The 57,671-nt window shown below is 36.8% G+C and carries 56 protein-coding genes and 1 other RNA gene (2 of these 57 cut by a window edge); 37 read left to right on the forward strand and 20 right to left on the reverse strand.

Going from position 1 to position 57,671, the window contains the following annotated elements; translation table 11 throughout:
• Positions 1–86: the end of a M14 family zinc carboxypeptidase gene (locus ACYT6F_RS13900; RefSeq protein WP_472598246.1), read on the forward strand. 1,024 nt of this gene lie to the left of the window's left edge; the window shows 86 of its 1,110 coding nt (coding positions 1,025–1,110); the start codon falls outside the window, past its left edge; the stop codon is at positions 84–86.
• Between the two features lie 87 nt (positions 87–173).
• On the opposite strand, the gene ACYT6F_RS13905 is transcribed toward ACYT6F_RS13900, so the two are convergent.
• Positions 174–683 carry a DUF4920 domain-containing protein gene (locus ACYT6F_RS13905; RefSeq protein ID WP_169230688.1) on the reverse strand — a complete coding sequence of 170 codons (510 nt, stop codon included), beginning with the start codon at positions 681–683 and terminating at the stop codon, positions 174–176.
• A 569-nt stretch (positions 684–1,252) separates the two neighbouring features.
• Here ACYT6F_RS13905 and ACYT6F_RS13910 point away from each other — a divergent pair.
• The 5 genes from ACYT6F_RS13910 to purF all read left to right on the forward strand — a co-directional run bounded on the left by ACYT6F_RS13910 (position 1,253) and on the right by purF (position 6,521).
• A complete protein-coding gene (locus tag ACYT6F_RS13910) occupies positions 1,253–2,668 on the forward strand; it encodes an APC family permease (RefSeq protein ID WP_472598247.1) in 1,416 nt (471 codons plus the stop codon).
• A gap of 197 nt (positions 2,669–2,865) precedes the next feature.
• Positions 2,866–3,471 carry a SatD family protein gene (locus ACYT6F_RS13915; RefSeq protein ID WP_472598248.1) on the forward strand — a complete coding sequence of 202 codons (606 nt, stop codon included), beginning with the start codon at positions 2,866–2,868 and terminating at the stop codon, positions 3,469–3,471.
• A gap of 2 nt (positions 3,472–3,473) precedes the next feature.
• Positions 3,474–4,169: a DUF3307 domain-containing protein gene (locus tag ACYT6F_RS13920; RefSeq protein WP_472598249.1), complete on the forward strand. Its 696-nt coding sequence runs from the start codon at positions 3,474–3,476 to the stop codon at positions 4,167–4,169.
• A gap of 29 nt (positions 4,170–4,198) precedes the next feature.
• The gene (gene purC / locus ACYT6F_RS13925) at positions 4,199–4,918 is read left to right on the forward strand and encodes a phosphoribosylaminoimidazolesuccinocarboxamide synthase (protein ID WP_472598250.1); all 720 of its coding nucleotides are present in this window, start codon (positions 4,199–4,201) and stop codon (positions 4,916–4,918) included.
• Positions 4,919–5,021: 103 nt separating this feature from the next.
• The gene (gene purF, locus ACYT6F_RS13930) at positions 5,022–6,521 is read left to right on the forward strand and encodes an amidophosphoribosyltransferase (protein WP_472598251.1); all 1,500 of its coding nucleotides are present in this window, start codon (positions 5,022–5,024) and stop codon (positions 6,519–6,521) included.
• 77 nt (positions 6,522–6,598) lie between these two features.
• Here the strand turns inward: purF and ACYT6F_RS13935 are convergent, their stop codons facing one another.
• Together ACYT6F_RS13935 and aroB are read right to left on the reverse strand one after the other, a co-directional pair.
• Positions 6,599–7,246, reverse strand: a complete 648-nt coding sequence (locus ACYT6F_RS13935) for a porin family protein (protein WP_472598252.1) — start codon at positions 7,244–7,246, stop codon at positions 6,599–6,601.
• A gap of 263 nt (positions 7,247–7,509) precedes the next feature.
• Positions 7,510–8,565: a 3-dehydroquinate synthase gene (gene aroB, locus ACYT6F_RS13940; protein ID WP_472598253.1), complete on the reverse strand. Its 1,056-nt coding sequence runs from the start codon at positions 8,563–8,565 to the stop codon at positions 7,510–7,512.
• Positions 8,566–8,667: 102 nt separating this feature from the next.
• Here aroB and ACYT6F_RS13945 point away from each other — a divergent pair, with 102 nt between their 5' ends.
• From ACYT6F_RS13945 to ACYT6F_RS13960, 4 genes are all read left to right on the forward strand, one after another.
• Positions 8,668–9,816 carry a pseudouridine synthase gene (locus tag ACYT6F_RS13945; RefSeq protein WP_472598254.1) on the forward strand — a complete coding sequence of 383 codons (1,149 nt, stop codon included), beginning with the start codon at positions 8,668–8,670 and terminating at the stop codon, positions 9,814–9,816.
• A 168-nt stretch (positions 9,817–9,984) separates the two neighbouring features.
• Positions 9,985–10,821, forward strand: a complete 837-nt coding sequence (locus ACYT6F_RS13950) for a 1,4-dihydroxy-2-naphthoyl-CoA synthase (protein ID WP_472598255.1) — start codon at positions 9,985–9,987, stop codon at positions 10,819–10,821.
• A gap of 77 nt (positions 10,822–10,898) precedes the next feature.
• A complete protein-coding gene (menA, locus tag ACYT6F_RS13955) occupies positions 10,899–11,828 on the forward strand; it encodes a 1,4-dihydroxy-2-naphthoate octaprenyltransferase (RefSeq protein WP_472598256.1) in 930 nt (309 codons plus the stop codon).
• A gap of 70 nt (positions 11,829–11,898) precedes the next feature.
• Positions 11,899–12,585 carry a metal-dependent hydrolase gene (locus ACYT6F_RS13960; RefSeq protein WP_472598257.1) on the forward strand — a complete coding sequence of 229 codons (687 nt, stop codon included), beginning with the start codon at positions 11,899–11,901 and terminating at the stop codon, positions 12,583–12,585.
• A 105-nt stretch (positions 12,586–12,690) separates the two neighbouring features.
• Here the strand turns inward: ACYT6F_RS13960 and ffs are convergent.
• Positions 12,691–12,788, reverse strand: an RNA gene (ffs, locus tag ACYT6F_RS13965) — signal recognition particle sRNA small type.
• A gap of 131 nt (positions 12,789–12,919) precedes the next feature.
• Between ffs and ACYT6F_RS13970 the strand changes: the two genes are divergently transcribed.
• The 11 genes from ACYT6F_RS13970 to ACYT6F_RS14020 all read left to right on the forward strand — a co-directional run bounded on the left by ACYT6F_RS13970 (position 12,920) and on the right by ACYT6F_RS14020 (position 22,638).
• A complete protein-coding gene (locus ACYT6F_RS13970; protein WP_472598258.1) occupies positions 12,920–13,519 on the forward strand; it encodes a DUF4199 domain-containing protein in 600 nt (199 codons plus the stop codon).
• A gap of 17 nt (positions 13,520–13,536) precedes the next feature.
• Positions 13,537–14,487 (forward strand): glycosyltransferase family 2 protein, encoded by a 951-nt coding sequence (locus tag ACYT6F_RS13975; RefSeq protein WP_472598259.1) that lies wholly within the window; start codon positions 13,537–13,539, stop codon positions 14,485–14,487.
• Positions 14,488–14,880, forward strand: coding sequence for a hypothetical protein (locus ACYT6F_RS13980; RefSeq protein ID WP_472598260.1), 393 nt, complete (start codon positions 14,488–14,490; stop codon positions 14,878–14,880).
• Positions 14,881–14,894: 14 nt separating this feature from the next.
• Complete coding sequence (locus ACYT6F_RS13985) at positions 14,895–15,623, forward strand: DUF3667 domain-containing protein (protein ID WP_472598261.1); 729 nt, start codon at positions 14,895–14,897, stop codon at positions 15,621–15,623.
• 6 nt (positions 15,624–15,629) lie between these two features.
• Positions 15,630–16,331, forward strand: coding sequence for a GIN domain-containing protein (locus ACYT6F_RS13990; RefSeq protein ID WP_472598262.1), 702 nt, complete (start codon positions 15,630–15,632; stop codon positions 16,329–16,331).
• A gap of 228 nt (positions 16,332–16,559) precedes the next feature.
• Entirely contained in the window at positions 16,560–18,275 is a 1,716-nt protein-coding gene (locus ACYT6F_RS13995) for a phospho-sugar mutase (RefSeq protein WP_472598263.1), read from the forward strand.
• Positions 18,276–18,388: 113 nt separating this feature from the next.
• Positions 18,389–19,642, forward strand: coding sequence for a pyridoxal phosphate-dependent aminotransferase (locus ACYT6F_RS14000; protein ID WP_472598264.1), 1,254 nt, complete (start codon positions 18,389–18,391; stop codon positions 19,640–19,642).
• An 81-nt stretch (positions 19,643–19,723) separates the two neighbouring features.
• Entirely contained in the window at positions 19,724–20,452 is a 729-nt protein-coding gene (gene kdsB, locus ACYT6F_RS14005; RefSeq protein WP_472598265.1) for a 3-deoxy-manno-octulosonate cytidylyltransferase, read from the forward strand.
• Positions 20,453–20,523: 71 nt separating this feature from the next.
• A complete protein-coding gene (locus ACYT6F_RS14010) occupies positions 20,524–21,186 on the forward strand; it encodes a histidine kinase (RefSeq protein ID WP_472598266.1) in 663 nt (220 codons plus the stop codon).
• Between the two features lie 21 nt (positions 21,187–21,207).
• Complete coding sequence (locus tag ACYT6F_RS14015; RefSeq protein ID WP_472598267.1) at positions 21,208–21,786, forward strand: glutathione peroxidase; 579 nt, start codon at positions 21,208–21,210, stop codon at positions 21,784–21,786.
• 57 nt (positions 21,787–21,843) lie between these two features.
• On the forward strand, positions 21,844–22,638 hold the full coding sequence (locus tag ACYT6F_RS14020; protein WP_472598268.1) for a tetratricopeptide repeat protein: 795 nt from the start codon (positions 21,844–21,846) through the stop codon (positions 22,636–22,638).
• 89 nt (positions 22,639–22,727) lie between these two features.
• Here ACYT6F_RS14020 and ACYT6F_RS14025 read toward each other — a convergent pair whose 3' ends face one another.
• Complete coding sequence (locus ACYT6F_RS14025) at positions 22,728–23,375, reverse strand: NAD(P)H-binding protein (RefSeq protein WP_472598269.1); 648 nt, start codon at positions 23,373–23,375, stop codon at positions 22,728–22,730.
• Between the two features lie 188 nt (positions 23,376–23,563).
• On the opposite strand from ACYT6F_RS14025, the gene ACYT6F_RS14030 reads away from it, so the two are divergent.
• A complete protein-coding gene (locus ACYT6F_RS14030; RefSeq protein ID WP_472598270.1) occupies positions 23,564–23,917 on the forward strand; it encodes an MmcQ/YjbR family DNA-binding protein in 354 nt (117 codons plus the stop codon).
• On the opposite strand, the gene ACYT6F_RS14035 is transcribed toward ACYT6F_RS14030, so the two are convergent.
• The gene (locus tag ACYT6F_RS14035; protein ID WP_472598271.1) at positions 23,907–24,827 is read right to left on the reverse strand and encodes a bifunctional riboflavin kinase/FAD synthetase; all 921 of its coding nucleotides are present in this window, start codon (positions 24,825–24,827) and stop codon (positions 23,907–23,909) included. The two genes, ACYT6F_RS14030 and ACYT6F_RS14035, sit on opposite strands and share 11 nt — an antisense overlap.
• A gap of 11 nt (positions 24,828–24,838) precedes the next feature.
• A complete protein-coding gene (locus tag ACYT6F_RS14040) occupies positions 24,839–25,153 on the reverse strand; it encodes a helix-turn-helix transcriptional regulator (protein WP_472598272.1) in 315 nt (104 codons plus the stop codon).
• Positions 25,154–25,273: 120 nt separating this feature from the next.
• On the opposite strand from ACYT6F_RS14040, the gene ACYT6F_RS14045 reads away from it, so the two are divergent.
• From ACYT6F_RS14045 to ACYT6F_RS14065, 5 genes are all read left to right on the forward strand, one after another.
• The gene (locus tag ACYT6F_RS14045) at positions 25,274–26,503 is read left to right on the forward strand and encodes a hypothetical protein (protein WP_472598273.1); all 1,230 of its coding nucleotides are present in this window, start codon (positions 25,274–25,276) and stop codon (positions 26,501–26,503) included.
• Positions 26,484–27,071 carry a hypothetical protein gene (locus tag ACYT6F_RS14050; RefSeq protein WP_472598274.1) on the forward strand — a complete coding sequence of 196 codons (588 nt, stop codon included), beginning with the start codon at positions 26,484–26,486 and terminating at the stop codon, positions 27,069–27,071. The genes ACYT6F_RS14045 and ACYT6F_RS14050 overlap by 20 nt, the downstream gene beginning before the upstream one ends.
• 245 nt (positions 27,072–27,316) lie before the next feature.
• Complete coding sequence (atpD, locus tag ACYT6F_RS14055; RefSeq protein WP_169230663.1) at positions 27,317–28,825, forward strand: F0F1 ATP synthase subunit beta; 1,509 nt, start codon at positions 27,317–27,319, stop codon at positions 28,823–28,825.
• A gap of 55 nt (positions 28,826–28,880) precedes the next feature.
• The gene (locus ACYT6F_RS14060; RefSeq protein ID WP_169230662.1) at positions 28,881–29,162 is read left to right on the forward strand and encodes a FoF1 ATP synthase subunit delta/epsilon; all 282 of its coding nucleotides are present in this window, start codon (positions 28,881–28,883) and stop codon (positions 29,160–29,162) included.
• Positions 29,163–29,242: 80 nt separating this feature from the next.
• The gene (locus ACYT6F_RS14065) at positions 29,243–30,064 is read left to right on the forward strand and encodes a hypothetical protein (RefSeq protein WP_472598275.1); all 822 of its coding nucleotides are present in this window, start codon (positions 29,243–29,245) and stop codon (positions 30,062–30,064) included.
• A 156-nt stretch (positions 30,065–30,220) separates the two neighbouring features.
• Here ACYT6F_RS14065 and ACYT6F_RS14070 read toward each other — a convergent pair whose 3' ends face one another.
• The 3 genes from ACYT6F_RS14070 to ACYT6F_RS14080 all read right to left on the reverse strand — a co-directional run bounded on the left by ACYT6F_RS14070 (position 30,221) and on the right by ACYT6F_RS14080 (position 34,916).
• Positions 30,221–32,416, reverse strand: coding sequence for a B12-binding domain-containing radical SAM protein (locus tag ACYT6F_RS14070; RefSeq protein ID WP_472598276.1), 2,196 nt, complete (start codon positions 32,414–32,416; stop codon positions 30,221–30,223).
• Between the two features lie 115 nt (positions 32,417–32,531).
• Positions 32,532–33,806, reverse strand: coding sequence for an aminotransferase class I/II-fold pyridoxal phosphate-dependent enzyme (locus tag ACYT6F_RS14075; protein ID WP_472598277.1), 1,275 nt, complete (start codon positions 33,804–33,806; stop codon positions 32,532–32,534).
• Positions 33,807–33,878: 72 nt separating this feature from the next.
• Complete coding sequence (locus ACYT6F_RS14080; protein ID WP_169230658.1) at positions 33,879–34,916, reverse strand: PLP-dependent cysteine synthase family protein; 1,038 nt, start codon at positions 34,914–34,916, stop codon at positions 33,879–33,881.
• A gap of 222 nt (positions 34,917–35,138) precedes the next feature.
• On the opposite strand from ACYT6F_RS14080, the gene ACYT6F_RS14085 reads away from it, so the two are divergent.
• From ACYT6F_RS14085 to ACYT6F_RS14100, 4 genes are all read left to right on the forward strand, one after another.
• The gene (locus ACYT6F_RS14085) at positions 35,139–38,624 is read left to right on the forward strand and encodes a glycosyltransferase family 117 protein (RefSeq protein WP_472598278.1); all 3,486 of its coding nucleotides are present in this window, start codon (positions 35,139–35,141) and stop codon (positions 38,622–38,624) included.
• Positions 38,625–38,713: 89 nt separating this feature from the next.
• A complete protein-coding gene (locus ACYT6F_RS14090) occupies positions 38,714–40,201 on the forward strand; it encodes a glycosyltransferase family protein (RefSeq protein WP_472598279.1) in 1,488 nt (495 codons plus the stop codon).
• Between the two features lie 90 nt (positions 40,202–40,291).
• On the forward strand, positions 40,292–40,825 hold the full coding sequence (locus ACYT6F_RS14095) for a DUF1697 domain-containing protein (RefSeq protein WP_472598280.1): 534 nt from the start codon (positions 40,292–40,294) through the stop codon (positions 40,823–40,825).
• A 731-nt stretch (positions 40,826–41,556) separates the two neighbouring features.
• Entirely contained in the window at positions 41,557–41,898 is a 342-nt protein-coding gene (locus ACYT6F_RS14100) for a helix-turn-helix transcriptional regulator (RefSeq protein ID WP_472598281.1), read from the forward strand.
• Between the two features lie 15 nt (positions 41,899–41,913).
• On the opposite strand, the gene ACYT6F_RS14105 is transcribed toward ACYT6F_RS14100, so the two are convergent.
• Complete coding sequence (locus tag ACYT6F_RS14105) at positions 41,914–42,645, reverse strand: MBL fold metallo-hydrolase (RefSeq protein ID WP_472598282.1); 732 nt, start codon at positions 42,643–42,645, stop codon at positions 41,914–41,916.
• A 143-nt stretch (positions 42,646–42,788) separates the two neighbouring features.
• Here ACYT6F_RS14105 and ACYT6F_RS14110 point away from each other — a divergent pair, with 143 nt between their 5' ends.
• The 4 genes from ACYT6F_RS14110 to ACYT6F_RS14125 are packed head-to-tail and all read left to right on the forward strand — an operon-like array spanning position 42,789 to position 45,830.
• Positions 42,789–43,976 (forward strand): MFS transporter, encoded by a 1,188-nt coding sequence (locus tag ACYT6F_RS14110; RefSeq protein ID WP_472598284.1) that lies wholly within the window; start codon positions 42,789–42,791, stop codon positions 43,974–43,976.
• Positions 43,977–43,996: 20 nt separating this feature from the next.
• On the forward strand, positions 43,997–44,695 hold the full coding sequence (locus tag ACYT6F_RS14115; RefSeq protein WP_472598285.1) for a DsbA family oxidoreductase: 699 nt from the start codon (positions 43,997–43,999) through the stop codon (positions 44,693–44,695).
• A gap of 27 nt (positions 44,696–44,722) precedes the next feature.
• Complete coding sequence (locus tag ACYT6F_RS14120; RefSeq protein ID WP_472598286.1) at positions 44,723–45,307, forward strand: 5'-methylthioadenosine/S-adenosylhomocysteine nucleosidase family protein; 585 nt, start codon at positions 44,723–44,725, stop codon at positions 45,305–45,307.
• Between the two features lies 1 nt (position 45,308).
• Positions 45,309–45,830, forward strand: a complete 522-nt coding sequence (locus tag ACYT6F_RS14125) for a GNAT family N-acetyltransferase (RefSeq protein ID WP_472598287.1) — start codon at positions 45,309–45,311, stop codon at positions 45,828–45,830.
• 2 nt (positions 45,831–45,832) lie between these two features.
• On the opposite strand, the gene pdeM is transcribed toward ACYT6F_RS14125, so the two are convergent.
• The 9 genes from pdeM to ACYT6F_RS14170 form a co-directional block, all read right to left on the reverse strand.
• Positions 45,833–46,477: a ligase-associated DNA damage response endonuclease PdeM gene (gene pdeM / locus ACYT6F_RS14130; RefSeq protein WP_472598288.1), complete on the reverse strand. Its 645-nt coding sequence runs from the start codon at positions 46,475–46,477 to the stop codon at positions 45,833–45,835.
• A gap of 169 nt (positions 46,478–46,646) precedes the next feature.
• Positions 46,647–48,032, reverse strand: coding sequence for an MATE family efflux transporter (locus ACYT6F_RS14135; RefSeq protein WP_472598289.1), 1,386 nt, complete (start codon positions 48,030–48,032; stop codon positions 46,647–46,649).
• A 91-nt stretch (positions 48,033–48,123) separates the two neighbouring features.
• Complete coding sequence (locus tag ACYT6F_RS14140) at positions 48,124–49,308, reverse strand: sigma-54-dependent transcriptional regulator (protein ID WP_472598290.1); 1,185 nt, start codon at positions 49,306–49,308, stop codon at positions 48,124–48,126.
• A 55-nt stretch (positions 49,309–49,363) separates the two neighbouring features.
• Entirely contained in the window at positions 49,364–50,023 is a 660-nt protein-coding gene (locus ACYT6F_RS14145; protein ID WP_472598291.1) for a YggS family pyridoxal phosphate-dependent enzyme, read from the reverse strand.
• A 246-nt stretch (positions 50,024–50,269) separates the two neighbouring features.
• The gene (locus tag ACYT6F_RS14150) at positions 50,270–51,133 is read right to left on the reverse strand and encodes a polysaccharide deacetylase family protein (RefSeq protein ID WP_472598292.1); all 864 of its coding nucleotides are present in this window, start codon (positions 51,131–51,133) and stop codon (positions 50,270–50,272) included.
• 114 nt (positions 51,134–51,247) lie between these two features.
• On the reverse strand, positions 51,248–51,997 hold the full coding sequence (locus tag ACYT6F_RS14155) for a DUF72 domain-containing protein (protein WP_472598293.1): 750 nt from the start codon (positions 51,995–51,997) through the stop codon (positions 51,248–51,250).
• Positions 51,998–52,059: 62 nt separating this feature from the next.
• On the reverse strand, positions 52,060–54,903 hold the full coding sequence (locus ACYT6F_RS14160; protein ID WP_472598294.1) for a heavy metal translocating P-type ATPase: 2,844 nt from the start codon (positions 54,901–54,903) through the stop codon (positions 52,060–52,062).
• 204 nt (positions 54,904–55,107) lie between these two features.
• Positions 55,108–55,668, reverse strand: a complete 561-nt coding sequence (locus ACYT6F_RS14165) for a helix-turn-helix domain-containing protein (protein ID WP_472598295.1) — start codon at positions 55,666–55,668, stop codon at positions 55,108–55,110.
• A complete protein-coding gene (locus ACYT6F_RS14170; protein WP_472598296.1) occupies positions 55,665–56,066 on the reverse strand; it encodes an acyl-CoA thioesterase in 402 nt (133 codons plus the stop codon). Before ACYT6F_RS14170 ends, ACYT6F_RS14165 begins: the two co-directional genes overlap by 4 nt.
• A 383-nt stretch (positions 56,067–56,449) precedes the next feature.
• Here ACYT6F_RS14170 and ACYT6F_RS14175 point away from each other — a divergent pair, with 383 nt between their 5' ends.
• Positions 56,450–56,857 carry an RNA recognition motif domain-containing protein gene (locus ACYT6F_RS14175; RefSeq protein ID WP_472598297.1) on the forward strand — a complete coding sequence of 136 codons (408 nt, stop codon included), beginning with the start codon at positions 56,450–56,452 and terminating at the stop codon, positions 56,855–56,857.
• 162 nt (positions 56,858–57,019) lie between these two features.
• Positions 57,020–57,671 carry the 5' end (the start) of a choice-of-anchor J domain-containing protein gene (locus tag ACYT6F_RS14180; RefSeq protein WP_472598298.1) on the forward strand. The gene runs 902 nt beyond the window's last position, so only the first 652 of its 1,554 coding nucleotides appear in the window; its start codon is at positions 57,020–57,022; its stop codon lies off the right edge, out of view.

Here is a 57,671-nt window from a genome sequence, read left to right on the forward strand (position 1 = left end):
AAATAGACTGTACCGGTAAAAAATTTATTTGCCCGACTAAATATCCTAAATTGGATGCAGAGGTCAATTTTCTCATTGAAGATTAAAACGCAAAAGCGGAACCGAAGGTTCCGCTTTTGTGTTTAAGATTTTTCTTCTGTTTACAGAAATGATTTATTATTATAGAGAAACTCTTAGTTAACAACCTTGATTCCATTGGCAACAAACCTGATCTCTTCTTTCGGAGCTTTGATGGCATCGATTTCGGATTGTGGTTTTTTAGCATCTTCCGCGTAATGCTTCTGCTCATCCACAGAGGTTACTTTTCTTTCGGCAGTACCTTCTAATACTACGTTTTTCCCTTTTAATGCAGTCGGTACGAAGAATGCATAATCCTTCATTTTCACGAAAAACTGAGAATTATCTTCCGTCTGGATAGTCAGCCAGCAACCTTTTTTATCACATACGTCAGTTACCTTACCTTTTACGGCAACGTTCTCTACCTTTTTGTCACTCTTTTTTAGTTTTTTGCTTAATTTATCTACGGAAATTGCCTTAGACTCTGCATTGGAAGCAACGCCTCCTCCGTAAACATCACCTACAACAGCATTTCCTGCAGGCGGACCGGATTTTTTTGATTCCTGTGCAAAAGCAAAAGTGGAAACACTAACTGCTACTGCAAATAATAATGATTTGAATTTCATATTGATTTTTTTTCAAAAGTACTAATAAAATCTGAATCTTAAAACGGCTGTAAACTTGATAAAAAGCAGGTTAGCTTTTCAGCCAATTAATTCGCTATTTCTTAATTCTTTTTAACGCAACGCTCACAAAGAAATCAGCCAATTATCCTGCATAATCCTTTCATAATGGCGTTTTACTCAGCAAAGACATAACATCCACTGCTATCATTCGCTGAATTAAATATGTTTGGGCTCAAAAATATCTCATAGTTATTCAATAAACCCTTTCAAGCATTAAAATACACAAGATTCCCAATTTTTAACGCAACGCTCACAAAGAAATCAGCCAATTATCCTGCATAATCCTTTCATAATGGCGTTTTACTCGGCCAAGGCATCCCCACATAATACACTGCTATCATTTGCTGAACAGAGTGCCCTTGCGCTCAAAAATAAGGTTCTCATTATTAAAATAACCCTTGCCCCCTTAGCGTTTAAAAAATACACCTTTCAATCATATTTTATCTTAATTCAAAAACAAAATAAAAACTAATTCTATAATTATCTATATTTGAAGCCTATACTTCACTATGCAGAAAAAACTAAAACTTTGGGACGCCATCATGCTGGTAATGGGCTCAATGATCGGAAGCGGAATCTTCATTGTCAGCGCAGACATGATGCGTAACCTCGGGTCAGGCTTCTGGATGATTGTTGTCTGGGTCATCACAGGGATCATGACGGTTGCTGCGGCCATAAGCTACGGCGAACTTTCAGCACTATTTCCGAAAGCGGGCGGACAGTACACCTATCTTAAAGAAATATTTGGTAAAAGAATGGGATTCCTTTACGGATGGGGGCTCTTCACAGTGATACAAACCGGTACCATTGCTGCCGTTGCAATGGCATTCGGAAAATTCACAGCCTACCTTGTTCCGGTTCTCAACGATGCAGCCCCAATTTTCCAAAGTGGCGAATTTAAAATCACATGGATTCAGATGCTTGCCATCGCCATTATTCTTTTGCTTACCTACATCAATACAAAAGGAGTAGAAAGCGGTAAATTATTGCAGAATATCTTTACAGGCTCAAAAATTATAGCGTTATTGGGATTAATTGCTGCAGGATTTATTCTGGTAGACATTTCTCATCTGGCGGAAAACTTCAGCTTAGGATACAAATCTTTCAGCAATCTCAGCAAAGACAGCCTCGGAAACTTTCTGAAAGAAGGCTGGGAACCTATCGGAGGAATGACCCTTCTTGGGGGAATTGCCGCTGCTATGGTCGGTTCTGTCTTCAGCTCCGTAGCTTGGGAAAGTGTGACATTTGTTTCAGGAGAAATTGAAAATCCTAAAAAAAATGTCGTTAAATCCATGATCTACGGAACAACAGCCGTTATGATCTTATACATCGCCGTTAATTATGTTTACCTGAATGCACTCGACAGAGATTCCATTGCATTTGCAGAAAATGACAGGGTAGCGGTGGCTGCTTCACACTTTATTTTCGGAAGTGCGGGTACTGCCATTATTGCTGTCCTTGTGATGGTCTCCACTTTCGGATGCAACAACGGGCTGATTCTCGCGGGAGCAAGAGTTTTTCAGACAATGGCCAAAGACGGAATGTTTTTCAGACAGGCAGAGAGAAATAACAAAAATGAAGTTCCGGAGAATGCACTGTGGATGCAGGGGATCTGGGCTTCGATATTATGTCTCAGTGGCCAGTACGGAAACCTTCTGGATATGATCTCCTTTGTTATTGTATTATTTTACATGATTACCGTTTTCGGAGTTATTTATCTGAGATTTAAAAAACCGGAAATAGAAAGGCCTTACAAAACCTGGCTGTATCCTTTAACACCTGTTATCTATCTTCTGATCGGTACGGGATTCTGTATTCTGCTGCTGATCTACAAACAGCAGTACACCTGGCCGGGATTCGTGATGGTTTTGCTCGGGCTTCCGGTGTATTATTTTATCAATCGTAAAAATAAAGTTCAGGAATAAATGATCAAAGTGTTTAATTGTTAAACACTTTTTATTTTTTTAGGAGCTGATCCGGCTTGCAACGGAGATTGACATTTCCCAAAGATTCAGACCTTAAATCATTAAAATTGATAGACAAACATGCAGCAATATGCAATATCTATAAGTCTATAGGCTTATATTTTTTATTTATAAGTAATTATGCTTATATTTGCAGAATGATAGCGGTCATTACCGGAGATATTATTAATTCACAGCATGCGGATACGGAAGTTTGGATTACCAGACTTAAAAATCTTCTCGAAAAGTGGGGAAGTGCTCCCCAGACATGGGAAATCTACAGAGGCGACGAATTTCAGTTCAAATGTAATATTGATGATGTCTTCTGGCGTTTTTTAGCGATTAAATCACTCATTAAAAGTCAGGAAAACTTAGATGTACGAATGGCTATCGGTATTGGTGAGGAAAATTTTTCTTCCGATAAAATCACCGAATCCAACGGAACCGCTTACGTGCATTCAGGAAGATTACTCAATGATCTTAAAAATGACGGACACACTGTTTCCGTAAAAACTTCCAATGACTCTGTAGACAGAGATCTTAATATTTTACTCAAATGGTCTTCTAGAGATTTCGACAACTGGACGATGGCTACTGCCGAGATTATCCATGAAATGATCATGAATAAGGAAATTACACAGGAAGATCTGGCGAAAAAATTTGCCATCTCACAGTCTTCGGTAAGCCAGAGGCTGAAGCGCGCCAACTACGAGCTGATCGTGGAAACCAATCAATATTTCAGAAAGAAAATAGCAGAACTTTAAGCATGATTTTTATTAAGCTCATATTGGCACATTTACTCGGAGATTTTATTCTACAGCCAAATTCATGGGTTATAGATAAAGAAAGTAAAAAACTGAAAAGTATATATCTGTACTTTCATGTACTTATTCATACTATATTGAGTTTTATCTTTCTTTGGGATATACAGCTTTGGTGGGTAGCCGTTTTAGTAGGTATTTCACATTTTATAATTGATGCTGCAAAACTGAGCTTTCAGACCGTTCAAAATAAGAAGAGCTGGTTTTTTGCAGATCAGGCTTTGCATATTTTAGTAATCGCAGGAATATCTTTTTATCACAACGAATTTAGTTTTGATTTTGTAAAAGATCTTAACATTTTAAAAATATTAGGAGCTGCTTTGTTTTTAACGACACCGGCTTCTTTAATCATAAGAATATTGCTGTCATCGTGGACTCCGGCTCCGGAAACGGCGGGCAATATCCAGACCGAATCATTATCCAATGCCGGAAAGTATATAGGAATCCTGGAACGTCTTCTTGTATTTACTTTCATTGTGGTAGACCATTGGGAAGGTGTAGGATTTATGGTCGCAGCAAAATCAGTGTTCAGGTTCAGCGATCTGGCACAGGCTAAACAGAGAAAACTTACGGAATATGTACTCATCGGTACGCTCCTGAGTTTCGGGATAGCAGTTTTAACGGGAATTATAATCAAATAAATATAAATCTAATAAAGACAATTTTAGAAATGGAAAAGAAAGAAATGTTGTACGAAGGTAAGGCAAAACAGGTATTTGCTACCGATAATCCTGATCAGGTAATCGTGCGTTTCAAAGACGATGCTACTGCATTTAATGCTCAGAAAAGAGGATCTGTTGACCTGAAAGGGGAAATGAACAACGCTATCACAACGCTTATCTTTGAATACTTAAATGAAAAAGGAATCAAGACTCATTTCATAAAACAATTGAACGAAAGAGAGCAGCTGGTAAGAAAAGTATCTATCATTCCTTTGGAAATGGTGGTAAGAAACTATTCTGCAGGAAGCATGGCTCAAAGACTGGGAGTGGAAGAAGGAATCAAATCTCCGGTTACCATTTTCGATATCTGCTACAAGAAAGATGAGTTGGGAGATCCGCTTATCAATGATCACCACGCAGTTTTCTTAGGTGCTGCAACCTATGAGGAGCTTGACGAAATGTATGAGCTTACTTCTGATATCAATGACATCCTGATCGATCTTTTCGACAAGATGAATATTATCCTGGTTGATTTCAAAATCGAATTGGGAAAAACTTCAGATGGCGAAATTATCCTTGCAGACGAGATTTCTCCCGACACGTGCAGACTTTGGGATAAAGACACCATGAAAAAGCTGGATAAAGACAGATTCAGAAGAGATCTTGGTGAAGTTACTGAAGCCTATGTTGAGATCTACAACAGATTGAAACAAGCTTTGGGTAAATAAACTCAGACACTAATGAGATGTAAGTTTTTTATTTAACATAATATTTAATTTTTCATCTAATTAAAAGATCTACCAAATAAAATCTAGATTAGAAAAAATAGAAATGAAAAGTTTAGACATTCATAAAAGTGAATATTTAAAACAGTTTGAAACCCAGACCTACGGAAGAAATCTCTTCAGGTCGCAGGAGGAAGAAAGACTGGATGCTCCTAATGAGGAGTGCGGGATCTTCGGGATGTATTCTGATAATGACCTCGACACGTTTTCGCTTTCACAGTTTGGTCTTTTTGCATTACAGCACAGAGGTCAGGAAGCATGCGGTATTTCTGTTCTGAAGAACGGAAGAATCACCAACATGAAAGATGAAGGACTGGTTTTGGACGTTTATAAAGAAATCCCGGATCCGGAAACTTTTATGGGAAATTCTGCAATCGGGCATACCCGCTATACAACTGCAGGAGACAAAAAAAAATATAACTTCCAGCCTTTTTTCGCCAAAAACGAATACGACCAGATCATTCTTTCTATTGCGCACAACGGTAACCTTACCAATGCAAAAGAACTGAAGACCGAACTGGAAGCAGAAGGTGTAGTTTTCAGAGCTACTTCCGATTCTGAGGTTATCCTCCGTTTAATTCAGAAAAACCTTGATCTCGGACTTCGCGCAGCTATTAAAGTGACGATGGAAAAGATTGAAGGAGCATATTCTGTTGTCGGGATGACAAGAAACAAATTCTTTGCCTTCAGAGATTTCAATGGAATCAGACCTTTGGTGTTGGGAGCAATCGATGAAAAATCATATGTTGTAGCTTCAGAATCTGTAGCTCTGGATGCAGTTGGTGCACAATATGTTCGTGATATTTTGCCGGGAGAAATCGTCTACACTAACGAAAACGAGCCTGGAAGACTTCACTCTTATATGGCTGATGAAGAAAAAGGAAAACAGAGAATCTGCTCATTCGAGTACATTTATTTTGCAAGACCTGACTCTTCATTAGAAAATATAAATGTTTACGAAATCAGAGAGAAATCAGGGGAAAAAATCTGGCACCAGGCACCGGTAGAAGCCGATGTGGTCATAGGTGTTCCGGATTCAGGTGTTCCGGCCGCTATTGGTTTTGCTAAAGCTTCGGGAATTCCGTTCCGTCCTGTTTTGATTAAGAATAGGTATATCGGAAGAAGCTTTATCGTTCCTACTCAGGAAATGAGGGAGCGAGTAGTAAATCTAAAGTTAAATCCAATCATCTCTGAAATTAAAGACAAACGTGTTGTAATTATCGATGATTCCATCGTTCGTGGGACCACTTCCAAAAGACTGGTTAAGATTTTGAAAGATGCCGGAGTAAAAGAGATTCATTTCAGAAGTGTTTCTCCACCAATCATTGCTCCTTGTTATCTGGGAATTGATACTCCGTCAAAAGATGATCTGATCTCTGCAAATATGACGACAACTGAGCTTAGAGACTATTTGGGTGTAGATTCTCTGGAATTTTTAAGTGTTGAAAACCTGAAAGAAATTCTTGGTTCTGCCAATCACTGTTTCGGATGCTTCACAGAAGAATATCCTGTAGGTAAAGGAGAGGAAGTAGAATTATTTAATTAAATAAACTTTCACCTATATAAAACAAAAGGTCAGGCTTCAATGAAACCTGACCTTTTTCGTATTGAAATCAAAATTGTTTAGAATTTAAATGCTAAACCAACCTGGAACAGATTGTTTCTGATCGCATCAGAATTGCTTGGTCTGTCTTTCGCAATATCAGTAAGACCGGCAACGTATCTTGCTGTAATACCGATATTGTCTGTGAAATAATATCCAGCTCCAAGACCGATACCGAAGTTGAATTTATTTAAGCTATCCTTATAATCTCCAGATTCATCAATTGTATTATTATCTGTTTCATTTTTTAATTTATTCTTAGCATTTACCAGGAAACCAAATTCAGGACCTGCTTCTAAGTAAAGATTTGGAATAATGTTATATTGAAACATTACCGGAACAGCAATATAGTCTAAATGTCTTGCACTAGAATAACGTGTTCCTGCAATAGTCTGGTCATACTTATCTCCATACTGAGAATATAAAACCTCTGGCTGGATGCTGAAAGAAGTCGCTACCGGGATATTTGCAAAAACACCCGCGTTGAAACCTATTTTAGATCCTTGGTCATCTAATCCTGATTCGTTTGTTAAAGAAGAAACGTTCATTCCTGCCTTAACACCGAATGCTACAGGAGAAGCAGACGAAGTAGAAGTGGTCGTAGTCGTAGTCTGGGCGAATGCCAATGAACCAGCTGTAAGTGCTATTCCTAAAATTAATTTTTTCATAACTTTAATTTTTTGATAATTTACTTTCTAATTTTAAATTTTACTACTGTCAACTAAATTGACGGGGAGTATCTTTCAAATTGCTTGCCAAAAAATAAAATCATGATAAATATCACTATTAAACGATTTCAATGAAAAAAAGAAGGGTTTATATAAAATATTATTTCTCAAATGTTTATGGAATAAATAAAAGCTGTTTTTAGAAATAATTTAAATTCAAAAAATCTACAGTTTTGACTTTGTTTTTAAACTCTTTTTTAGGGTTAAATGACGTCAGGATCATTTAATTTTCTATAGAACTCTATGGAAGAAGCAATGCTTTTTTTGCTGCATTGATAATCAAAAGTACACGAACCGATTCCTGAAATTAATGAAAAATTGATTTTACTGTCCGTATTCTTTTTGTCATTGATCAGAAGTTGGAAAATATCATCATCCTTAAAGTCACTGATATCAAGATAAGGATAATGCTTTTGAATATTTTCAATAATAACGGTACAGGTTTCTTCAGGAATAAGCCCTTCCGTAAAAGAAAGATAGGTTTCAGCAATCATTCCCATCGCAACTGCTTCTCCGTGAAGAATAGGATTTCCCTGGCTCAGGCACAGGCTTTCAATGGCATGTCCTATTGTATGTCCGAAATTAAGGGTTTTACGGATATTTTTCTCCTGAAAATCTTGTTGTACAATACTCTGTTTAATTTCCATAGAAGTCTCAATATGAGGAATAATGGCTTCGGAATCGAGTTTGGAAATATGGATGAGGTTTTCCCAATGTATTTTATCCGCAATCAGTCCATGTTTCAGCATTTCCGCAAATCCGCTTCTGAGTTCTTTATAGGGAAGTGTTTCCAGAAATTTAGGATAAATGAAAATTTGTTCAGGGAAAGTGAAAGTTCCCACCATATTTTTATAGTGCATTAAGTCAATTCCGGTTTTCCCTCCAATGGAAGCATCACACATTGATAAAAGGGTAGTAGGAATATTGATAAACTGTATTCCTCTCTTATAAGTGGAAGCTACGAAACCGCCCATGTCTGTAATCACGCCGCCCCCAAGATTAATGACAAGCGCTTTGCGGTCTGCCTGCATTTCGGTAAGAATTTCCCAAAGCTGATTCGCAGTCTGAATATTTTTCATTTCTTCGCCCGGCTCAATCTCAAGAATCTCAAACGCCAGATCTGTTTCCATATTTCCTAAAAGAATGGGAAGGCAGTATTCATGCGTATTTTCATCAACAAGAATAAAAATTTTGCTGAAAGATTTTGATTGTAAGAAATCGTTTAATTGCGAAAAGTTGTCGTTTAATATTGTTGTCATTTCCGGATTTTCTGTTGTGTTAATCGTAAGACGATATGCAAAGTTATGATTCTTAATTTTTAACTCGTTGTTAAATATACTATCTTTGCAGAAATTTTTAGAATGAGCAGAGATAATAATAATTCAGAACGACCAAAGAGACCAAGAATTTCAACCAAGAAAAATTCTGATAATTCTCGTGCTTCCAGATCTGGAAATTCTTCAGAATCAAAACCTTTTAAAAAATCTTTCCCGAAAGCAGGAGAGAGAAATTCGGAGTCTAGAAGAAGCGGTGACACCAGTTACCAGGCCCGAATGGATAAGAAATACGGAAAAGCCGAGCAGGAGCCTTATATAACCGGTGCCGGGGAAGAAAAAAAATCTTTCGGTAAATCTGCCCCGAAAAGAGGGGGAAGCAGACCCAATAACTTTGATACCAGAGATAAATACGAAAGAGGCAGCCTGAAATACGGAAAAAGACCGGGAACAGAGAACCGTGAAGATAAAAATAAATCTTTTGTACAGAAAAGGAGGCTGACCAAAATTGATAAGGATATTCATAAAGACACCATCCGTCTGAACAAGTATATCGCTAATTCCGGAATCTGCAGCAGAAGAGAAGCAGATGATTTGATTATTCAGGGATTGGTTGAGGTCAACGGAAAAGTAGTCACCGAAATGGGTTATCAGGTTCAGAAAACCGACAAAGTAGTGTTTGACGGACAGAATATCACACCTGAAAAACCGGTGTACGTTCTTTTGAATAAACCGAAAGGATATATTTCTACAACCAAAGACGATAAAGCCAGAAAAACGGTGATGGATCTTGTAGCCAATGCTTCGCCATACCGTCTGTTTCCTGTGGGAAGACTGGATCGTTCTACAACCGGAGTTATTCTTTTAACCAATGACGGGCACATGACCAAAAAGCTGACCCATCCTTCTTTCGATGCAAAGAAAATTTACCATGTTACTTTAGATAAAAAACTGACGCACGAAGACATGAAGCTTATTGCAGAAGGAATTCGTCTTGATGAAGGAGTAGCAGTGGTAGATCAGATCTCTTTTATTGAAGGAAAACCTAAAAACGAAGTCGGAATAGAAATCCATATCGGATGGAACCGTGTTATCAGAAGAATTTTCCAGAGATTAGGATATGAAGTGGAAGCGCTGGACAGAGTAATGTTTGCAGGACTGACGAAAAAGAACATCAAAAGAGGCCACTGGAGAATCCTTACGGAACTGGAAGTAAACAATCTTAAAATGCTTTAATTGTAAGTATTTTAACCATATAAAGACGCCCGATCAGCGTCTTTTTTTATGCGCCGGATTTACTGGCTTACACTTTCTTTCAGAAGTCATATTTTTCCATCATTATCATGAGAAATCAATGTTAAAATTCTAGGCAATTCCGTATCTTTGGGAAAAATTTTTACAAAAATGATTGAGTGGAAAACCGCCAAAGAATACGAAGATATTACTTATAAAAAATGTAATGGGGTAGCGAGAATCGCCTTCAACAGGCCGGAAGTCAGAAATGCTTTCAGACCCAAAACAACATCAGAATTGTACGATGCTTTTTACGACGTTTATGAAGATCCTTCCATAGGCGTTGTTCTGCTTTCCGGAGAAGGGCCAAGTCCGAAAGACGGAGGCTGGGCTTTCTGCAGCGGAGGTGATCAAAAAGCAAGAGGACATCAGGGTTATGTAGGTGAGGACGGAAGACACCGTTTGAATATTCTTGAAGTTCAGCGACTGATCCGTTTTATGCCGAAAGTGGTTATTGCGGTGGTTCCTGGCTGGGCTGTGGGTGGAGGGCACTCTCTTCACGTAGTTTGTGATTTAACCTTAGCAAGCGAAGAACACGCTATCTTCAAGCAAACGGATGCTGATGTTACAAGTTTCGATGGCGGTTACGGTTCTGCTTATCTTGCCAAAATGGTAGGCCAGAAAAAAGCCCGTGAAATTTTCTTTTTAGGGAGAAACTATTCAGCTCAGGAAGCTTTTGAAATGGGAATGGTAAACAAAGTGGTTCCTCATGCACAGCTGGAAGACACCGCTTACGAATGGGCGCAGGAAATTTTAGCCAAATCTCCTACTTCCATCAGAATGCTGAAATTTGCCATGAACCTTACCGATGACGGAATGGTTGGTCAGCAGGTTTTTGCCGGAGAAGCAACACGTCTTGCCTACATGACGGAAGAAGCGAAAGAAGGGAGAAATGCATTCCTCGAAAAAAGAAAACCGAATTTCGGGGAAGATCAATGGATATCTTAAAATGTTGACGGTTTATAGTTGTTAGTTGATGGATTTTTAGCTAACAACTATAAACAATCAACCATCAACTAAATATTATGACTGACTGGATAAAAGCCGCAAGGCTTAGAACATTGCCGCTCTCTTTAAGCGGAATTATTATGGGCGCTTTCATTGCTAAATGGAGATTGTACGGTGAAGGCGGAATATGGGACTGGAAAATTTTTGCGCTCGCACTTTTAGTGACTTTATTATATCAGGTTTTATCAAACTATGCCAATGATTATGGTGACGGGGTAAAAGGTACCGATGCTAAAAGAGTAACGGAAGCTGAAGCACGCGCAGTAGCTTCAGGAAAAATTACGGCGAAACAGATGAAAAATGCGGTGATTATACTTTCAATCCTGTCTTTTGCAGCAACGGTTGCATTGCTTTATGTCGCTTTCATCCCGGATTATATGAATGAATTTTACATTTTTATAGGTCTTGGGGTTGCAAGTATTTTAGCGGCGATCGGATATACGGTTGGTAAAAAGCCTTATGGTTACATGGGATTGGGAGATATCTTCGTATTTATATTTTTCGGATTGGTTTCAGTTTGCGGAAGTTATTTCCTGTTTACAAAATCATTCAGCTGGGACATGCTGCTCCCAGGAACGGCAGTAGGAATGATGAGTATGGCCGTCCTGAATCTCAATAATATGAGAGACATCGAAAGCGATAAATTATCAGGGAAAAACAGCTTTGCATTGAGGATCGGATTTAAAAATGCGATGATTTACGAAATGATCCTGTTGCAGCTTCCATTGATTTTAATGTTGCTATTTTTAGCGGTGAACGGATTTTTCCAGACTCAGAATTATTATGTTTTTATCGTGATGATTCTGATGCTTCCATTAATGAAAATAAGAAGACAGATCATGGCTGTTAAAAACCCAAGAGAACTTGATCCGTTCTTAAAGCAGGTAGGAATTATGACGTTTATGATGGCGGTTCTTACAGCTTTAGGACTTAACTTCTTTCATTAAATAAAGCATCACCTGTCATGCTGAGCTTGTCGAAGCATCTAGTTATAAACAATTCAAAAATAAATTAAAAATGAAAATACAATATCTGGGACAAAACTGTTTTTTGTTCACCTACAAAGACAAAACAATTTTATCAGATCCTTTTTACAATTACAAAAAAGCAGAATCTGGTTTTGATATTTCTGCACAGAAAATCGATTATATTTTACTGACTCATGCGCACGGGGATCACATTGCAGACGTTGAAGAGGTGTTGCAGCATCATCCTGAAGCAACGATTATAGCAGTTCCTGAAATCTGCGGATATTTTAAAAGCGCAAAAAATACGGATGATGTGAACTTAGGAGGGTCTGCAAAAATTGATGATCTGAAAATTTCCATGGTTCCGGCTCATCATACAAGCTCGTTTCCTGACGGAAGCTACGGAGGTGTTCCGGTAGGGTACATTTTCAGGCTTCCTGAAGGCAGAAACCTATATCTTGCAGGCGATACCGGTGTAATGGCAGATATGGAGCTGTTTCCAAGATTATACGGCCTTTTGGACCTTTCTATTCTTCCGATTGGGAGTCATTACACAATGTGTCCGAGAAAAGCAGCTTTTGCTGCAGCAGAATTATTAAAAACTCCAAAAGTGATGGGTTGTCATTTTGATACGTTTCCTGCCATCGAAATTAATCATGATAGTGCTTTAAAGCATTTTGCGGATAAAAATATAGAACTTGTTTTACCAAAATTGGGAGAAGAGTTCGAATTTTAAATAAATTCTGGATAGGTAATTTGAAAATAAAATTAGAAATGTTGGAAAGTTTAGACATAAAAAAAGATAATCTTCAATTACCTCTCTTCGACTTAAACCAAAAAAAAATGGCAAGCTACCTAAATCACACCGCTACGACCAATTACCTTTGCTGCGTTCCCACCCTGGAGGATTCTCAGGAGCTGGTTGTTTAGGACTTGCCGGTGCAAAGATAGCATTATTTTGTAAACTTAAAAATAATATGACAGAAAAAATAATTGAAAAAAGGCTTTGCCAAAGCTAAATTGCTGAATGTAAGACCAATAATTTTCAATATTTTTTTAAAAAATTAGATATGACGAAAAGCCCTTCCACCTTAGGAATTTTACTGTTTGCTGCTACGATGATCGTTTTTTTCGCAGTGTATTACTTCTTTTCAGGAGTCGAATATTTTGATATTTCACTGAAAGCCAATGCTTTTGTTTTGCCCATTATTTATGCCGGGGCGGCGTTCTGGTCTGTTAAGACGTATTGGAGCAGCCACAAAACAGTAAGCTTTAAAGAAGCATTTAAAAGAGCTTTTGTGCCGATGTTTATCGGTGGAATTTTATCCATTTTCAGCATTTACGCCTTTCTGAATTTCGTTGATACCGATGCGAAAAAACTGTTAAATTACCAATATGTAACAAGACAGAAATCAGAACTTGATAAAGAATATACTTCCGCAAGAAAGATTTTAAAACATCAGAAAGATATTGATGAGCTCGATCAGAAATATAAAGAACGACTTCAAAGTTTTACGCCGGAAGCAGTTAAAGGAAAAGATATGCTTACTGCAAGTCATTTTTCAGGATATTTTGCCGCAGTACTTATATTTTACGTAGTTTTGTCGTTGTTTTTCGGAGCGTTTTTCAGAACCAGAACAATCTACCAGGAACCAGAAATTAAAGAATAATTTTTTACCAAAATTAAATGAATTTATCTATAGTTATTCCGTTATTAAACGAAGAAGATTCTTTGGAAGAGCTTTTTTCAAGGATTGATAATGTATGCAGATCCAACAGCTTATCGTATGAGATCTGGTTTGTAGATGACGGAAGTACAGACTTGTCATGGAGTATTATTGAAAATATGAAAGTTCAGAATCCTCAGATCCATGCCATTAAATTTTCTAAAAACTACGGAAAATCCCAGGCACTTCATGCCGCCTTTGAAAGAACAAACGGCGATGTGATTATTACCATGGATGCCGACCTTCAGGACTTCCCGGAAGAAATTCCGGAATTATATTCAATGGTGGTCAATGAAAATTACGACATTGTTTCCGGATGGAAGAAGAAACGTTTTGATAACGTAATGACGAAAAATGTACCGTCAAAACTGTTCAATGCAGCGGCAAGAAAAGTTTCCGGAGTGTATCTTCACGACTTCAACTGTGGGCTGAAAGCTTATAAAAAACAGGTGGTAAAAACCATTGATGTATACGGAGATATGCACCGTTATATTCCTGTTTTGGCTGCCAATGCAGGTTTCAGGAGAATTACGGAAAAAGAAGTTCAGCACCAGGCAAGACCTTACGGAACTTCAAAATTCGGAACCGAAAGATTCATCAGAGGTTTCCTAGATTTGGTAACTCTTTGGTTCGTTAGCCGTTTCGGAGGAAGACCGATGCACTTTTTCGGGGCAGTGGGAACATTAATGTTTATTGTAGGTTTTCTTTCGGCACTTTGGCTGGGCATTTCAAAACTGATTGATGTAGCAAGAGGTATGTACGGCCATCTGATTACTGATAATCCATGGTTTTTTATTGCTTTAACGATGATGCTTATGGGAACATTGCTTTTTATCGCAGGATTCTTAGGAGAAATGATCATCAGAACAAACAGAGAGCATAAAAATTATAATATAGACGAGGTGATTTAAATGGAAAAGAATTTACCCAAAATTTATTCTAAAAAAGCAATTTTAGGTTTTTCTATTTTTCTTTCAAGTCTTTTTGGAGGAGTTTTGCTTTATCAGAACTTAATCGATGATGGAAAGAAAAAAGAAGCTTACATTGTTTTGGGAATTTCTATTTTGTTAACAGCTGTCACCATATTTATAGGGAGTTTTCAGGAGAATCCCAGAAGTTCATTAGGATACCTGAGTGGTTTATTGGGAGGATGTTTGTTTTCCTATTACTTTGTGCCAAAGTACTTTCCAAATGAAGATCAATATCCTAAAAAGCAAATCTGGAAGCCATTAATTATAGGTTTGATAATTGTTGGAGTTTATGTGACTATAATCTTATATGGAAACTCAATGGAAAATACTTAAGAGATGTAACTAACATGAACAAAAAAAGTTGTTTAAACTGTGGCCATTCGGTTTCCGATGAGTTTTGTCCTCATTGCGGACAGAAGACCGACACAGCAAGAATAACTCCTAAATCTATTATTAAAAATGATATTTTAGGTTCAATCTGGCACGTTGAGGCCAGGTTTTTCAATACTTTAAAAAATATTATATTCAGACCCGGCAAAACGGCAATGGATTATATTGCAGGAAAAAGAATCAGATACAACAATTTTATCCCGTTGTTACTGGTTCTTTTCAGTTTTAATGTATTAGGATTGCATTATTATGAAAAATTTGCATCGGCAGAGGTTCTTGCCGAGGATTCCGAAGTTAAAGATTTCCTGTCGAAGTATTCAAAGGCCGTTTTATTTGTCCTCATTCCGATGTTTGCAGTCAATGCATATTTTCTATTCAGAAGAATAAAATTGAATATTGCCGAGCATTTTATCATCGGAACTGTTAGTCTTTTAGGAATTTTAATCCTATTTTTGTTGGACGATATAGTGAGTCTGATCGGCTTGTGGAAACCGGTTTCAAAGATTTTCTTTGCCATCGACCAACTCTTATTCGGCGTTGCTCTTCTTTTTCCTGCTGTTACGTATTGGAATGCCTTTAAAAATTCCTATACATCATGGGGAATGGTTTGGAGAGTGATGGGATTGTATTTTCTGATGACACTGGAAAGCACGGTTATAGGTTTAATCTTATATGAAATATTTTAAATGAATATGAAAGGTATAGTTTACACATTTTTATTAGTATTAGTAGTGTCCTGCGGAAAACTTTCGCCTAAAGGGAATATTGAAAGAAAAGATGTGGATGTTCCGGAATTTGTAAACCTGGATCTGGATGGGAAGTTCCGGGTGTTCTATGCGAGAGGAACGAAAAACTTTGTAGAAATTGAAACCTATCCGAACGTTGCAGACAATCTTGATGTAGATGTCAGTGATAAGACACTCACCATTAAAGAAAAGCGTGCTACAAAAGGCGTTGACTTTTATAATGTGACCATTTATTCAAAATATAGCCTGGAAAAAATTGCGATTTCAGATTCGGTAGAAATAAATATTTCAAGCGAAATTAAGACTGATAATTTTAGGCTTAATTTAAAAAATTATGCTACTTTTATGGGTTCGGTAAACACAAGAAGGGCAGAAGTTGAAATGCTGAATAAAAGCAGGGCCAACTTTTTGGGACAGACCAAAGATGCTGTGATAAAGATTTCCGATACGGCAAGTCTTATTGCTCCTTACTGGAAAATCGAAAACCTGAATATCGAATCTAAAAACGGAAATTATGCTGAAGTCAATGTGAAGGATTCTCTGAAAGGTCATATTCGCAACACTGCTAAATTAACGTATTACAATGATCCCATCCGCGCTTTTAAAATTGATAAAAGTACGAAGGTGGAAAATAAAAAATTAGACTAAGCTGGAAGTAGGAGGCTGGATGATGGAAGTTAACAGCATTCTACCTTTTGGTTAAAACAAAACATAATTTAGTAAATTATATATGAAAAGCTATAATATAATGAACCAGATTATAGCATTTAGAAATAAGATAAAAAAATAATAATTAGCTGGGAGTTTGAAGCTGGAAGAGATCCTTTCTTCCATTTTCAATCTTCCATCCAAAATAAACATACACGAAATACAGATATGACAACATTAGAAAAAGCAAAACTTTGGTTACACGAATCATTTGACGAAGATACTAGAAATGCCGTACAGTTATTGATAGAAGGCAATTCGCCGGATCTGGAAGATTCTTTTTACAGAGAATTGGAGTTTGGTACAGGAGGAATGAGAGGAGTGATGGGTGTAGGGACCAATCGTTTAAATAAATATACCTTAGGTCAAGCTACACAGGGACTTGCAAATTATATGTTAAAGCAGTTTCAAGGTGAGGAAATCAAAGTGGCCATCGCTTATGATGTAAGAAATAACTCGAAAGAATTTGGAAAACTGGTAGCTGATGTTTTAACAGCTAACGGAATTAAAGTATTGCTTTTCAAAAATCACAGGCCAACTCCGGAACTGTCATTTACGGTGAGAAACAGAAACTGTCACGGAGGAATTGTTTTAACGGCATCTCACAACCCGCCGGAATACAATGGCTATAAAGTATATTGGAATGACGGCGCTCAGATTGTTCCGCCACATGATGAAGCGATTATTAATGAAGTATATGCTGTAAAATTTGAAGAAATTAAATTTAATGGAAACGATGATTTAATCGAATGGATCGGAGAGGAGCAGGATGATGTTTATATTGATGCCTGTATTGAAAATTCTACCTATCAGAATGTAGGAAAGGGAAATTTAAATATCGTTTTTACATCCATTCACGGGACAACTTATACAACCGTTCCAAAGGCTTTGGAAAAAGCGGGCTTCAAGAAGATTGATCTTGTAAAAGAACAGATGATCCCAAGCGGAAACTTCCCGACAGTAGATTCTCCGAATCCTGAAGAGCCTGCTGCGCTGGAAATGGCGCTGGATCTGGCAAAAATTACCAATGCCGATATCGTAATCGGAACAGATCCGGATGGAGACCGATTGGGAATTGCCGTAAGAAACCTTGACGGAGAAATTCAGCTTTTGAACGGAAATCAAACCAATACCATTCTTACCTATTATATTCTGAATGAGTGGAGAAAGCAGGAAAGAATTACCGGGAAGGAATTCATCGGGTCTACCATTGTAACATCCGATATTTTCTTTGATATTGCCCAAAAATTTGGGGTAGAATGTAAAGTGGGACTGACAGGATTCAAATGGATCGGAAAAATGATCCGTGATTTCGAAGGTGATGAAAAATTCATTTGCGGCGGGGAAGAAAGTTTCGGGTTTATGACAGGAGATTTCGTGCGTGATAAAGATTCATGCGGAAGTATTATCCTGGCCTGCGAAATTGCAGCATGGTGCAAAGCCAACGGAAGAACAATGTACCAATATCTTATTGAGATTTATCAGGAAACAGGAATGTATTATGAAGGTTTGGTAAATCTGGTTAGAAAAGGAAGAGACGGAGCAGAAGAAATTCTGAATATGATGAAAAATTTCCGTGAAAACCCGCCAAAATCATTAGCCGGATCACTGGTAGAAGAAGTAAAAGACTTTAAAGAACAGACGAATTTCATTGTTTCAAAAAATGAGAAGAAAGTAATGGACGATATTCCAAAGTCGAATGTATTGATTTATTATACTCAGGACGGGACTAAAGTTTGTGTAAGACCTTCCGGAACGGAACCTAAAATTAAGTTCTATATTTCTGTTAAAGATTCAATTACTTCTGAAGCGGATTTCAGGGATAAATTAAAATCTCTGGAGGCAAAAATTCAGGAGGTAAGAAGAGATTTACAACTCAGTTAATATAACGATGTATCAATCTGGCAGTTTACCAATAATTATTATTAAAACATTGTTGCACTGTTACATAAATATATTGTTAAATTATTATATTAAATAAATTTAAATTAAATAAAGTGAAAGTTTCAAAATTAGCGGCGAACCTGATCGGTTCTGAAATTGTAAAAATTGGTAATGAAGTAAACGATTTAAAGGCAAAAGGAGCGGAGATTGCCAACCTTACGATTGGTGACCTTAATTCTAATATTTATCCCATTCCTGCCAAATTAAAGGAGGAAATTCAGAATGCGTATCAGAATAATCTGACGAATTATCCGCCTGCTAACGGACTTTTATCTTTAAGAAAAGAAGTTTCCAAAGATCTGAAAACAAGATGGAACCTGGATTATTCTCCAAACGATATTCTGATCACAGCGGGTTCAAGACCTTTGATCTATGCCGTATACAAAACCATCGTAGACGAAGGAGATAAAGTAGTTTACCCAATTCCTTCATGGAACAATAATCACTATGCATATCTTACTTCTGCAAATGCAGTAGAAGTAAAAACCACCCCTGAAAACAATTTCCTTCCAACAGCGGACGATTTAAGACCACATCTGGAAGGCGCTGTTTTACTGGCTCTTTGTTCACCTTTGAACCCTACAGGTACGATGTTCACCAAAGATCAGCTTTCAGAAATCTGCGAATTGGTTTTGGCTGAAAATAAGAAAAGAGGAGAAGAGGAAAAGCCATTGTATTTAATGTATGACCAGATTTATTCTAATCTTACTTTCGGTTCGGAGCACGTAGATCCGGTTTCCCTTTTCCCGGAAATGAAGGAATATACGGTGTATATCGACGGTATTTCAAAATGCCTTGCTGCGACGGGGGTTCGTGTTGGATGGGGATTCGGGCCGGTTCATATCATGGACAAAATGAAAGCACTTCTTACACACGTAGGAGCGTGGGCTCCAAAACCGGAACAGGAAGCTACTGCAAAATATTATGAAAATCCTGATGATGTAAATGCTTTTGTTGAAGATTTTAAAGGAAAATTAGAAGCTAGTCTGAAAGTTCTGCACGCAGGAATCCAGGATCTGAAAGGTAAAGGCTTAACTGTTGACAGCATCGAACCGATGGGCGCGCTTTATCTTACCATCAAATTGGATTACATTGGAAAAACAAAACCGGACGGAACGGTGATCGAAAATTCTTCTGATCTTGTTTTCTACCTTATTAATGAAGCAGGAGTTGCGCTTGTTCCTTTCTCTGCTTTCGGAGAAGATAAGTCTGAGCCTTGGTTCCGGGCTTCTGTAGGAGGTCTTGCTATTGACGAAATTGAAGTCATGATGCCGAAACTGGAAAAAGCTTTGAATGATTTGAAATAAATTTCTCAATGTAACAGTTTAACAATGTACCAATTTGATTATTGTTAAACTGTTACATTATTATATTGATACATTTTTGTTATGAAAATCATCGCAGTTATCCCCGCACGTTATGAAGCAAGCCGTTTTCCGGCAAAGCTGATGCAAATGTTAGGAGAAAAAACCGTTATCACAACAACGTATCAGAATGTAGTGGAAACGGGTTTGTTTGATGAAGTTTTTGTGGCTACGGATTCGGAAATTATTTTTAACGAAATTTCTAATAATGGCGGAAAAGCAGTGATGACCGGGCAGCACGAAACCGGAAGCGACCGTATTGCCGAAGCGGTACAAAATATCGACTGCGATATCGTCATCAATGTTCAGGGAGATGAACCTTTTCTAAAATTGGAGCCTTTACAACAGCTGATTGAAGTTTTTCATAATGATGAAAATCAGGAAATTTCTTTAGCTTCCCTGAAAATTAAACTTCACGAAAAAGAGGAAATTGAAAATCCGAATAATGTAAAAGTAATTACGGATAATAACGGTTTTGCACTGTATTTCAGCCGCTCTGTCATTCCTTTTCACAGGGAGACTTCCTATAATGTGGATTATTTTAAACATATCGGCGTTTATGCTTTCAGAAAACATGCATTGATACAGTTTTCAAAGCTGGAAATGAAGCCTCTTGAAATTTCGGAAAAAATAGAATGCATCCGTTATCTTGAATACGGTATGAAAATCAAGTTGATAGAAACCAATTTTGTAGGTGTCGGCATAGATACACCGGAAGATCTGGAGAAAGCAAGGAATTTATTATCTAATTAATTGTTAAATTGCTAGACTGATATATTGGTAAATTTAATAAAACCTTATATTTGACTTTATAAATGAAATTAATGAAAAAGTTACTATTCGTATTCGTCCTGATATTTTCGCATTCAGTTTTTGCCCAGACCGCAAAGGAAATTATTGACAAAAACATCGAATTATCCGGAGGATTGACCAACTGGAAACTTTTAAATTCCATACTGTTGCAGGGGAAAGTGATTTTAGGTGTTAAAGATGAATATCCTATAAAAATCTACCAGCAGCGCCCGAATCTTACGAAAACAGTCATCACCATCGGCGGAAAAGATACAGCAATCGAAGGTTACGACGGGACCAAAGGATATGCTATGAATTATGCAGCCAATAAAGTTCAGGAATATCCGGATTACAGTCCTGAAAGCTTTGATAATGATTTCATAGACTGGGAAAACAAAGGTTTTGAAGCCAAATACCTGGGGAAAGAAAAAATCGGGAATATATACTGCCATAAAGTAGAATTAACGAAAAACGTAAATAAAAACGTCTATTACTTCGACACAAGAGATTATATGCTAGTAAAAGAAGTAAAAAAAGACGAAACGTTATTATATTCAGACTACAAAAAGGTTGGAAATTTGGCCTTTGCTTTCCGTATTGAATCTTCAAGTGCCAAAAAAGACGGAGATTATGTGATGCTGATTAACAGGATTGATACCAATAAAGTATTTCCGGCCAACGCATTTAAATTTTAATCAAATAATAAAAATGGAGTTATGAAAAAGTTATTTTTAATGTTTCTTTCGGTCGTTGCATTTTTCAACAGCTGTGCTCAGAAAAAAAGTCAAGAATCTAAAGCTAAAACCAATCAACTTATGGGAAAATCAATATATGATTTCAAGGTAGACGCCCTGGAAGAAGGAAAGCAGATTAATTTCTCAGACTTCAAAGGAAAGAAAATCCTTATCGTAAATACGGCTTCGGAGTGCGGATTCACGCCTCAGTATGCCGATCTGGAAAAAGTTTCGGAAGAATATAAGGACAAATTGGTAGTGGTAGGCTTTCCGGCTAATAATTTTGGCGGTCAGGAGCCGGGAACCAATAAGGAAATCGGTGCTTTCTGCCAGAAAAATTACGGGGTAACTTTCCCGATGGCGGCAAAAGTTTCCGTAAAAGGTGACGATACGGCACCAATCTTTAAATATCTAACTGAAAAAGATCTGAACGGAGTAAAAAATACTACGATTCTCTGGAATTTTACAAAATTCTTAATTGATGAAAACGGAAAACTGATTGATTCATTTGTAAGTACTACGAAGCCTACGGATGAAGCAATTACTAAGTATTTGAAATAAATATCAAAAAATATCGTTATTGAGTGGATTTTTATCCACTTTTTTTAATTTTAAACCATGAAAAAACTATTGATCATTTTTGTCCTGATGCTTTCCATAAAAGGATTTTCTCAGGATTCTTATTTTTTAGGAAAAACGAACTATTGCACACCGGAAAAAGCAGATTCAAAACAAATATTTGAAGGCGCAATGACAGCTCTTAATTTTCCCAAACTCTATCTTCCAACAACAATGGCTTTATTCAAAACGGCAAAAGAAGATCCTAAATATTGTGATGTTTTTTTCCTTGCAGGATATTATGCCAGACTGCAAAATCTGCACAAGGAAGCTTTGGTTTTATATTATGCAGCAGACAGCCTTGCCCAAAATAAAGCTCCGATATTTAAGCAAAATCTTGCCATACAATTTATGAGATTCGGAAAAGTTGATAAAGCGCGAGAAAAATATGAGGAAATGGTGAAATATTTTCCGGATAATCCTGAAGGATATTATGGAATCGGGAATACTTCTATTGTAATAGGAGATTACGATAAAGGCCTGGAAAATCTTAAGCAGGCAGAGGAAATATATAAAAAATCCGGTAAGGTGAAGGATGATGTAGTATATATGTATGGAATGCTGTATGCCATGAAAGAAGATTATGAAGCGGGGCTTCCATACCTTGAAGACGTGTATAGTACCTATAAAAATGACGAAGGATATCTTTCACTGTATTCGCTCTCATTAATAAAAATCGGGAAAAGCCGAAATGATGAAAAGATGATTAAGAAAGCCAATAAGATGTATAATAAAATAAAGAACAAAGAAGGTGTTCCGGACATCAAAAAAAAGTTGGCTGCCGAGTTCAGTTAGAAAATTATAATATATTGAATATTCAGTGTAACAATGTACCAATTCAAATCCGGACGTTGTTACACTGTTCTTTTTACAACTATTATCTATCACTTCTCGGCAAAACAGAAAATATTTCCCAGTTTTATACTTGAGTAGCCATTGCTTTTTATCTTTGAAGAGTTAATCATTGCCTTTGCTAAAATATCTGTTGGCAACGGTTTCTGGCTTTCTAAGAGTCCTAATTTATTTGCAAACTTGATAATTCTGCTTCCAAGAACTTCTCCTGTTCTGTCGGAGTCCTTTCGCTCCAGCATTCCGGGTTTAAAGATGGTTATTTTTTCAAAATGCAGCTTTTTTACAGCTTCTTCCAGTTCGCCTTTCATTTTAGAATAAAAGATCTTAGATTTCGGATTGGCGCCGTATGCGGAAACCAGAATATAATCTGCGACATTGTTTTCTCTGGCAGCCTTGGCAAATTCGTACTGATAATCAAAATCCACTTTTCTCTGTGCTTCTTTACTTCCAGCAGCCTTTAAGGTGGTTCCAAGACAGGAAAAAGCGACATCACCTTTTACTTTGTCTTTCCATTCTTCGGGGTGCTCAAAATTCACAACATGAACCTTCAGCTTGGCATTTTGAATATCAACCGGCTTTCTCACAAAAATATCAACTTCCCCGAAATCGCTGTCATTAAGCAGTTGATTGACCAAATCTTTTCCGGTAGCACCTGTAGCGCCGATAACTAATGCTTTCATAATAATCTTGTTTGCAAGTTGTTGTTTGCTTCTTAAATTTACTAAATTTGGAACAATAAATAGTAGATAAAAGAAAAAGAAAAAAGAAAAAAGATAAAAGATAAAAGATAAAAGATGCTTTAAATAGATTATCATTAATCGTAATAAAAAATTACTCATTACCAATTACTTATTACTCATAAAAAACTATGGATGCCAACGAAATTTTAGATTATTGCATCGCTAAAAAAGGCGTTACAGAGGGTTTTCCCTTTGATAACGAAACCCTTGTGCTGAAGGTTGGCGGGAAAATGTTTCTTTTAATGTCTTTAGAAAGACAGCCGCTGCAAATCACGGTAAAAACTGATCCTGAGTGGAGCGAAGAGCTTCGTGAGAGATATCCTCAGATCACAGGTGCATATCATATGAACAAAACCCACTGGAATTCGGTTCAGACAGACGGTTTGAAACAGGAGCTTATTTTAGAAATGATTGATCATTCTTATGATCTTGTGTTCGGCTCTCTGACAAAAAAAATAAAAGAGGAAATTCTTAAAAGTTAAATTCTTCAGTTAATCTTTTGTCTTCATCCAGTTTTTCAATCAGTTTTTCCAGCCCTTCAAACTTAATTTCATCATGCAGAAAATCCCGGAATTTCACCGTGATTTCTTCGTTATAAATATCTCCGTCAAAATCAAGGATGTACACTTCAACGGTAAGCTTTTCTCCGTTTACAGTAGGATTGGTTCCGATACTCAGCATTCCTTTGTATTGATGATTTTTAACAAAAACTTCTACAATATATGCCCCTTTCTTAGGCAAAAGTTTTACAGAATCTGTTTCAATATTGGCAGTTGGATATCCGATTGTTCTTCCTATTTTTTTACCGTGCACTACCGTTCCGGAAACAGGATAAGAGTATCCCAACATTTCGTTGGCTTCCTTTATATTTCCTGCTAAAAGAGCATTGCGGACCTTGGTAGAGCTGATATTGTTTTCATGGATGTTGATGGCTTCCATCTGTTCAACCTCAAAATCCAGCTCTTTGGAAAGTTTTTGCAGCAATTCAAAATTTCCGCTTTTGTTTTTTCCGAAAGAATGATCGTAACCGATAATCAGATATTTGATATTGAGTTTGTCCACTAAAATCTGCCTCACAAATTCTTCGCCGGTAAGATTTCTGAATTCTTCATCAAACTCTTTTAAAAATAAAGTATTGATGCCATATTTATCCAATAAAGATTTTTTCTCTTCCAGCGTATTGAGAAGCTTTAAATCTTCGTTTGGGTTAAAAACAAATCTCGGATGAGGCCAGAATGTAAGGACTGCAGTTTCAAGATTATTCTCGGAACCCACCTTTATTAATTCATCAATAATACTTTTATGCCCGAGATGCACCCCGTCGAACATCCCTAAAGATAATGCTAAAGGCTTCTGAGAAGTATAACCGTTAAAATTCCTGAAAACTTTCAAATGAAATAAAACTATTTTTGGATATTACTTTTAAGTACTTGTACTAATTTGTTTACACTTTCTTTATCTGGTACGATAAGGACTATGCTATTGTCTTTGTTCTCATTAATTTGTATATCAGTATTTGTTTTTTCTTCGCTAAATAAATCTTTAATCTCAACACCAAAGAAAGAAGCAATTTTCGGGATAAAATCAGATTTTATATCATTCTCACCATTTTCCCAATTTACATATGTCCTTCTGTCTACTTCTAAAAAATCAGCTACATCTTGTTGTGAATAATTTTTTTTCGTTCTTAATTTCCTAAGAGTGTTTCCTATGCTCATTTTTGTTTTTGGCAAAAATAAGAATTTGTGAAAGAACTTACACATACTTGTGAAAGAAATTGTAGATGATTATTTCGCAAGGTATATATTTTTGCACTGTTAATTTAAAAACCACAATTTATGAAGAAAACAAGTTTGTTTTTTACAGTAATGGGTTTTATAGCAATCTCATTACTAAATTCATGTTCCCAAGACAGAGAGTTCGAAAATGCTAATTCTTCAGATTCTAAAAAGAATATGGCAAGAAATATGAATGTTAAAGATTCTCCATGCGAGTATTTTGAAGCAGCTCAAGAAAGTAGTATACTACCGGGTGTAAAAGCCACTTATGTTGATAACGGTATATCTACAAATTGCGACAATAATATTCTTATTTTTCCAACATTACAAGAGTATGAAAATGCTATTGAGAAATTAGATGAGCTTATAGAACAACATAATGATGCATTTGATCAACAAACTGCTAATATGACAGATGAAGAGGCTGATAATTATGCGGATGCTATTGGCTTCGATGAAGACCAACCTTTAACTGATTTTGAAAAAGAGCTTGAATTCTGTTCTCTAAGAAGCTTTTTAATACCTTTAGAAGATAATTGGCTTGATCAACAAGGAGATGGTGCCTGGAATTTAGATGCAGATCCCGATAATTATTATGTAGATGACGAAACAGAAAGAGCATTACTAAGCATAGGGTCTGAGTTTATTGTAGGAAATTGCAGAGATGGCTATACTTTATATAAAAGATATGATTGGGGGTATATAAGTTTTCCAATTGTAGATATAGGAAGTGCGACAACAATACTGACAGCTTTAAATAATATAACAAACCCTACCGTACAGCCTATCAATATAAATGGAGCGACACCTTCGCAAGTAAACGGTGTATTGGATAATTATAAACAACCAGTAGTTAAGGTGGTGACAACTGTTCCTTCTACATCATCAAATTCAGGTTCTTGCAAAAATTACGTAAAGGATAAAGGAGAACATCTATTCAGTCCTGATAGAAGGATAAAATGGAAACATAAATTTAAAGAAACTGGTTTTTTAGCGCACCCATTGATTGTAGATAATACTTTAATTAAGACATTTACAAAATCTTATAAAAAGGAAAAAGGAAGATGGAAAAAGTATAAAGCAACTATCTCAACAGGCTTTACTGGAAAAACTGTTGATACACAATGTTCGAATCCCCAAAATGATAATGCTCCCAATGAGCTTACAACTAAAAAAAGAAAAAAGGTAAAGCAGAGGGGCTATATAAGTGGAAATCGCTCTACTCAACAAAATTTACTTTTTAGTGTTCACAAGCAAGAAGGAAATACATATGAAAATGACATATTCTAGATATAAAAGTAATATAAATATTGAGGGTAAAATCCTCAATATTTTATTTTTGCTTATGACAATATTTATTTATTCACAAAAATATCCACTAAAGTACGGAGTAAAGGTTGGATGGAATTATTCGGTAGTAAATGCCGTAGATGAAATTGGACAACCTTCAGGCTATATCAGTGGTATTATAGATGAACTATATGGAGGGTTTGCTTTAGAAAAACAAATTACTCAGAAATCTTATTTACAATCTGGTTTACTTATTTCATATACAGATGCAATTACTTTTGTAGAACTTCCAATATTTTATAAATATAATTTTTATCGTAGGTTTTCACTGTTAGCAGGACCCAAAATAGAATTTATTCCTGACGAACAAAATAATCAATTTGTATATTTCAAAAGAAGAGTTGGTTTTTCTCTTAATTTTGGTATTGATTACCAAATTTTTAAAAATTTCTTATTAGAGGGGTATTTTTCTAAAGCTTTTGTTGAGCAATTTGATGATAATATTTTAGGCTTCTATGATTCTAAAAGAAATGTTTACAGAATAGGATTAACCTATTTTATAAATTAAATTTATAAATCGCTAAATTAAAGTTCCTGAAAACTTTCAAAAATGAAAAAAAATTGACTGCAATTATAGGAATAATGTAACAATGTATTAATTTAGCAATTTACCAATATTTTAATCTGTGATTATTGTTATATTGCTAAATTGATAGATTGTTAGACTTATAAAAAAGTATGATAAAAATCTGTTTTTTACCAATTGCGGGTTAAGTAAGAATCATTATATTTGCACCAAGAAAAAATTTAGCAATGGCAAACCAAATTAAAGGTAAAATTTCTCAAATTATTGGTCCGGTAATCGACGTTGTCTTTACTGATGTGGAAGCAGTTCCAAGCATTTACGACGCGTTAGAAATTACAAAGGATAACGGTGAAAAAGTAGTTTTAGAGGTAGAACAGCATATTGGAGAAGATACAGTAAGATGTATCGCAATGGACGCTACTGATGGTCTTAAAAGAGGGCAGGATGTAATCGGATACGGAAATCCTATTACAATGCCAATCGGTGAGGCTGTAAACGGAAGACTTTTCAACGTTGTTGGTGATGCTATCGACGGGCTTCAGAATATTTCTAAGGATGGAGGACTTCCAATCCACAGAGAAGCTCCAAAATTTGATCAACTTTCAACTTCTGCTGAAGTTTTATTTACAGGTATCAAAGTAATCGACCTTATCGAGCCTTATGCAAAAGGGGGGAAAATCGGTTTGTTCGGTGGTGCCGGTGTAGGTAAAACCGTATTGATCCAGGAGTTGATTAATAATATTGCAAAAGGACACGGTGGTCTTTCAGTTTTCGCCGGAGTAGGTGAAAGAACGAGAGAAGGAAATGACCTTTTGAGAGAGATGTTGGAATCAGGAATCATCAAGTATGGTGAAGATTTCATGCACTCTATGGAAAACGGAGGTTGGGATCTTTCTAAAGTAGATTTGGAAGCTATGAAAGAATCTAAAGCAGCATTCGTTTTCGGACAGATGAACGAGCCACCTGGTGCAAGAGCGAGAGTAGCACTTTCCGGTCTTACATTAGCTGAATATTACAGAGACGGTGGAGAAAGCGGACAAGGTAGAGACGTACTTTTCTTCGTAGACAACATCTTCCGTTTTACACAGGCTGGTTCTGAGGTATCTGCACTTCTTGGTCGTATGCCATCTGCGGTAGGTTACCAACCGACACTTGCTTCTGAGATGGGGGCGATGCAGGAGAGAATTACTTCCACTAAAAATGGTTCCATTACTTCAGTACAGGCGGTTTACGTACCTGCGGATGACTTAACTGACCCGGCTCCGGCAACTACATTTGCCCACTTGGATGCAACAACGGTATTAGATAGAAAAATTGCTTCTTTAGGTATTTATCCAGCGGTAGATCCATTGGCTTCTACTTCAAGAATCCTTGCTCCGGAAGTTATCGGTGAAGAACATTATAACTGTGCTCAGAGAGTAAAAGAAATTCTTCAGAGATATAAAGCGCTTCAGGATATCATCGCGATCTTAGGGATGGAAGAACTTTCTGAAGAAGATAAATCTGTTGTTTACCGTGCAAGAAAAGTTCAGAGATTCTTGTCTCAGCCTTTCCACGTAGCAGAACAGTTTACAGGTATTCCTGGATCTTTGGTAGATATTAAAGATACCATCAAAGGATTCAATATGATTATCGATGGTGAATTGGATCACTTACCGGAAGCTGCTTTCAACCTGAAAGGGACTATCGAAGAGGCGATCGAGGCAGGACAAAAAATGTTAGCTGATAACGCATAATAATGCTAATTGCTGATAGCCAGTAGTTATTAGCCAAAAGCCAAAAGCAATTACAATGAATATAAAAATTTTAACACCAGAATACGTAGTTTTTGAAGGAGAGGTAGACTCGGTATTGCTGCCTGGAAAAAATGGTGAATTCCACATCATGAAAAATCACGCAGGAGTTGTTTCTTCTCTGATCGGTGGTAAAGTAAAATTGTATACCAAATCTGTCGATGAGGCCTATACAAAATATTTTACTAAAGAAAATGAAAAAGATTCTGTTTTTTCTTATCCTATCAAAAGCGGTGTTGTAGAATTTAATCATAATAAAGGAATTATCCTTTGTGAATAATTAAATGAAAAGCTAAATATATTTTCAAGAAAGTGTAACTTTGGTTACACTTTTTTTATGTTATGTAAAAATCTGGTTTTATGAAGAAGAATTTGATTATCATGTTTACAATTCTGGGTTTTTTGCTTCATGCTCAAACGGTAAAAATTAAAAGAGGAATTGTAACTCTTGAGGGAGTACACGTAGCAAAAGTCTCAAACAAATCCAATTTATATACTTTCATGGATCTTAAAGAAACGCCGATTTATACCGTGGAATTTGTAGACAAAAGTATAGTGGATTCAGTAAGAGATAGTTATATAAAAATTAACAGAGTTTACAATAAAGATAAAACGATCGAACTGGATTATATTTCACCTTCAGCGTTTTCGGGTGAAGAAAAATCTGCAGCCTATACCTGTGTAAAAAGCCTGAAAATTATTGACGAAAGAGGAATTAATATAAAAAATCTTGATGAACTCTTCAAAAACAATCCGAAAAGAAAACTGGATAATAAAACAAAGGATGCATATACCATCAGAAATAAAATTGACAAACTAAATATAACCGTCAATACTGTTGGTGAGATATTAAGTAACGGAAAACCAGTAGGTTATTTTACCAATCTTCCCATTAGTTTTGGTTCTGAAGATACGATTACTGATAAAACTTTTGTAGATATCGAAATATATGATGCCAACAGTAAGTACATCGGAAAATATATTACCACTACTAAACAGATAAAAACAGCCGGTGGAAAAACATTTACCTTATACAGGGAAATGTCCGGCCGTGCATCTATTCTGAAATTCCCGACTTATAAAGCCATTGCAGAAAGAATGGCAATTCTGGATCCTAATTTTATCAAAATCCAGGAAAAAGTAATTGTAGGTGAGGTTACAAAAGATGGTGTTCAGAAATAATTAAAAAATAATATAGCAATAGGAACGGGCTTTAGCCCGTTTTTTATTTTAGGAAATTTCGTCGGCTTTAGCCAAATCTTGAAAATTATGTATAAAATCAGGATTTATAAAAAATAATACACGTTCAATTTTTATTTTTGTTTTTAAAATATCAATCTACAGACTCAAAATTACTCCGTTTTCTTTTAATTGCTGTATCGGTTTTGAAAACCAGAACAGTTCAAAATTATCGAAATTTTCTTCAAAATTAACCTTAAGTTGCTGAAGTGTAGGTTTTTTCAAATTTTCAACGGGATATTCATCAAACATTTTCATCAGCCATTCACCATGTTGCTGATCTATTTCTACACTTACAACATTTGTTTTTAAGTGCACTGTAATTTTCGTATACGTATAATTATATTTCTTTTTAATTTTTACGCGATTCTCAGCGATTACGTTTTTAGCTAAAAAAATGATTTTTGAATTTCCTTTAAAAGTAAAATCATCATTTTCGAGCAGCGCATCATGAATATAATCAGGATGAACGGTTGTTCCCGGAATTTTAAAATCAAACCATTCCTGCAGAGGAAGTTCAAAATTAATTCCGTGCATATAATTGAAAAGTGATTTTTTCAGACCAAAGCTAAATTTTCCGTGATCAATTCCTGTCCTGTCTGTAAAATCAACATCGTTATTCGCAAAAAGGATTTCCTGCTTAATCGGTGTGACTCCAAATTCTTCAGGATTTAATCCGACAGGTGAGTGGGCCGTCATTGCAAACTGATGCCAAAATCCGCTTTGCAAAATTCCCATCTCAAAAAGCTGACGAACCATTTCCAAAGAGTCCACCGTTTCCTGAACAGTCTGCGTCGCATAGCCATACATAAGATAAGCATGAATCATGATTCCCGCTTCCGTAAAATTTCTGGTTACCTTAGCAACCTGTTCCACAGAAATCCCTTTGTCAATTAATTTTAATAGCCGATCACTCGCTACCTCAAGACCTCCCGAAACCGCAACGCAACCTGAAAGTTTTAGAAGAAAACATAAATCCCGGGTGAAGCTTTTTTCAAAACGGATATTCGTCCACCAGGTTACCACAAGATTTCTCCGCAAAATTTCCAAAGCAACCTCTCTCATCAAGGCCGGTGGCGCGGCTTCATCTACAAAATGAAATCCCGTTTCCCCGGTTGTCCGGATCAATTCTTCCATTCGGTCAACCAAAATTTTGGCTGAAATAGGTTCGTAAATTTTTATGTAATCTAAAGAAATATCACAAAAAGTACATTTTCCCCAATAGCATCCGTGAGCCATGGTAAGCTTATTCCATCTCCCGTCACTCCATAAACTGTGCATCGGATTGGCAATTTCAATCACCGAAATATATTTATCCAGCAATAAATCTGAGTAATCGGGAGTCCCAATGTCAGCCTGCTTGTAATCGTGTCTTAAAGAATTATTTTTATAGATAACTTTTTCATTTTCAATTAAAAAAGTTCTCTTGAACTGAGATTCTTCACTTTGTTCAGAATGACAAATATTTTCATAAAGCAGTTCGATCGGAAGTTCTCCGTCATCCAATGTAATGAAATCAAAGAATTCAAAAACCCTTTGATCCTTAACTTCTCTAAGTTCGGTATTCGGAAAACCGCCACCCATCGCCGTTTTGATGTGCGGATAATTTTCTTTAATAAGTTTAGCGCACCGGAATGCAGAATATAAGTTACCGGGAAATGGAACCGAAAAGCAAACCAATTTTGGCTGAACAGTTTCTAATTTTTCGTTGAGAATTTTTAAAGTGATATCATCAATAAATGTCTGATTTCCAATAATTTTTGCATAAAGGTCATTAAACGAATTGGCACTTTTCCCTAAACGTTCAGCATATCTGCTGAAACCAAAATCGGAATCTATATTTTCTACAATATAATCTGAAAGGTCTTCTAAATATAAGGTTGCCAAGTGTTTAGCCTTATCCTGCAGTCCCATGTTTCCGAAAGCAAATTCCATATCATTAAGGTGGTTGAATCTTGAAGCTTCCGGAAGGAAATTCATTGAGCAGATCTGTCTGGCGAGCGTAGGGGTTTTACCTTGGAGAAAAGAAATAACCTGGCCGATCGTTTTAATATATTCCTCCTTTAAAGTAAAGATTCTCTGTGAATTTTCTGAAACCTGAAAAATGTCGATTTTCTTTTCAAAAATTTTTCTGATGCCTTCTTTTGAAAATAATTCCAGAATAACTTCAATTCCTAAATCGACCTGATGACTTGAAATATTTTTTGTATTCAAAAAACCTTTAATGTAGGCAGTAGCAGGATAAGGGGTATTAAGCTGTGTAAAAGGCGGAGTGATAAGAAGCAGATCTTTCAAGAGAAAATTTTTGCAAAGTTATTTTAAATATTCAGATTCTGAAAATTTGTGATATTTTTTTAAAACAAAACCACTGAATTTGATCAGTGGTTTTAATTTATTTTTTGTACTCAGATTAAATTTCTTTAAAACTTAAACCTTGTTCGGCAAGCAGTTTTTGCTCCTGATCTTTATAGTGACCGCCTATAAGCTTATCATGTATAGCTTCAAAAGCAGCAAGTGTTTCGGTAATTTCAGAATCGGTATGCGATGCGGTAGGAATTAATCTTAGCAGAATCATTCCTTTAGGTATTACAGGATAAACCACTACAGATGTGAAGATTCCGTAGTTTTCTCTCAAGTCTTTCACTAAGAGGGTAGCCTCTACCGGAGTTCCCTGCATCATTACCGGAGTTACGCAGGTATTGGTATCACCAATATTGAAACCTTTTTCTTTTAATCCGTTTTGCAGCTTGCGGGTATTCTCCCAAAGTTTTGCTTTTATTTCCGGTCTGGTTCTTAAAAGCTCAAGTCTTTTTAAACCTCCGATTACCATTGGCATTGTTAAAGATTTAGCAAAAATCTGAGATCTTAAATTAAATTTCAGGTATCGGATGATCTCTTTATCACCGGCGATAAACGCTCCGAAACCAGCCATTGATTTGGCAAAAGTAGAGAAGTATACATCAATCTGATCCTGGCATCCCTGCTCTTCACCAGCCCCGGCCCCGGTTTCACCCAACGTTCCGAATCCGTGTGCATCATCAACAAGTAGTCTGAATTTATATTTTGATTTTAATTCACAGATTTCTTTTAATTTACCTTGCTGTCCTCTCATCCCGAAAACTCCTTCAGTAATTACAAGAATACCGCCTCCGGTTTCTTCGGCTACTTTAGTCGCTCTTTCAAGGTTTTTTTCAAGACTTGAAATATCATTGTGTCTGTAAGTAAATCGTTTTCCGGAATGAAGTCTAACTCCATCTACGATACATGCGTGAGAATCAACATCATAAACGATCACATCATTTCTTCCAACCAAAGCATCTATGGTAGATACCATACCCTGGTACCCGAAGTTTAATAAATAGGCAGATTCTTTCTGAACAAAATCAGCCAGTTCTCTTTCCAATTGCAGGTGCTGCTCGGTCTCACCGGACATTGCTCTTGCGCCCATCGGGTAGAACATTCCGAATTCTGCCGCTGCTTTTGCATCAGCTTCCAAAACTTCCGGGTGGTTGCACATCCCTAAGTAGTCGTTAGCACTCCAGAAAATAACTTCTCTTCCCTGAAACTGCATTCTGGGACCAATTGGCCCTTCTAATTTAGGGAAAATGAAATAGCCTTCAGCATAATCTGCAAATTGTCCAAGAGGTCCTGGATTTTCTTTTATTCTATCAAAAATATCCAACATTTTATTAATATTTTAAGTAAAAAAGCCTTTTGTAGTTACAAAAAGGCTTGATTTGTATTAATTTTTTTATCCTTATTTAATAAATTCTGTTTTGAAAACTTCATCGTAGTTGTGAACACAGTTGTTTACAAAACCCTGTTCGGCCATCCATTTATCACTGTACACTTTGGTGATGTATCTGGAGCCGTGATCAGGATAGATCAGCACAACAATATCGTTTTCCGTAAATTCGTGAGATTGGGCATATTGTATCAATGCCTGTGTAACCGCTCCGGTAGTATATCCTCCCATAATAGCTTCTTTCAAAGCGATTTCACGGGTTCTGTAAGCTGACATTTCGTCGTTTACCCTTACGAATTCATCTACTTTATCAAAAAGAAGGGCAGATGGGATTAAGTTTTTTCCCATACCTTCAATCTGGTAAGGATGAACATCTTCTTTATGGATTTCTCCTGTTTCGTGATAACTTTTTAAAATAGATCCGTCTGCATCAACCCCAATGATTTTGATATCAGGATTTTTCTCTTTTAAAAATTTTGCTGATCCGGACAATGTTCCGCCGGTTCCTGTACACGCAAAAAGATGGGTCACTTTACCCTGTGTCTGTTCCCAGATTTCAGGACCTGTAGTCTGATAATGGGCATCAATATTCAGCTCGTTGAAATATTGATTGATATACACTGAATTTGGAGTTTCTGAAGCTATTCTTTTAGCAACTTCATAGTATGATCTGGGATCATCTGCAGGAACATTTGCCGGGCAGATATAGACGGTAGCTCCCAATGCCTTCAGATAGGCAATTTTCTCAGGCTTTGTTTTATCACTTACCGCAAGAATACATTTATATCCTTTAATAATGCAAACCATAGCAATTGAGAATCCTGTATTTCCTGATGTAGTTTCTACAACTACGGAATCTTCTTTTAATAAACCTTTTTTCTCAGCGTTTTCTATAATATGAAGTGCGATTCTATCTTTTGTGGAATGTCCAGGATTATATGATTCTAACTTGGCATAAACAGTTGCAGGAATTTCTTTCGTCACAGTGTTAAGCTTCACCATAGGAGTATTTCCTATTAGGCCAAGTATATTATCGTAAACATTACTCATTATTTGTTATTTTTCAATAAAAATCTGTCGGCAAAAATACAAAAAAATAAATTTATTTCTAAACTTTTGTTTTGATTTCTACCCTCTAAAATAGATAAAAAAAAAATTGTATCATCATCCAACGGTGAAACTTTTCAAAAAACGAGCCAAATTCTTTAAATTTTGTTAAAAACCGCCTAAAATCATAGAAAAGCCTTATTTTCGCGTAATTGATTTAATACTATGAAAAATTGGACTTTCAGGCGATGGAACACCGTTCTCGGATGGGTGGTTTTCGTCATTTCATTTATTACATACTTGTCCACTATAGAACCCAATTTCAGTTTTTGGGATTGTGGCGAGTATATTTCCTCTGCGGTAAAACTTGAAGTAACGCACGCTCCGGGAGCGGCTTTATTCCAGATTATTGGCGCTGTGGCGGCCATGTTTGCGCTGGGGAAAGGCGAAAATTATTCTATCGTCATCAATGCAATGTCTGCATTGTTCAGTGCGTTTACAATCCTGTTTTTATTCTGGACCATTACCCATTTGGTCAGAAGGCTTTTAAATAAGGATTTTAACGACATTACGAAGCATCAGGAAATTTCCATTCTTTTTGCCGGCGTTGTCGGTGCTCTGTGCTTTACCTTCTCAGATACCTTCTGGTTTTCTGCGGTAGAAGGAGAAGTATATTCAATGGCATCAATGTTTATTGCACTCTTAGTCTGGTTAATTACCAAATGGGAAAACGAATACCAAATGCCTGACAATGAACGGTGGATTATCTTAATTTTCTTTATTCTCGGACTTTCTGTAGGGGTGCACATGATGTGTATGCTGGCAATACCTGCAGTATGTTTTATATATTATGCAAGAAAATACACATTTACCTGGAAAAATTTTATCTGGGCAAATGTTATTACACTTGTGATCCTGGCAATTGTTTTTAAAGGAATTTTCCCTTTCATCATGACGATGTTCGGGAAGCTTGAAATTTTCTTTGTTAACGGGTTAGGGCTGCCTTTCCACTCAGGGACTATCGTGGCATTTATTCTGATGATTGCGATATGCTATTTCCTGATTTCTTATACCAGAAAGATGAAAAGAAATGTATATCAGACCATCGCTTTATCTGTAGTGTTTATGATGATTGGTTTTTCATGCTGGATGGTTATTCCGATCAGGGCAAATGCTAATCCGCCGATGAACCTTAATGATCCGGACAATGCCATCGGAATGCTGGATTACTACAACAGGGAGCAGTATGGTGACTGGCCTACCATTTACGGACAAAACTATACGGCTTATCTTGATGCGAACGGAATTGAAAAAAATGAAGACGGCAGTTTCAAAACCCAGAAAACCGGTGAGATCTACGAAAAAGATGAAAAAACCGGAACGTACAGAAAAACCGGGGACCGATTCAATTATGTATTCAATAAAGCACATGTCGGTTTCATGCCGAGAATGTTTAATGAAGATAAAGATGTTATGGCGAACTACATTTCCATGTACGGAGCGCCGGATTTCAGCTTTAATTATTCAAACGAAGACATTGCAGACAGCCCGGAGGCAAAGCAGATATTTGATGAACTGAGAAAGAAATATGAAGATAAATCGATTACCGCATCAGATTACCTGAAGGTAAGACCTTATAATCTCATTAATGTTCAGAAACCATCTCTCGGGCAGAATTTAGATTATTTTATTACATTCCAGAACTCATATTACTTTGTTCGTTATCTGATGTGGAACTTCGTTGGACGTCAGAACGATCTTGAAGGAAATATGGAAAGTACGCGGGGTAACTGGATCTCCGGAATTCCTTTTATTGATAATAATATAGTAGCCAACCAGGACAAAATGCCTGCGAAGTTCAAGAATGAAAGTACGGTGAAATTCTTCTTTTTACCATTGCTTTTAGGATTAATCGGATTCTTTTTCCAGCTTAATAAAGATTTCGGAAGATTCTATGCTATGCTTTCAATATTTGTACTGATGAGTTTAGGAATTATTTTTTATACCGGAGTAAAACCATTTGAGCCTAGAGAAAGAGACTACGCAATGGTAGGTTCATTCTACGTTTTTGCCATTTGGATAGGATTGGGGGCAGCAGCCATTCTTTGGTTCCTGCAGTCTAAAATCAAATCAAATGCAGCCAATCTGGTGGCAGGAATAGTTTTGCTTGGAGTACCTTTTATGATGGGATTCCAGAATTATAATGTACATAACAGACACAATCGTTATACTTCATACGACTATGGATATTCTGTATTAAAATCATTACCGAAGGAAGATATTCTATTCGTATACGGTGATAATGATACCTATCCGGTTTGGGCGATTCAGGAAACGGAAAGATTCAGGGATGATGTAAAGGTGGTTAATTTCACTTTAGCGTCTACTCCGTGGAATATCGACCAGATCAAAAGAAGAACCTATAATGCAGCGCCGGTTCCCGGAGTTTTAACTCATGACGACTATAGAGACGGATCCAACGACCAGATCTATATGATGAAAAAAGCAGACTGGGAGGGTGTTTTCTCTATGCTGAAAGAACAGGGTGCACCTGATACGGAATTTGCAGAATTTAAAAAATATCTCGTTCAGGATTCTATGACAATGAAAGAAGCAATCAGCTTCCTTAAATATTCATCGCCTGCAAAGAATGAGCTTCTTAAAATGTATTTCGGTGAAGAGAAATATGAAAAATATAATATTTTACCGGTTAATAAATTCATTCTTCCTGTAAACAAAGCAAATGCCGTAAAAGCAGGGATCATTAATGCTGCAGACCTTCCGAATACGGTAGACCAGATCATGATTACCTACAAGGCTAATACATTATACAAGAATAACCTGATTATGCTTGATATTCTGGCTAATTTCGACTGGAAAAGGCCTATCAATTTCTCTTCAGGAGGAATTTATGACAGCGAGAATATTTTCTATCTGGATGAATATCTTCAGTTTGACGGATTCAGTTACAGGCTGATTCCTATTCATACGCCGCAAACGCCGGACGGTGAGTTGGGAAGAGTAGATGCCAATTCTTTATATAATGTCGTTAAAAACTTCAGATGGGGTAATTTTAAAGATCTCAATACCCACTTTGATGAAACAGCAACTTCCAACATTATGAGCTACAGAGCTTCGGCAAGCAGAGCGGCAGCAGCACTGGCAACAATGGGACAAAAAGGAAAAGCGCTTGAACTTCTTGATCTTGCATCCAGAGAAATTCCTGCCGAAAAGTACAACGATCCCCGTTCATTGAGTTCAATGGTGTACGGTTACATTGTTTCAGGTCAGGAAAGCAAAGGATTGAAGCTGGCAGAAGTACTGAAAAAAGGAATCTTTGAAGAGTATGATTATTATATGAGTCTCAGCAAAACTGATCAAAGCTATCTGCGAAGACAGATCAGAACCAAACCTATGGAATATTCTTTAGTGATTTCGGCGGTTACAGATGCGTATACCAGACTTGGCCAGAAAGATAAAGCGTACGATTATCTTGTGAAATCCATTGAGCCGATTGATAAGAAGTTCAACACCTTCATTGAAAATCTTAAAGAAATGGGCAAGGAAAAAGCGATGAATGAATCTGAGCAGGTACAGAAGATCACGCCATTCTACCAATACTTATTTGATATTATGGAACCTTTTGATTCTACTTATTCGAAAGAGAAAGAAAGCCAGATTACCAACTCGATAATTAAAGCGGCACAATAATATAATGAAAACGGAACTTCGGTTCCGTTTTTTTTTATGTGGGATTCGAATGATTAAAAAGATTATATTTGCGATATTAAAGAAACACAATGGCAGAAATAAAAAATCATAGAATCCCGGTTTATGCTGTTTTCGGTACAGTTATTTTTAAATTATTATTTCTATTAACACATTATATTCAGGAAGATGCTTTCATTACCTGGAGAGTCGCTCAGAATCTGATGGATTACGGAGTTATAGGCTTCAATGGTTCTGAAAAAATTTCTGCTTCTACAACGCATTTGTACGTTTTTGTTTCCTATCTGTTTAATCTGATTTTCGGAAAAGAAAATTTTGTTGAGCCTTTGCTCATCTTCAATTCGGTACTGTTCACCCTGGGCAGTCTTTTTTTATCCCATTTACTGTTAAAAAATGCGTGGCATAAAGCAATATTTATCTTTTTAATAGGTATTTTACCGCCGGCTATCAAAATTTCCATTCTTGGGATGGAGTACGGGATTCTGTTCTTTCTTGAAATGATCCTGTTGTATTATGGATTCAGTAAGGATAAAAAGTGGGTTCAGGTTGTATTACCGCTGCTTATTTTATTTACCCGCATCGATACGGTAATTTTCCTGGGAATTGTTTTCATCATAGATGTTTTATGGAATAGAAAAATCCGCTGGACCTATATTCTTGGAGGAATTTTAGGAGTAGCTGGGGTATTGGTTTTCAACTGGCTGTATTTCGGAGAAATTGTCAATAATACCATTGCGGCTAAAAAATTGGCTTACGACAAACAGTATACTTTCCAGCAAAACTTTGATAATTTTTTAGAGAATTTCGGTAACTTCTGGGGAATGCTCAAGCTTCCGGGAGACTTTAATCCGTTGACTGTTTTACTGTTGATCTTTGAATGGATGTGTTTTATTTATTTAATCCGACAAAAAGAAAAAAGAAACTTTTTCCTGTGGGTTATTTTCATTTTCGGATGGGTTAAGCAGATTATCTTTCTTTCCCAGAAAAGTCTTTTCGACTGGTATTACTGGGTTCCGCAGATCCTGCTTTTTGTTCCTGTGTTGCTTTTTGTCCTTGAGCAGAAACAAAAAAGAAATATTTGGCTGTCATTATTAATATTGTTTTATATTATTCCGATGCTGGCTTTCCAGACGGTTCATTCTATTGCAACAGGTAATGGAGAATGGAACTACAGGAGAACAATAGGCCTGTTTTTAAACACTTATGAAAAAGATAAAAATCAATGGATTTTTCTGGAGCCTGCAGGGTATGTTCCTTATTTTTCCGGATTGAAAACAATTGATGAAGTGGGGTTGGTCGATAAAAAAGTTCAGGATGAAATCAGAAAAGATAAAAAGAATTTCTGGATGAATACCGTGAAAAGCAGGAAACCGAAATATCTGCTTTCTTATGATGATTTATTTCAATCGGAAAACGCAGAATATTTAAAACTTCATTATAAACTGATCAAAGAATTCCGGGTAAAGGACCATCTCAAAAGCAATTACAAAATTTTAGAAAAGATTTATATTTTAAAACCTTCGGGGTCAGATTACAATTTATATGAAAGAATTGATTAATTTGGCGGAATAACAGAATTTTAAGTTAGCCTAAAAAATTGGATAAGTAAACTTCTGAATCTCAAATAATATAACTATCAAATTCAAAAAATGAAATACTGTGCATTCTTACGAGGTGTTAATGTAAAAGGAACCAACATGAAAATGGCTGAAGTCTGCCAGGTATTCAAAGAGACGGGAGTACGGGATGTTGCTTCGGTATTGGCTTCGGGAAATATACTTTTTACCTCTGAGAAAAGTCCGGAACAATTAAAAGCTATTCTCGAAAAAGCAATGTCCGATCACTTTTTATATGATGCATTTTTATTCATCAAATCTCAGCAGGAGATAGAAAACTTCTGGAACGGGAATCCTTTTACGAAAGACGAGAAACTACATTGCTACACCTTTATAGGAAATGAAGGCATTGAGAATATTCTAATGAATGAATTTGAAGCGGCTTCGAAAACCGAGCGCGAAGAAGCAAAAATAATCAACAATATTTTTTACTGGCAGGTGCCTAAAGGAAATACGCTTGATTCCACCTTTGGTAAAATCCTGGGAAAGAAAAGCCTGAAGGACCAGTTTACAAGCAGAAATATCAATACATTCGAGAAGATTCTTAAAATACTCGGTAAAAATTAATTAAAGTATCTAAGCATATTGAGAACTTAATAATCATTATCAAAAATTCAAAATTATAGATGATTATTCATTGATTTATAAATTCCGTCTTTCTGATTCTATGAGTGAATTTCGGGGATTTTAGGCAAAGTGTATCAATTGTACAATTCATATATCATATAAATTTTTAATAAAAAATAACTGTTTCATACCAGAATCCGTTGGTTAGCCCGTGTAAAATTATACTATGGGGAAAACAGTATAATAATACGATAAATCGATACTGTTTCATCTTATAAATTAACACTTTATCTGCTAATTCTCAAATATAACTCACATTTTTTATACCTATTGATTACAATCATAAAAAACAATTTCAGAAAACTTTAGTTTTGTTCTCAGATTATTGAAATATTTTAAACGACCTGATGTAAAGGATAAAGGCAGCATTAAAGGAATTGGCGTGGTATGTATGTGGTATTTTAATTCAGGAAAATTTTAATCATTTTTTCTTTCTTTGTCTTTACCTAAAAATATAATCGCAGTTTTTGCGAAAATATTTTAATATTAAATGCAAAAAGCAAGAAAAACGTAATTACTACTAAGGCAGGCCAATTTTCAAAATGATAAAATATCAAGCATAAATATAAAAACTTCAAAAAGCAGAAATAGAATCTGAATGAAGTGTATGCGAAGAGTGTTAATGCTGAAGCTTACTAAGCACCAGGAATTAGTAGAGATGAGAAAATATTATGAAAAACGAAAAAACTGAATTCAATTTAGAAGATTTAAACCAAAAAATTTTTGTGCAGGATGAAATTTTGGCATTAGCGAAAGAGAATTCTCCGCGTCTGTTGAGTAAATTCAGATTAGTGGATCCGGACTTTTTTAAAAAATTGTCTGCTATTCAGCCCAATTTAAAAAATTCTGAGCTTATTTTTTGTATCTATCTAAAGCTCAACTTAACAACAAAGGAAATTGCAACCTATACATTTGTTACTCCTAAAGCCATCCAGAACAGGAAAAACAGGCTGAGAAAAAAGTTGAATATTGCATCAACGGTTGATATCTATAAATGGTTTAATGAACTTTAAACCATTTTTTCTTTTTTAAAACTGCAGAACAGCTTTATCAAGGTCATGGTATAAAAGAATTTTCCAGTGGTTTTCAATTGCTTCTTTTTGCCATTTCTGTCTTAATTCCATCGCTTTTCTTCCGTCAAAATCACTTTTATAAGCCAGATTATATTGTAAGTAGGATGCCTGTGGCAGGTCATCTGCTCCGTAGAACACGGTTTCTTCACCATCTTTTATCCAAAAAACCTGCATGAAAGGAGTATGGCCGCCGGCAACTTCAAAATAGATTTCTTTCGTAATAAATCCGCTGTCTTCGTCCATCCATACAATATGGTCCAGGCTGACCAGCTTTTCCAGCGTGTCAAAATCAAAAGAATGGCTTTCCCGATTGTTCATGGCATAATCGAGTTCCCGCTTCTGGATAAAAATTTCTGCATTGGGAAAGGTAGCCTTAAAGCCGTTTTCTGTGCGTGTTACAGTCGTTTCTATATGATCTTTGTGAAGATGGGAAAGCAGTATCTTCGTCACGTCTTCAGCATTAATATGTTCACTTTTCAGAATTTCGAAGATAACGGTTTGTCCTGCTTCATTTTTCCATCCGATGCCGGCATCCAGGAGAATCACATCATGTTCCGTGATAATAAGGAAAGGCGTTACAGACATTTTTATTCCTTTTGCCGTAGCTGCATTTTCATCTGTTAAGAGTGTAAAATCTTTGGTCCTGTTCGTTGAAAAGTTTCCTTCTTTTAGCGGTATAATTTTCATAGTGCAAATTTCTTCATAAATTCTGATCCGGAAAACCTTTTCTATCAATTAAAATCATCGCTAAAACCGATAAAATCTTCATTTCTGTTTATGGTAAAATAAGTATTTTTGTACAGCAATTCCGCAATTCTTAAACAAAATCTATGCAGTTGAATTCTACCGGTGGTATTTCACGTGCTGTAATATGGCTGATGACCGTTATCTCAGGACTTGTTGTAGCAAATATTTATTACAATCAGCCTTTACTTTCATTAATTTCAGAAGACTTACAGGTTTCCGAAGCTGCAGCAGGAAAAATTTCAGTTCTTACACAACTAGGATACGCGGCTGGCCTTCTGCTGATTGTTCCGCTGGGAGACAAGTTGTTCCGTAAAAAGCTTATTCTTATTGATCTTCTGCTTGTATTCGCTTCGCTATTGTGGATGGCATTTGCCAAAGAATTGTGGATGCTGTATGCCGCCAGTCTGCTTATCGGAGTAACGTCGGTAATTCCGCAGCTGTTTGTACCCATCGCAGCAGAACTTTCGGGTGATAAAGAAAAATCATCAAATATAGGATTAGTGATGTCCGGTCTGTTGCTGGGAATACTTTTGTCTCGTTTCGTAGGAGGTATCGTAGGAGAAATATGGGGCTGGAGAACCATGTTCGGAATCGCGTCCGGAATAATGATCTTCGTTTGGATTGCCGTCTATAAAATGCTTCCTGACATTCATCCGAACTTTAAAGGAACATATGGCGATTTAATGAAATCGGTTTTTCATCTTGCAGCAACCCAGCCTGTTTTGCAGCTGGCTTCATTCCGTGGAGCGATGGCTTTCGGTTCTATGTGCGCCTTATTTACGACGCTGGCTTTCCATATGGAAAAACCACCGTTTAATGCCGGTTCTTCGGTAGTGGGAAGTTTTGGCCTGGCCGGGGCGGCGGGAGCATTAGCTGCGGCAAGGGTAGGGAATCTGCAAAAAATATTTGATCTGAACAGAATCGTGATTTATGCCTTATCAGTAGTATTAATCAGTTGGGCATTCACTTACTTTGCAGGTGAAACTTATTGGGGACTGATAGCGGGAGTTGTTTTGGTGGACCTCGGCGTTCAGTCTGCCCATATTATGAATCAGACGGATTTCTTTCTTATAAAATCCAGCGCTGTAAACAGACTGAATACAGTGTATATGGTGTCTTATTTCATCGGTGGTTCTCTTGGAACGTGGCTGGCTTCCGTTGCGTGGCAGTATTACCAGTGGAGTGGTGTCTGCTTTGTAGGAACAGCAATGGGTGTTCTGGCTTTAACGGCGCATCTCCTTTTTAGCAGAAAAATAAAAGAAAAAGTATAATTCAATTTAAAATAAATACGATGAAAGTAGAAATCTGGTCGGATGTAATGTGTCCGTTTTGCTATATCGGGAAAAATAACTTTGAGAAAGCACTTGAAGATCTTCCTTTTAAAGATGAAATCGAAGTAGAATGGAAAAGTTTCCAGCTTGACCCGACCCTCGATCCTGATCAAACAAAAACAACCTTAGAATATTTCAGGGAGAAAAAAGGGTTTCCGGAGGCTCAGGCAAAGCAGATGATAGGACAGGTGTCGCAGATGGGAATAAAGTCAGGAATTGAATTTAATTTTGATAAAGCTTTAATTACCAATACATTTTCCGCGCATAAACTATTACATTTAGCAAAGAAGTATAAAAAAGCCAATGAGATGGAAGAAGCGCTTTTTATAGCGCATTTCATCGAAGGAAAAAACGTCGGAGATATTGATACACTCGTGGCAATTGCCGGATCTCTGGGAATAAATACGGATGAGGCACGCCAGGTTTTAGCATCAGAAGAATTTAATGATGAGGTAAAAAACGATTTTTCTGAAGCAGGAAGTCACGGGATCTCAGGAGTGCCTTTCTTTATTCTTAATGGAAAGTATTCAGTTTCCGGAGCGCAGCCAGCCGAATTTTTTGCCAATGCTCTTCAACAGACCTATGACGAAACGGTTACTCCGCTGAAAAAGATTCCGGGCGGCGACAATTCCTGTGATGCCGATGGATGCAGCATATAATCTTTAAATTTAATATTCAGTTTTTTTATGATTACAGTAAATGAAAACCATCAGTTTCCTTTAGATGAAACGCTCTTTGTTTTTGCTCTTGATTCTGAAGCAGGAAAGGTTTTTAATGATAAAAATAAACTCATCACCGGCATCGGAAAGGTAAATGCGGCAATGGAACTCACTAAAGAAATCTATCGGAAAAGACCGAAATTAATAGTCAATCTCGGGTCTGCAGGAAGCAAGAGTTTCCACAAAGGGGAAGTGGTTTGCTGTACAAAATTTATCCAGCGGGATATGGATGTGAGAGGGCTTGGGTTTAGTTTATATGAAACACCTTTGTCCGGCATTCCGCCTGTTCTCGAATATGGATTAAAAAGAAATGGCCTTCCTGAAGGAATTTGCGGCAGTGGAGACAGTTTTGAAATGAATCATTCTGAAGCCGATTACAATGTCGTTGATATGGAAGCTTATCCGTTAGCATTGATCGCCATGAAAGAAAACATTCCGTTCCTCTGCCTTAAATACATTTCTGATGATGCAGGAAGCGACGCTGCCGATGACTGGACGGTACAGGTGCATCTTGCTTCAGAAGCATTTAATAAAATTTTATTTTTACAATAATATGACATCAATAGTTCTGAAAAAAGCTTCTGAGAAAGATCTTGAAACCTTGCAGCAGCTTGGAAGGGAAACATTTTACGAAACGTTTTCAAAGCATAACTCAGAGGAAGAAATGCAGAAATATCTGTCCGAAAGTTTTGCTTCAGAAAAATTGTTAAAGGAGCTCGGTACCGCGGATTCCTGGTTTTTTATTGCCTGGGAGGAAGGAAGTCCGGTAGGATATCTGAAAGTAAATTCCGGGAGATCCCAGACCGAACTTCAGGACGAAACTTCTCTTGAAATCGAAAGAATATATGTGAAAAGTTCCCATCAAGGTAAGAAAGTAGGGCAGCTTTTGTTTGATAAAGCTCTGGAAATTGCCCGACAGCAAAATAAAAAATACATCTGGCTCGGTGTCTGGGAAGAAAATAAAAAAGCGGTAAGCTTTTATACTAAAAACGGTTTTGTAGAGTTTGACAAGCACATCTTCCGTTTAGGAAATGATGAACAGACCGATCTGATGATGAAAAAAGTGCTGGAATAAGATTAAATCTCATAAATTTCGGCATCAGTAAATACATAAAATCTTCCTTTTTTGGGGAGATTTTTGGTATCAAGCCCGGTGAACTCACTGAATGCAGGCAAAAGAAGCTGATTTTCAGTGACCACAAAACAGGGAAGCTTTATCTTTTTAACGGCGGAATTAATAACAAATCCCGGATGAATGTGTCCGGTAATCTGAAACTTAGAATGTTTTTTTTCGAAATCATGAATGAGCATAAAATCTTCAATTTCCAGCAGGTCAGATTTAAAATTCAGACACAGTTTAGACTCCAGTTTTTTGGTGATCCTGTCATGATTGCCTTCAATAAGATGAAACTGAAGATCACTGTACTGGTTTCTCCAGCTGCAGAACTCATCAACGTCTGAGTTGTCGCCCGCATGGAGAAGATCTCCGACAACAATAAATTTTTCAGGTTTAAAATATTCAATGAGGATCGAAAGCCGCTCCAGATCATTTTTCATAATCTGATTGGCTAAAGCAATTCCGTTCTTCCGGAAATGGGCGGTTTTTCCGATGTGCAGATCCGAAAGGATAAGGGCTTTCTGCTCTTCCCAGAATAAAGCTCTTTGATTGGTAAGGGTAAATGTTTCCTGACGGATCGTTATTTTTTTTGTTTGTACGTTCATTATTCAGAAAATACTTCTAATTTAAACGCAAAAGAGAGAAAAGTTTTAATCTATAATTTAAAGCTTATTATTAAAGATTAAAGACAGCTGTTTGTTATTCTTTTGAAGTTTAATCAAAAATATAAGATAACTTTTGTCTCTTTTGTGGTTAAATAAAAATTTTTATTAATTACATATTGCTTTTTAATTCACTATCCTTATTATTCTTAATTCTTTTTGCAGACAGATTGAGAAATCTTTTTACCAGAAATAAAGCAGAAATTGTAAGTCCGAGACCCAATGCGATCCACATTCCGAAAGCTCCCATTTCTAAAGTCACACATAGAAAATATCCTAAAGGAATCGTAATGATCCAGTAAGCAATAAAGGTATAGATGGAAGGAATCTTAACATCCTGCATGCCTCTGAGTGTTCCCAGAGCCGTCACCTGAATTCCGTCCGAAAGCTGAAATAAAGCAGCAATGATCATCAATTTAGCAGCTAAGGCAATGACTTCGACTTCTTCTTTTTTAGTAAAAAAAGTCGGGAGAATGTTTCTTCCCAAAATAAAAACAATTCCGCAGATGGCCATAAAGATAAAAGCTATTTTGAGATTGTTGATTCCAACTTTTCTTAACTCCGTAAAATTCTGTTCGCCCAGTTTTCTCCCGATCATCACGGTAGATGCAACGCTGAAGCCAATGCACAGATTAAAAGTAAATGATGCCATGCTCAAAGCAATCTGATGGGAAGCGATATCATGTGCCGAAATCAGTCCGCAGATAAAGGCAGCCCCGGCAAAAGCTGTTACTTCAAAAAACATCTGCAATGCTGTAGGTAAGCCTAATCGTACCATTTTATCAAACATTTTTTTTGAAAAAACTTCAATTTTTAAAGAAAAATCTTTGATATACCGTCGTGTTTTATCCTGCTTTAAAAGTACGAAATAGAGGAAAACGACCATAAATATTCTGGCGATCAGACTTGCCAAAGCGGAACCTTTTACTCCCATCGGCGGAAGCCCGAACAAACCTTTAATGAAAACATAATTTAAAACAATATTAATGACATTCGCAATAATCGTAGCCTTTGTAACACCAATCGTATATGATAATCCTTCCGAAACTTCTCTCAACGTCTGAAATGCCATAAACGGAACAATGCTGATGGCCATAATGGTAAGGAAATCTACCGTATCCGGAATAATTTTTTCCGGCTGCCCCGAATGGTAAAGCAGCGGCATTGCTAAAAGCAGAACTCCCATTAAAATAATTCCGACTGTCATATTGATGACAAAGCCATGGCTGAAAACCGAGTTAATGGTTTTATGGTCATGCTTCGAATGAGCTTCAGAAACAAGCGGCGGAATCGCGAAAGAAAATCCCAACGCCAGCACAAACATAGAGAAAAACACCGCGTTTCCTAATGAAACAGAAGCAAGTGCATCGGCTCCCAGCAGTTTCCCTACGATAATATTGTCAAAGAGGTTGACCGACACCTGGCCGACCTGCGTCAGCATTACCGGAAGGGCCAGTGTAAGGCATTCTTTAGTATAGTTTTTATGTAAAAAGTTCATAATAATTGTTGGGTCATATAGTTTTAATCAAAAAAAATTGCAGTAACAAGAGATACTGCAATTTTATAATTTATCTGAAGTAATACTTACATTATTTCCTTACAAAACTTGCAACGTCATCGGCTGAAACAGTGTTTCCTCCTAAAATGATCAGCCTTTCCACAACGTTTCTCAGCTCTCTGATATTTCCTGTCCATGAAAGTGCTTTTAAGGCATCAATAGCTTTATCTTCAAATTTCTTCGGAGCAGTTCCGTGCTCGTCAGAGATTATTCCTGCAAAATGCTCAACAAGTGATCTGATGTCTTCCTTTCTTTCGTCCAATGGTGGTACGTAGATCTCGATCACAGAAAGTCTGTGGTAAAGGTCTTCACGGAATCTTCCGGCTTCAATTTCCTTCTGCATATTTTTGTTGGTAGCGGCAAGTACTCTTACATCAACCTTTATTTCTTTATCGCTTCCTACAGGAGATACTTTGCTTTCCTGTAAAGCTCTCAATACTTTTGCCTGTGCTATCAGACTCATGTCACCGATCTCATCCAGGAAAATAGTTCCGCCGTTGGCCTGCTCAAATTTTCCCTGCTTATCCTTGATCGCTCCGGTAAAAGACCCTTTTACGTGTCCGAATAATTCAGATTCAATTAATTCAGATGGAATTGCAGCACAGTTTACCTCAATCATTGGACCTCTTGCTCTGTCACTCTGATTGTGGATTGCGTGGGCTACAAGCTCTTTTCCGGCTCCGTTCGGTCCTGTGATCAAAACCCTTGCATCAGATGCGGCTACTTTCTCAATCATATCCTGAATCTTCTTTAAACCTGCTGATTCACCGATCATCTGGTACTTTTTGCTTACCTTTCTCTTGAGCGTTTTGTTTTCGGTCTGAAGATTTTTATTTTCTTTCTTCAGGCTTTCTTTAGCTAAAGCATTTTTTACGCTGGTAATCAGTCTGTTGATATCGATAGGTTTGGAAATGAAATCGTATGCGCCGTCTTTAAGGCAGGAAACGGCAGAATCGATGTCCGCGTGTCCTGAGATCATGATGAAAGTGGATTCCGGTTTTAAGGATAAACTCTGTTTCAAAAGTTCTGTTCCTGAAAGTTTAGGCATTTTAATATCTGAAATCACCAATGCGAAATCTTCTTTTTCTACCTGTTTATAGCCTTCAAGGCCGTCTTCGGCGATTACGAATTCATAGTCAGTAAGTTCATCGGAAAGAATACTTTGGAGTACTCCTGAGATTGCTTTTTCGTCTTCTACAATAAGGATTTTTTGCATAGTTGCAAATTTAGATTTTTTGATTGAATTATTAGCAAAAACTATACCTAATCATCTATTTTGAATAATCTCTTCTTCCGAAAATTGCCGATCCTACACGTATTGAAGTGGCTCCGCATTCAATGGCGATGGGGAAGTCGTCACTCATTCCCATTGATAATGTTTCCAAAGGGTGAAGTTGATTTAATTCGTCAAAAAGTCTTTTAAGATTTAAAAATTCCTTTTTTACCTGACTTTCATCGTCTGTAAAAGTAGCCATTCCCATTAAACCGGTAATGAGAATATTTGGGAACTCTCCGCTGAGGTATTTTTGGTACAGAATTTTTGCTTCTTCTGTTTCCAGTCCGAATTTGGTTTCTTCTTCAGCAATTTTTACCTGGAGCATCACTTTGATGGTGCGGTTATGCTTTCCTGCTTCCTTATTGATTTCCAGGATCAGCTTTTCCGAGTCCACACTCTGGATAGTATCAATAAATTCAGCGATGTATTTTACTTTATTGGTTTGCAGATGCCCAATCAGATGCCATTGGATATCTTTCGGAAGAAGAGGGTATTTTTCGGTAAGTTCCTGTACTTTATTTTCTCCGAAAACTCTCTGTCCCAGATCATAAACTTCCTGTATAGCGGAGACGGGGTGGGTTTTTGATACGGCCACCAACTGTATATCCGAAGGAAGCTGTTTTTTTATAGCGTCGTAATTTTCCTGAGTACTCATACTGCAAATTTCTGAATTTTAAATTAAAATGTAATCAGATCTGTCAATTTAATTTAGCCGCAAAAGACACAAAAGATTAGTTTGAAATTATTTTAGATAAACAAAGATCACAAAAAATAAAATTAAAGATTTCAAAAACTTATGAGATCTTATTATCAATCTTACTAATAAACAACTTTAAATATATTTTTAATCTTTGGGGTCTTTTGTGGTAAATAAAGTTCAAATAAAGTTTAAAGAAATATTTCAGTTCAGGATTTCATTAATTCCCGGATATTCCGAGATTTTTCTGAAAACGAAACGGTTGCTTTTCTGAAGCTTCTCAATAAAAAGATCCAGCTCGTTGATAGAATCGGCATCGGTTAAATATTGGTCATGAGTAAGAAAAACCAGGTGTCTAGAAGTTTTTTCAAGATCGTTAAAAAAGATACTGTCTACTTTTTTGAGCATGGCTTCATGGGTTCCTTTTAATACCATTTTATTGGTTGGTTTCCATTCAAGATCCCATCCGATTACTTTGTAGCCTGCTTTTTTCAGGCTGTTTGCCGCATCGCTTGAACTTTTCAGATCGGTAGCGGTAATATTGTTGAGCCTCCAGATATTTCTTCCGGGCGTTCTTGCAATTTTATCGTAGAGTTTCAGGCTGTCTTTGGCCGTATCAAAATCATGAACCACTTCCACAGAATTTTTATAAAAATCGGTGTATTTGTTGTGAGCATGGGTAAAACTGTGGTTGGCAAGTTCGATCAGCTTATCTTTTCTCAGAAGCTGAAGATCCTGCTGTTGTTTTTTACTGCCGTACGCATGCTTTCCAACGAGAAAAGCGGTAGCACAGACATTTCTTTTATGTAAAATTTTAAGAAGATTCTCCGTTCCGTGGTTGGGACCGTCATCGAATGTAAGATAGATCACTCTTTTATCGGACGGAAGAGTTTCATCGATTTTGGGGACAGCTTTTGCGACGGGATGGTCTTTATGAATCATTTTTCCTGATTCTTTCTTATCTTTTTTCTGATTACAGCTGTTACACAGAATTGAAGTTGCACTCATCAATGCAAACATCCCAAGAAAAGCCCTGTTTAGAGACTTTTCCGCAAAAGTTTTTGTCATAAAATTAAATGGAATTGAGTTGTTAAAAGTTGTTAAAAAATCCAAATAATTGTTAACAAAAATTATGCCTCTTTATAGGCTTATTTGCTTTTTAATTTTATTTTAATAAATTATTTATGAAGCATTTTTTTCCAGAATACTTTTTAAATATAATCCGTTTTTGACAGCTGAAGTTCCCCAGGTATTATTGAAAAATATAAAAGTCTGATGTTGAGCGTTTTTAATTTTTTGTGCTAAATCTTTCAGAAATTCCTCACTATATTCAGATTTGTAGAGCACAGGTTTACCATGAAGCCTGTAATAGAGAATAGCAGGATGATTAATGATGACATCTTCCGGCAGATTTCCGGGAAAGCTAACACCTGAAACGACAATATTATTTTCTTTAAGTATATTAAAAACGTCTTCATCCCACCAGGAATCATGGCGGAACTCAATAACGCTTACATAGCTGAAGTCAATATTAGCTAAGATGAACTCCAGATTTTCCGGAGTGTTTTTGAATGACGGCGGAAACTGATACAGGAAACCTGATAATTTTTCTTTTAGATGAGATGCAATATGTTCACAAAAAGCAATGATTTCTTCTTTGCAGTCCTTCATTCTTTTTTCATGAGAAATAGTTTTTGGAATTTTAATAAAGAACCTGAAGTTATCAGGTGTTTCATCGGTCCATTTAATAAGTGTTTTTACGGTCGGCTTCCTGTAAAAAGTAGAGTTGATTTCCACACAGTTGAATTCCTGAGAATATAAGGTAAGAAAGTCTTTGCTTTTGGCATCTTCCGGGTACAGCGATCCTTTCCAGTCATTATTGTAGAAACCTGAGCAGCCGATGTATAGATTTTCTTTTTTCATATTTTCCATAGGTGATTTTTAATTTAAATTTTCCCAGTATCTGGCAATTTGTGAATATGCGGGAGATTAAATTATTTATTCAAATCAACCGAATTTAACCGCAATGAATTTAAAATAACAGACAGTGAGCTTACACTCATTGCTGCCGCTGCAATCATCGGTGATAACAGAATTCCAAAAAACGGATACAATAATCCTGCCGCAACCGGAACTCCCAATACATTATAAATAAAGGCGAAAAAGAGGTTTTCTTTAATATTTTTCAACAGTTTCTCGCTTAGAAGCTTTGATTTTGCTACGCCTGAGATATCGCCTTTCAGTAAAGTAATTTCGGCGCTTTCCATGGCAACGTCGGTTCCTGTTCCCATTGCAATTCCGATATTGGCCTGGGCGAGGGCAGGAGAGTCGTTGATTCCGTCGCCGGTCATAGCAACAATTTTTCCCTGCTGCTGTAATCTTTTTACTTCATTGAGTTTGTCTTCAGGATGGCAGTTGGCTTTAAAATTTGTGATTCCCAGTTCGTCTGCAACAGCTTTTGCAGTATGTTCGTTATCTCCTGTCATCATAATTACATCAACTCCTTCTTTGATCAGCTGCTGAATGGCATTTTTAGCATTTTCCTTAATTTTATCAGTAAAACTGATGAAGCCTAAAACATTTTTGTTTTCTGCGACATAAGAAACGGTATGCGCTTTCGATTGTACCTCGATCGCTTTTTGTCTGAGGTTTTCAGGAAGTGAAATATCATGTGCAGCAAGAAGGCTCTCGTTTCCTACATATACTGTGTTTCCATTAATATTTCCTTTTACACCTTTACCTGAAATATTTTCAAATCCGTCGACCTTTTCTGGTTTAATGTTTTCTTCTTTTGCCCTTTTAATAACTGCTGTAGATAAAGGGTGCTCCGAATTTTGGTTTAAAGAATACGCTAGTTTTAAAATGGAAGTTTTATCATTATCCCATGTTTCTATATATTCTGCTGACGGTTTCCCTTCGGTTAAAGTTCCTGTTTTATCGGTAATTAAAACATTTACCTTATTCATTTGTTCAAGTGCTTCCGCATTTTTTATTAAAATTCCGTTTTTGGCACCTTTACCGATTCCTACCATAAGAGACATCGGCGTGGCGAGCCCTAAAGCACACGGACAGGCAACTATTAAAACAGCTACAGCATTCACAAAAGCAAATAGAGTTCTTTTGTCTTCCGGACCGAAAACCTGCCAAAGAACAAAGGTGATAACAGCTGCCAGGATAACGGCAGGAACAAATATTTTTGAAACTTTATCGGTAAGTTTCTGGATAGGAGCTTTGCTTCTGCTCGCTTCATTCACCATTCTGATGATGTGTGAAAGCAGGGTATCATCACCTACTTTTTCGGCTTTCATAATAAAAACCTGATTTCCGTTGATGGTTCCGGAAGATACTTTATCGTTTACCTTTTTTTCAACAGGTACCGGTTCGCCTGTAATCATACTCTCATCAACATTAGAATTTCCTTCTGTGATTTTTCCGTCAACGGGTATTTTTTCACCGGGTTTTACTTTCAGAAGATCACCAATTTTAACCTTTGAAAGCAGGATTCTTTTTTCTTCTCCGTTAACGATAATATTGGCTTCGTCGGGAGAAAGATTCATTAATTCCCGGATAGCATTTCCTGTTTTTTTGTGGGCTGCCGCTTCCATCAACTGTCCTAAAATAACAAGCGTTAAAATCACACACACCGCTTCAAAATAAAGAGGCGTTTCGTGATGCGCTCCACGAATTTCGTGAGGAATAATCCCAGGAAAAACCAATGCTATTATACTAAAAATAAATGCTGCTGCCACGCCCAGTGCAATAAGACTGAACATATTTAAATTCCAGGTTTTAAATGAAACCCAGCCTCTCTTGATCAGAAACCATCCGGAATAAAAAATAACAGGAAGCGTTAATGCCAGCTCGATGACTCCCTGGATCTGATGAGAAAACGGAAAATCGATCAGCATTCCTCCCATAGAAAGAATAAAAACGGGCACGGTAAAAAGTAATGAAATAATAAATTTTCTTTTCAGGATCTTATAGGTTTCATCTTCATTATCATCTTCTTTGTCAGGTATTTTAACGAGGTCCATTCCGCAGATCGGGCAGTCTCCCGGTTCGTTGCGGATAATTTCCGGATGCATCGGGCAGGTATACTGTGCCGCCTTTTTTTCGGGATATTTCACCAGATCCATTCCACAGACCGGACAGCCGACGTTGGAGTCATAGACTTTATCGCCCTCACAAAACATCGGACAGTAATATTTACCAGCCATTGCATCGGTTACCTTAGGTGGTTCATGGTGATGGTGATTTTGCTGATGAGAATGATGATGGGTATGTTGCGCAGAGTTTTTAACAAGTTCTTCTGTAATCTCTTCCAGGTGCATGTTGCAAACCGGGCAGTCTCCCTTTTCAGGATAAATCTTATCGCCTTCACAAAACATGGGACAATAATATTTCCCGATATTATCGTTGAAATTTTCAGGAAGATGCGAAGAAGAATATACAGGTTTATAATTTGGATCTTTTGCAAGCTTTTCTTCAATAGGAACGAGGTACATATTGCACACCGGACATCTCTTTCCCTGCTGAAAGTACACTTTTTCGCCTTCACATTCCATAGGGCAGTAGTACACTGATGAAGGGGAGACACGATCCTGAGGTTTTATAAAAGCCTGCTCTGCTTGACCCGGATTTTCAAGTCTGTAATTACCGGCTTCTTTAAGTGCTTCATTTAAAAAATCCAGATCTATTTCCTTGTCTGAAGTGATGATCGCCGTGTTATTTTCGAGATGTATTTCGGCTGTTATTCCTTCAAGGCTGTTTAGCTTTTCAGAAATTTTCTTCTGACAGCCGGAGCAGGTCATCCCGAAAATTGTATATTGATGTTGCATAATCCATTATTTATAGAACAAATTTCCAAAATGTATTCCGAAGCTTGTTATAAATTTAAGGATAATGTTTATATAATTTTGTTAATGTTGCAGAGTTGTAGGGTTATAGAGTAGGAGTTGTCATAAGCTTTTGATTAAATTTTTCATATTTCCATAAAGTAAAATACACTAAAACACTCATACACTAAAACGCTTCAGACTCGTTTAAACCTGATCCAGTGGTTTTCGGTTATGAATTTTTAGTTTTTTAAATTCTGTAGTCGTAAAACCGGTACTGCTTCTAAACTGTGAAGATAAATGCTGAACACTTTTATAGCCAAGTTTCCCAGCGATTTCTGTTAACGTAAATTCGTTGTACAGAAGAAGCTCTTTTACTTTTTCGATTTTTTGAAGGATAAAAAACTGTTCAAGGGTAATGTTTTCGTTTTGGGAAAACGTTCTGGAAAGTGCGCTGTAATCTTTGTTGAGCATGCTGCTTAAAAATTCCGACAGAAGAAAATCTTCATCAATATCCAGTTCGCTGATTTTTTTAATGATGAGGTTTTTGATTTTTTCAACGAGCTGTCGGGACGAGTCCTTAATTGTTTCGAACCCTATTTCTTCCAGGCGTTTCTCCAGCAGAAGAAGTTTCTCATCCGAAACCTCAGATGCTGTTTCTGCTTCACCGAGACTGATATTTTTAACGTCGATATTGATTTCATTAAAAATGCCTGAAACCGCAGTGATGCATCTTTCGCACACCATATTTTTTATATAGATTTTCATTCGGGTTCCTGTTTGCTGAGTCTGTCTTTTACAAACTCCACTTTTGTTTTTCCGTGAGGTGCAGGATTACCGCTTTCATCGAGGTTTACCATAACAATTTTGTCGACCGTAATAATGGTCTGGTGTGTCATTTTATTCCTTACATCACATCTTAAGGTTAGGGACGTAGACCCGAAAGCCGAAACTTCTATCCCGATTTCGATAATATCTCCCTGTTTTGCAGAGCTTACAAAATTGATTTCTGAGATGAATTTTGTAACTACTTTTTTATTTTCAAGCTGAATAACTGCATATAGAGCTGCCTCTTCATCTATCCACTGCAACAGCCTGCCGCCGAATAAAGACTGGTTGGGATTCAGATCTTCGGGTTTTACCCACTTTCTTGTATGATAATTCATTGTTGTAATATTTCCGGTGCAAATTTAGTGTTAAAATATAGCTCGGTCCAAGGAATAGAGATTTACTGTCTGAAAGAAAATTATTTATTTTCTCAATGATCATGGCAAAAATGCATATATCTGTGCTGAGCATAATATATAATTTACCAATATTTATTTTTTTACTAAATATTCATAAAAAATTCATGATGAATTAATACTTTTTAACAAAGCTATGTTTTGGTTGAAAATTTTATTAAAATATTTTTAAAAAAGCTTTTGATATGAAATTATAAGTTGTATATTGCACCTGTCTTATATCTGGAATCAATATTTGTTCATTCTTTATGTTGTTTTTCTTTTATAAACCAAATCATTTTTAACATTTTTAATTTTTTACTCAGATGAACATTTTTGTTTCAAACATCAATTACGCAACTAAAGACTACGAGTTGCAAGATCTATTTTCAGAATTTGGAGAAGTTTCTTCAGTAAAAATCATTACAGACAAAGAAACTGGGCGTTCAAGAGGTTTCGGTTTCATCGAAATGGAAGACGCTGAAGGTCAGCAGGCTGTTGAGGCTCTTAATCAGAAAGAATTCAACGGAAAAACACTTAATGTTTCAGAGGCTAAACCAAGAGAGGAAAAGCCAAGAAGAACTTTCAGTAACAACGCAGGCGGTGGAAACAGAGGCGGCGGCGGAAGTTACGGAGGTGGTAACAGAAGTGGAGGTTACGGAGGTAACAACAGAAGCGGTGGAGGTTACGGCGGTGGAGACCGTGGCGGTAACGGCGGCGGAAAACGTTGGTAAAAATATAAGCGGCTCCTAAAGAGCCGCTTTTTTTATGTTATAATATCTATATTATTTTATTAATTATGTAAGCATAATGTGTTTTTCTCATATTTTATATATTTTATTTGGTTAACTCACAGAAAGTTTGTAAGTTAACATAACAAAATTAAATTAATAATTATGAGAAAAAAATTACTTTTGGCGTTGCTTGCAATGCCTCTTATTGCCAACGCGCAATTTACCCAGAATTTTGATGCAGGAACAACGATTCCGACAGGTTGGACCGTCTTAAACGGCGGAGATACTAATACATGGTCTATTGTAGATTATACCGGAGGAAATATTACGGCCTACAGTGGCGCCAATACTGTTTCTATCGGTTATAGTTCCTCAGCCCATGATGATTATTTGGTGACTCCGGCCATTACCGTTACTGCCGGTGTGAGCGATTTCCTTTCCTTTTATGCCAGAAGCAGGGATCCCCAGTATCCTGAAACTATCAGTGTGAAAATTTCTACCACTACACCTACAGCTGCCGCCTTTACTACTACATTGGCTGCATCGGTGGCGCCTGCAAGCGGTGCCAATTTTTATAGATATACCTACAATCTTTCAGCTTATGTAGGGCAGACTATCTATGTAGGTTTTCATTCTGCTACTACCGATATGTTTTTTTTTGATCTGGACGACATTTCCGTGGGAGCTATTCCTTCATGCGTTTCGCCTTCAGGTGTTACTGTTAATACCGTACTGTCTAATTCTGCCAATGTAAGCTGGACGGCTTCCCCTACTGCAGGAGCAACGTATCAGATAGAGTATGGACCGACAGGAT

Source organism: Chryseobacterium sp. NG-CE01 (assembly GCF_055695505.1).

Coding starts and splice junctions, on each gene's coding strand:
- ACYT6F_RS14030 (WP_472598270.1), top strand. CDS start 23,564: ATGGATGCCAACGAAATTTTAGATTATTGCATCGCTAAAAAAGGCGTT.
- kdsB (WP_472598265.1), top strand. CDS start 19,724: ATGAAAATCATCGCAGTTATCCCCGCACGTTATGAAGCAAGCCGTTTT.
- ACYT6F_RS14170 (WP_472598296.1), bottom strand. CDS start 56,066: ATGAATTATCATACAAGAAAGTGGGTAAAACCCGAAGATCTGAATCCC.
- ACYT6F_RS14065 (WP_472598275.1), top strand. CDS start 29,243: ATGAAGAAGAATTTGATTATCATGTTTACAATTCTGGGTTTTTTGCTT.
- ACYT6F_RS13995 (WP_472598263.1), top strand. CDS start 16,560: ATGACAACATTAGAAAAAGCAAAACTTTGGTTACACGAATCATTTGAC.
- ACYT6F_RS14010 (WP_472598266.1), top strand. CDS start 20,524: ATGAAAAAGTTACTATTCGTATTCGTCCTGATATTTTCGCATTCAGTT.
- ACYT6F_RS13975 (WP_472598259.1), top strand. CDS start 13,537: ATGAATTTATCTATAGTTATTCCGTTATTAAACGAAGAAGATTCTTTG.
- ACYT6F_RS14090 (WP_472598279.1), top strand. CDS start 38,714: ATGGCAGAAATAAAAAATCATAGAATCCCGGTTTATGCTGTTTTCGGT.
- ACYT6F_RS13915 (WP_472598248.1), top strand. CDS start 2,866: ATGATAGCGGTCATTACCGGAGATATTATTAATTCACAGCATGCGGAT.
- aroB (WP_472598253.1), bottom strand. CDS start 8,565: ATGACAACAATATTAAACGACAACTTTTCGCAATTAAACGATTTCTTA.
- ACYT6F_RS14100 (WP_472598281.1), top strand. CDS start 41,557: ATGAAAAACGAAAAAACTGAATTCAATTTAGAAGATTTAAACCAAAAA.
- ACYT6F_RS14075 (WP_472598277.1), bottom strand. CDS start 33,806: ATGTTGGATATTTTTGATAGAATAAAAGAAAATCCAGGACCTCTTGGA.
- ACYT6F_RS13935 (WP_472598252.1), bottom strand. CDS start 7,246: ATGAAAAAATTAATTTTAGGAATAGCACTTACAGCTGGTTCATTGGCA.
- ACYT6F_RS14175 (WP_472598297.1), top strand. CDS start 56,450: ATGAACATTTTTGTTTCAAACATCAATTACGCAACTAAAGACTACGAG.
- ACYT6F_RS14015 (WP_472598267.1), top strand. CDS start 21,208: ATGAAAAAGTTATTTTTAATGTTTCTTTCGGTCGTTGCATTTTTCAAC.
- ACYT6F_RS14085 (WP_472598278.1), top strand. CDS start 35,139: ATGAAAAATTGGACTTTCAGGCGATGGAACACCGTTCTCGGATGGGTG.
- menA (WP_472598256.1), top strand. CDS start 10,899: ATGACTGACTGGATAAAAGCCGCAAGGCTTAGAACATTGCCGCTCTCT.
- ACYT6F_RS14020 (WP_472598268.1), top strand. CDS start 21,844: ATGAAAAAACTATTGATCATTTTTGTCCTGATGCTTTCCATAAAAGGA.
- ACYT6F_RS14045 (WP_472598273.1), top strand. CDS start 25,274: ATGAAGAAAACAAGTTTGTTTTTTACAGTAATGGGTTTTATAGCAATC.
- ACYT6F_RS14110 (WP_472598284.1), top strand. CDS start 42,789: ATGCAGTTGAATTCTACCGGTGGTATTTCACGTGCTGTAATATGGCTG.
- ACYT6F_RS14120 (WP_472598286.1), top strand. CDS start 44,723: ATGATTACAGTAAATGAAAACCATCAGTTTCCTTTAGATGAAACGCTC.
- ACYT6F_RS13950 (WP_472598255.1), top strand. CDS start 9,985: ATGATTGAGTGGAAAACCGCCAAAGAATACGAAGATATTACTTATAAA.
- purC (WP_472598250.1), top strand. CDS start 4,199: ATGGAAAAGAAAGAAATGTTGTACGAAGGTAAGGCAAAACAGGTATTT.
- ACYT6F_RS14040 (WP_472598272.1), bottom strand. CDS start 25,153: ATGAGCATAGGAAACACTCTTAGGAAATTAAGAACGAAAAAAAATTAT.
- ACYT6F_RS14125 (WP_472598287.1), top strand. CDS start 45,309: ATGACATCAATAGTTCTGAAAAAAGCTTCTGAGAAAGATCTTGAAACC.
- ACYT6F_RS13970 (WP_472598258.1), top strand. CDS start 12,920: ATGACGAAAAGCCCTTCCACCTTAGGAATTTTACTGTTTGCTGCTACG.
- ACYT6F_RS14050 (WP_472598274.1), top strand. CDS start 26,484: ATGAAAATGACATATTCTAGATATAAAAGTAATATAAATATTGAGGGT.
- ACYT6F_RS13910 (WP_472598247.1), top strand. CDS start 1,253: ATGCAGAAAAAACTAAAACTTTGGGACGCCATCATGCTGGTAATGGGC.
- ACYT6F_RS13985 (WP_472598261.1), top strand. CDS start 14,895: ATGAACAAAAAAAGTTGTTTAAACTGTGGCCATTCGGTTTCCGATGAG.
- ACYT6F_RS13905 (WP_169230688.1), bottom strand. CDS start 683: ATGAAATTCAAATCATTATTATTTGCAGTAGCAGTTAGTGTTTCCACT.
- ACYT6F_RS14150 (WP_472598292.1), bottom strand. CDS start 51,133: ATGACAAAAACTTTTGCGGAAAAGTCTCTAAACAGGGCTTTTCTTGGG.
- atpD (WP_169230663.1), top strand. CDS start 27,317: ATGGCAAACCAAATTAAAGGTAAAATTTCTCAAATTATTGGTCCGGTA.
- ACYT6F_RS14025 (WP_472598269.1), bottom strand. CDS start 23,375: ATGAAAGCATTAGTTATCGGCGCTACAGGTGCTACCGGAAAAGATTTG.
- ACYT6F_RS14145 (WP_472598291.1), bottom strand. CDS start 50,023: ATGAGTACTCAGGAAAATTACGACGCTATAAAAAAACAGCTTCCTTCG.
- ACYT6F_RS13980 (WP_472598260.1), top strand. CDS start 14,488: ATGGAAAAGAATTTACCCAAAATTTATTCTAAAAAAGCAATTTTAGGT.
- pdeM (WP_472598288.1), bottom strand. CDS start 46,477: ATGAACGTACAAACAAAAAAAATAACGATCCGTCAGGAAACATTTACC.
- ACYT6F_RS13960 (WP_472598257.1), top strand. CDS start 11,899: ATGAAAATACAATATCTGGGACAAAACTGTTTTTTGTTCACCTACAAA.
- ACYT6F_RS14160 (WP_472598294.1), bottom strand. CDS start 54,903: ATGCAACATCAATATACAATTTTCGGGATGACCTGCTCCGGCTGTCAG.
- ACYT6F_RS14165 (WP_472598295.1), bottom strand. CDS start 55,668: ATGAAAATCTATATAAAAAATATGGTGTGCGAAAGATGCATCACTGCG.
- ACYT6F_RS13945 (WP_472598254.1), top strand. CDS start 8,668: ATGAGCAGAGATAATAATAATTCAGAACGACCAAAGAGACCAAGAATT.
- ACYT6F_RS14140 (WP_472598290.1), bottom strand. CDS start 49,308: ATGCAAAAAATCCTTATTGTAGAAGACGAAAAAGCAATCTCAGGAGTA.
- ACYT6F_RS14155 (WP_472598293.1), bottom strand. CDS start 51,997: ATGGAAAATATGAAAAAAGAAAATCTATACATCGGCTGCTCAGGTTTC.
- purF (WP_472598251.1), top strand. CDS start 5,022: ATGAAAAGTTTAGACATTCATAAAAGTGAATATTTAAAACAGTTTGAA.
- ACYT6F_RS13990 (WP_472598262.1), top strand. CDS start 15,630: ATGAAAGGTATAGTTTACACATTTTTATTAGTATTAGTAGTGTCCTGC.
- ACYT6F_RS14095 (WP_472598280.1), top strand. CDS start 40,292: ATGAAATACTGTGCATTCTTACGAGGTGTTAATGTAAAAGGAACCAAC.
- ACYT6F_RS14060 (WP_169230662.1), top strand. CDS start 28,881: ATGAATATAAAAATTTTAACACCAGAATACGTAGTTTTTGAAGGAGAG.
- ACYT6F_RS14115 (WP_472598285.1), top strand. CDS start 43,997: ATGAAAGTAGAAATCTGGTCGGATGTAATGTGTCCGTTTTGCTATATC.
- ACYT6F_RS14080 (WP_169230658.1), bottom strand. CDS start 34,916: ATGAGTAATGTTTACGATAATATACTTGGCCTAATAGGAAATACTCCT.
- ACYT6F_RS13920 (WP_472598249.1), top strand. CDS start 3,474: ATGATTTTTATTAAGCTCATATTGGCACATTTACTCGGAGATTTTATT.
- ACYT6F_RS14105 (WP_472598282.1), bottom strand. CDS start 42,645: ATGAAAATTATACCGCTAAAAGAAGGAAACTTTTCAACGAACAGGACC.
- ACYT6F_RS14135 (WP_472598289.1), bottom strand. CDS start 48,032: ATGAACTTTTTACATAAAAACTATACTAAAGAATGCCTTACACTGGCC.